The organism is Klebsiella sp. K5-306 (assembly GCF_051835185.1).
Lineage (GTDB): Bacteria > Pseudomonadota > Gammaproteobacteria > Enterobacterales > Enterobacteriaceae > Klebsiella > Klebsiella oxytoca.
On the sequence record NZ_JAIFJY010000012.1, the window covers coordinates 170,903 to 216,766 of the forward strand.

General features: G+C 52.4%; 38 protein-coding genes and 1 pseudogene (1 of these 39 running past the window's edge). 31 read left to right on the top strand and 8 right to left on the bottom strand.

The window, feature by feature from the left end; all coding sequences use genetic code 11:
• The 4 genes from dnaK to K2184_RS18960 form a co-directional block, all read left to right on the top strand.
• Window positions 1-1,602, top strand: the 3' portion of a protein-coding gene (dnaK, locus tag K2184_RS18945) for a molecular chaperone DnaK (protein ID WP_004108401.1). Its footprint begins 315 nt before the window's first position; 1,602 of the gene's 1,917 nt are visible here — the last part of the coding sequence; the start codon falls outside the window, past its left edge; it ends in the stop codon at window positions 1,600-1,602.
• Window positions 1,603-1,689: 87 nt separating this feature from the next.
• Window positions 1,690-2,820, top strand: a complete 1,131-nt coding sequence (gene dnaJ / locus K2184_RS18950) for a molecular chaperone DnaJ (RefSeq protein ID WP_163524580.1) — start codon at window positions 1,690-1,692, stop codon at window positions 2,818-2,820.
• A gap of 167 nt (window positions 2,821-2,987) precedes the next feature.
• On the top strand, window positions 2,988-3,935 hold the full coding sequence (locus K2184_RS18955) for a LysR family transcriptional regulator (RefSeq protein WP_004110417.1): 948 nt from the start codon (window positions 2,988-2,990) through the stop codon (window positions 3,933-3,935).
• Window positions 3,936-4,059: 124 nt separating this feature from the next.
• Entirely contained in the window at window positions 4,060-4,407 is a 348-nt protein-coding gene (locus tag K2184_RS18960) for a phage holin family protein (RefSeq protein WP_004108395.1), read from the top strand.
• A 76-nt stretch (window positions 4,408-4,483) separates the two neighbouring features.
• On the opposite strand, the gene K2184_RS18965 is transcribed toward K2184_RS18960, so the two are convergent.
• Window positions 4,484-5,017: a glycoside hydrolase family 108 protein gene (locus K2184_RS18965; protein WP_004110420.1), complete on the bottom strand. Its 534-nt coding sequence runs from the start codon at window positions 5,015-5,017 to the stop codon at window positions 4,484-4,486.
• Between the two features lie 16 nt (window positions 5,018-5,033).
• Window positions 5,034-5,477, bottom strand: a complete 444-nt coding sequence (locus K2184_RS18970; protein WP_004108388.1) for a winged helix-turn-helix domain-containing protein — start codon at window positions 5,475-5,477, stop codon at window positions 5,034-5,036.
• Window positions 5,478-5,866: 389 nt separating this feature from the next.
• Between K2184_RS18970 and K2184_RS18975 the strand changes: the two genes are divergently transcribed.
• The 16 genes from K2184_RS18975 (at window position 5,867) to nhaR (ending at window position 26,254) form a co-directional block, all read left to right on the top strand.
• Entirely contained in the window at window positions 5,867-7,981 is a 2,115-nt protein-coding gene (locus tag K2184_RS18975; protein ID WP_142482766.1) for a glycosyl hydrolase family 18 protein, read from the top strand.
• Window positions 7,982-8,072: 91 nt separating this feature from the next.
• Window positions 8,073-11,132 (top strand): chitinase, encoded by a 3,060-nt coding sequence (locus K2184_RS18980; protein ID WP_196552922.1) that lies wholly within the window; start codon window positions 8,073-8,075, stop codon window positions 11,130-11,132.
• A gap of 311 nt (window positions 11,133-11,443) precedes the next feature.
• A complete protein-coding gene (locus K2184_RS18985) occupies window positions 11,444-12,160 on the top strand; it encodes a winged helix-turn-helix transcriptional regulator (RefSeq protein WP_077258923.1) in 717 nt (238 codons plus the stop codon).
• 417 nt (window positions 12,161-12,577) lie between these two features.
• Window positions 12,578-13,120 carry a fimbrial protein BcfA gene (locus K2184_RS18990; protein ID WP_004108376.1) on the top strand — a complete coding sequence of 181 codons (543 nt, stop codon included), beginning with the start codon at window positions 12,578-12,580 and terminating at the stop codon, window positions 13,118-13,120.
• An 84-nt stretch (window positions 13,121-13,204) separates the two neighbouring features.
• Entirely contained in the window at window positions 13,205-13,888 is a 684-nt protein-coding gene (locus tag K2184_RS18995; protein ID WP_049128837.1) for a fimbria/pilus periplasmic chaperone, read from the top strand.
• A gap of 10 nt (window positions 13,889-13,898) precedes the next feature.
• Window positions 13,899-16,508: a fimbrial biogenesis usher protein gene (locus tag K2184_RS19000; RefSeq protein WP_163524579.1), complete on the top strand. Its 2,610-nt coding sequence runs from the start codon at window positions 13,899-13,901 to the stop codon at window positions 16,506-16,508.
• A complete protein-coding gene (locus tag K2184_RS19005) occupies window positions 16,509-17,516 on the top strand; it encodes a fimbrial protein BcfD (protein ID WP_163524577.1) in 1,008 nt (335 codons plus the stop codon).
• A complete protein-coding gene (locus K2184_RS19010) occupies window positions 17,517-18,053 on the top strand; it encodes a fimbrial protein BcfE (protein WP_004110439.1) in 537 nt (178 codons plus the stop codon).
• Between the two features lie 35 nt (window positions 18,054-18,088).
• Window positions 18,089-18,586, top strand: a complete 498-nt coding sequence (locus tag K2184_RS19015; RefSeq protein ID WP_049094734.1) for a fimbrial protein BcfF — start codon at window positions 18,089-18,091, stop codon at window positions 18,584-18,586.
• Window positions 18,579-19,283, top strand: coding sequence for a pili/flagellar-assembly chaperone (locus tag K2184_RS19020; protein WP_024273710.1), 705 nt, complete (start codon window positions 18,579-18,581; stop codon window positions 19,281-19,283). Before K2184_RS19015 ends, K2184_RS19020 begins: the two co-directional genes overlap by 8 nt.
• 29 nt (window positions 19,284-19,312) lie before the next feature.
• Window positions 19,313-20,158 carry a DsbA family protein gene (locus K2184_RS19025; protein WP_004108353.1) on the top strand — a complete coding sequence of 282 codons (846 nt, stop codon included), beginning with the start codon at window positions 19,313-19,315 and terminating at the stop codon, window positions 20,156-20,158.
• Window positions 20,159-20,220: 62 nt separating this feature from the next.
• Window positions 20,221-20,520 (top strand): hypothetical protein, encoded by a 300-nt coding sequence (locus K2184_RS19030; RefSeq protein WP_004108350.1) that lies wholly within the window; start codon window positions 20,221-20,223, stop codon window positions 20,518-20,520.
• Window positions 20,521-20,953: 433 nt separating this feature from the next.
• On the top strand, window positions 20,954-22,447 hold the full coding sequence (locus tag K2184_RS19035; RefSeq protein ID WP_004108345.1) for a sulfatase family protein: 1,494 nt from the start codon (window positions 20,954-20,956) through the stop codon (window positions 22,445-22,447).
• A 232-nt stretch (window positions 22,448-22,679) separates the two neighbouring features.
• Complete coding sequence (locus K2184_RS19040; RefSeq protein WP_049128440.1) at window positions 22,680-23,942, top strand: IS1/IS1595 family N-terminal zinc-binding domain-containing protein; 1,263 nt, start codon at window positions 22,680-22,682, stop codon at window positions 23,940-23,942.
• A gap of 148 nt (window positions 23,943-24,090) precedes the next feature.
• Entirely contained in the window at window positions 24,091-25,266 is a 1,176-nt protein-coding gene (gene nhaA, locus K2184_RS19045) for a Na+/H+ antiporter NhaA (protein ID WP_016809073.1), read from the top strand.
• Between the two features lie 52 nt (window positions 25,267-25,318).
• Window positions 25,319-26,254, top strand: a complete 936-nt coding sequence (gene nhaR, locus K2184_RS19050) for a transcriptional activator NhaR (protein WP_163524575.1) — start codon at window positions 25,319-25,321, stop codon at window positions 26,252-26,254.
• Window positions 26,255-26,353: 99 nt separating this feature from the next.
• On the opposite strand, the gene rpsT is transcribed toward nhaR, so the two are convergent.
• Entirely contained in the window at window positions 26,354-26,617 is a 264-nt protein-coding gene (gene rpsT, locus K2184_RS19055) for a 30S ribosomal protein S20 (RefSeq protein ID WP_003018940.1), read from the bottom strand.
• 330 nt (window positions 26,618-26,947) lie between these two features.
• Here rpsT and ribF point away from each other — a divergent pair, with 330 nt between their 5' ends.
• The 6 genes from ribF (at window position 26,948) to rihC (ending at window position 33,726) form a co-directional block, all read left to right on the top strand.
• Entirely contained in the window at window positions 26,948-27,886 is a 939-nt protein-coding gene (ribF, locus tag K2184_RS19060) for a bifunctional riboflavin kinase/FAD synthetase (RefSeq protein WP_004108323.1), read from the top strand.
• A 44-nt stretch (window positions 27,887-27,930) separates the two neighbouring features.
• Entirely contained in the window at window positions 27,931-30,747 is a 2,817-nt protein-coding gene (ileS, locus tag K2184_RS19065) for an isoleucine--tRNA ligase (RefSeq protein ID WP_123830143.1), read from the top strand.
• Window positions 30,747-31,247 (top strand): signal peptidase II, encoded by a 501-nt coding sequence (gene lspA / locus K2184_RS19070; protein WP_004108317.1) that lies wholly within the window; start codon window positions 30,747-30,749, stop codon window positions 31,245-31,247. Before ileS ends, lspA begins: the two co-directional genes overlap by 1 nt.
• Before the next feature lie 97 nt (window positions 31,248-31,344).
• A complete protein-coding gene (gene fkpB, locus K2184_RS19075) occupies window positions 31,345-31,794 on the top strand; it encodes an FKBP-type peptidyl-prolyl cis-trans isomerase (RefSeq protein WP_368082962.1) in 450 nt (149 codons plus the stop codon).
• 1 nt (window position 31,795) lies between these two features.
• Window positions 31,796-32,746 carry a 4-hydroxy-3-methylbut-2-enyl diphosphate reductase gene (gene ispH / locus K2184_RS19080; RefSeq protein WP_004108315.1) on the top strand — a complete coding sequence of 317 codons (951 nt, stop codon included), beginning with the start codon at window positions 31,796-31,798 and terminating at the stop codon, window positions 32,744-32,746.
• A gap of 65 nt (window positions 32,747-32,811) precedes the next feature.
• Window positions 32,812-33,726 carry a ribonucleoside hydrolase RihC gene (gene rihC / locus K2184_RS19085; protein WP_049128441.1) on the top strand — a complete coding sequence of 305 codons (915 nt, stop codon included), beginning with the start codon at window positions 32,812-32,814 and terminating at the stop codon, window positions 33,724-33,726.
• A 28-nt stretch (window positions 33,727-33,754) separates the two neighbouring features.
• Here rihC and K2184_RS19090 read toward each other — a convergent pair whose 3' ends face one another.
• Window positions 33,755-34,690, bottom strand: a complete 936-nt coding sequence (locus K2184_RS19090) for a LysR family transcriptional regulator (RefSeq protein ID WP_004108311.1) — start codon at window positions 34,688-34,690, stop codon at window positions 33,755-33,757.
• 279 nt (window positions 34,691-34,969) lie between these two features.
• On the opposite strand from K2184_RS19090, the gene K2184_RS19095 reads away from it, so the two are divergent.
• The 4 genes from K2184_RS19095 to K2184_RS19110 all read left to right on the top strand — a co-directional run bounded on the left by K2184_RS19095 (window position 34,970) and on the right by K2184_RS19110 (window position 41,368).
• Window positions 34,970-36,025, top strand: a complete 1,056-nt coding sequence (locus K2184_RS19095) for a 4-oxalomesaconate tautomerase (RefSeq protein WP_004108309.1) — start codon at window positions 34,970-34,972, stop codon at window positions 36,023-36,025.
• 107 nt (window positions 36,026-36,132) lie between these two features.
• Complete coding sequence (locus K2184_RS19100; RefSeq protein ID WP_004108306.1) at window positions 36,133-37,566, top strand: anion permease; 1,434 nt, start codon at window positions 36,133-36,135, stop codon at window positions 37,564-37,566.
• Window positions 37,567-37,749: 183 nt separating this feature from the next.
• Window positions 37,750-39,009, top strand: a complete 1,260-nt coding sequence (locus K2184_RS19105) for an SLC13 family permease (RefSeq protein ID WP_024273715.1) — start codon at window positions 37,750-37,752, stop codon at window positions 39,007-39,009.
• A gap of 70 nt (window positions 39,010-39,079) precedes the next feature.
• Window positions 39,080-41,368, top strand: coding sequence for a hydratase (locus K2184_RS19110; protein ID WP_049128442.1), 2,289 nt, complete (start codon window positions 39,080-39,082; stop codon window positions 41,366-41,368).
• A gap of 55 nt (window positions 41,369-41,423) precedes the next feature.
• On the opposite strand, the gene K2184_RS19115 is transcribed toward K2184_RS19110, so the two are convergent.
• On the bottom strand, window positions 41,424-42,377 hold the full coding sequence (locus K2184_RS19115) for a LysR family transcriptional regulator (protein WP_004110488.1): 954 nt from the start codon (window positions 42,375-42,377) through the stop codon (window positions 41,424-41,426).
• Window positions 42,378-42,469: 92 nt separating this feature from the next.
• Between K2184_RS19115 and K2184_RS19120 the strand changes: the two genes are divergently transcribed.
• Window positions 42,470-43,099, top strand: coding sequence for a hypothetical protein (locus tag K2184_RS19120; protein ID WP_004108297.1), 630 nt, complete (start codon window positions 42,470-42,472; stop codon window positions 43,097-43,099).
• 45 nt (window positions 43,100-43,144) lie between these two features.
• Here K2184_RS19120 and citB read toward each other — a convergent pair whose 3' ends face one another.
• The 3 genes and pseudogenes from citB to K2184_RS19135 all read right to left on the bottom strand — a co-directional run.
• Window positions 43,145-43,843 carry a citrate response regulator transcription factor CitB gene (citB, locus tag K2184_RS19125; protein ID WP_004108295.1) on the bottom strand — a complete coding sequence of 233 codons (699 nt, stop codon included), beginning with the start codon at window positions 43,841-43,843 and terminating at the stop codon, window positions 43,145-43,147.
• A complete protein-coding gene (gene citA, locus K2184_RS19130; RefSeq protein WP_004108293.1) occupies window positions 43,836-45,464 on the bottom strand; it encodes a citrate sensor histidine kinase CitA in 1,629 nt (542 codons plus the stop codon). Before citA ends, citB begins: the two co-directional genes overlap by 8 nt.
• 324 nt (window positions 45,465-45,788) lie before the next feature.
• Window positions 45,789-45,864 (bottom strand): annotated as a pseudogene (locus K2184_RS19135) (sodium ion-translocating decarboxylase subunit beta); the annotation flags it as partial.

The window sequence follows — 45,864 nt, forward strand, 5'->3', positions numbered from 1 at the left end:
AAAGGCACCAAAACCGCACCGCCGCAGATCTCTGCTGAAGTGCTGAAGAAAATGAAGAAAACGGCTGAAGATTACCTGGGCGAACCGGTAACTGAAGCGGTAATCACCGTACCAGCTTACTTCAACGATGCTCAGCGTCAGGCAACCAAAGACGCCGGCCGTATCGCAGGTCTGGAAGTCAAACGTATCATCAACGAACCGACAGCCGCTGCGCTGGCTTACGGTCTGGATAAAGAAGTCGGCAACCGTACTATTGCGGTATACGACCTTGGTGGTGGTACTTTCGATATCTCCATTATCGAAATCGACGAAGTTGACGGTGAAAAAACCTTCGAAGTTCTGGCGACCAACGGTGACACCCACCTGGGCGGCGAAGACTTCGACACCCGTCTGATCAACTACCTCGTTGACGAGTTTAAGAAAGATCAGGGCATCGACCTGCGTAACGACCCGCTGGCGATGCAGCGCCTGAAAGAAGCCGCTGAGAAAGCGAAGATTGAACTCTCTTCTGCTCAGCAGACCGACGTGAATCTGCCGTACATCACCGCAGATGCCACCGGTCCGAAACACATGAACATTAAAGTGACCCGTGCGAAACTGGAAAGCCTGGTAGAAGATCTGGTTAACCGTTCCATCGAGCCGCTGAAAGTTGCTCTGCAGGATGCTGGCCTGTCCGTGTCTGACATCAACGACGTTATTCTCGTTGGCGGCCAGACTCGTATGCCAATGGTGCAGAAGAAAGTTGCTGAGTTCTTTGGTAAAGAGCCGCGTAAAGACGTTAACCCGGACGAAGCCGTGGCCATTGGCGCAGCTGTCCAGGGCGGTGTTCTGACCGGTGAAGTAAAAGACGTACTGCTGCTGGACGTTACCCCGCTTTCTCTGGGTATCGAAACCATGGGCGGCGTGATGACTGCGCTGATCAACAAGAACACCACTATCCCGACTAAGCACAGCCAGGTGTTCTCTACTGCGGAAGACAACCAGTCTGCGGTAACCATCCATGTGCTGCAGGGTGAGCGTAAACGCGCATCTGATAACAAATCTCTGGGTCAGTTCAACCTGGATGGGATTAACCCGGCGCCGCGCGGCATGCCGCAGATCGAAGTCACCTTCGATATTGACGCCGACGGTATCCTGCACGTTTCCGCGAAAGACAAAAACAGCGGTAAAGAGCAGAAGATCACCATCAAAGCCTCTTCTGGCCTGAACGAAGAAGAGATCCAGAAAATGGTTCGTGAAGCAGAAGCTAACGCGGAATCTGACCGTAAGTTTGAAGAACTGGTTCAGACCCGTAACCAGGGTGACCATCTGCTGCACAGCACCCGTAAGCAGGTTGAAGAAGCGGGCGATAAACTGCCGGCTGACGATAAAACCGCTATCGAGTCTGCATTGACCGCGCTGGAAACTTCCCTGAAAGGTGAAGATAAAGCCGATATTGAAGCGAAAATGCAGGCGCTGGCCCAGGCTTCCCAGAAGCTGATGGAAATCGCTCAGCAGCAGCACGCCCAGCAGCAGGCTGGCGGCGCTGACGCTTCCGAGAGCAACGCGAAGGACGACGATGTTGTTGACGCTGAGTTCGAAGAAGTGAAAGACAAAAAATAATCGCCCTTTGAACGGGTAAAACACTGGCACGGGCGAAGAGGTTTCCTCTCCGCCCGTGCACGCATGTTAAGGGGCTGAAAAACACCAATGGCAAAGCAAGACTATTACGAGATTTTAGGCGTTTCCAAAACAGCGGAAGAGCGTGAAATCAAAAAGGCGTACAAGCGCCTGGCCATGAAGTATCACCCGGACCGCAACCAGGGCGATAAAGAGGCAGAATCAAAGTTTAAAGAAATCAAAGAAGCGTATGAAATCCTGACTGATGCCCAGAAGCGTGCAGCTTACGATCAGTACGGCCATGCTGCGTTTGAGCAGGGCGGTATGGGCGGCGGCGGTTTTGGCGGCGGCGCGGATTTCAGCGATATCTTTGGCGATGTTTTCGGCGATATTTTCGGCGGCGGACGTGGTCGTCAGCGCGCATCGCGCGGTTCAGACCTGCGCTATAACATGGATCTTACGCTCGAAGAAGCCGTTCGCGGCGTAACGAAAGAGATCCGTATCCCGACTCTGGAAGAGTGCGACGTTTGTCACGGCAGCGGCGCCAAAGCGGGCAGCCAGCCGCAGACCTGTCCGACCTGCCACGGGGCAGGCCAGGTTCAGATGCGCCAGGGCTTCTTCGCCGTTCAGCAGACCTGTCCGCACTGTCAGGGACGCGGTACGCTGATCAAAGATCCGTGCAATAAATGTCACGGTCATGGCCGCGTCGAGAAAACGAAAACGCTGTCGGTTAAAATCCCGGCGGGCGTTGATACCGGCGACCGTATTCGTCTGGCAGGTGAAGGTGAAGCCGGCGAGCATGGCGCACCGGCAGGCGATCTGTATGTTCAGGTTCAGGTTAAGCAGCACGCCATTTTCGAGCGTGAAGGAAATAATCTGTACTGTGAAGTACCGATCAACTTCACTATGGCTGCTCTCGGCGGTGAAATCGAAGTCCCGACGCTGGACGGTCGTGTAAATCTTAAAATACCGGGCGAGACGCAGACAGGTAAGCTGTTCCGGATGCGCGGTAAAGGCGTGAAGTCCGTTCGCGGCGGCGCGCAGGGCGATCTGCTGTGCCGCGTGGTCGTCGAAACGCCGGTTGGTCTGAACGATAAACAAAAGCAGCTGCTGAAAGATCTGCAGGAAAGCTTTGGTGGCCCAACGGGTGAAAAGAATAGCCCGCGCTCCAAAAGTTTCTTCGATGGCGTGAAGAAATTTTTCGATGATTTGACCCGCTAATTGCATTTCATTTTCAGTCTTCCACTAAGCCTGGGCCTTCGCGCTCAGGCTTTTTTCTATCCGCAGCCCCTATCTTTTTAATTAACCTATTATTTATAAGGGCTAAGAATTGATTTATTTTGAGTATTATCTATATTGCTTTTTTCGTTTTTAGAGGCTGACAGCGGATGGGATCGAAAGGTGCCAACAAGGATTTTGATTACAATTTAATCAAGACCCTTGACGCTGTTATTTCAGCTGGAAATGCTGCCAAAGCAGCAAAAAAACTTGGTATCACTCCGGCGGCGGTCTCGTTGGCGCTTCGCCGTTTACAGAGCTATTATCAGGAAGAGTTGTTTATCCGTGGTAAAGATGGCCTGTTACCCACCGCTAAAGCGATCGAGATCCATCAAAATTTCCGTCAGGTTATGGAACTGATAAATAGTACCTTTATTCCCGAGCATAAAGGGAGTCGTGATGCCCGGCTGACTATTTTAGGCGGTGATATCGTTGAGGCTTACTATCTCTCACAGCTTTATGCCGGAGATATCTTTGAACGGGTATTACTCAACCATTATTCATCAAGAAATCTCTCTCGTGAGATGATGACGGAGCTACTGCTTACAGCAGAATGTGATGTTCTGATTGGTACCGAGCCGTTGAACGTCCCCGGGATTGATAATCAGCTGATCGATAGTTTCAAAAGCTTTGTCTGCATTTTTGCCAGTAATCATATCTTAAGCACCTTACCTCATCTTTCATTACATCATTTCTATTCCTCCCGTCATGCGATGTATCAGCCGGGCATGCACTCCCCGATGATTATTAATGATAAGGGTCTTTTTAAAGATGATCTTTATTATAAAGGCTCACGTATTATTGGCTATCGTAGCGACTCCCTTAATGGCTTAATGAGTATGATTGAACGTACTTCATTCATAGCCTTAATGCCGTTGAAGTTGGCGCTATTCTATAAGAATCAGCGTAAATATGATATTAAGTTTGTGCAACCGCCACCGGAACTTACTTTTAAATCTATACAGATTTATGCATCATGGAACAGAAACAGTAAAAATATATCAGTGATAAATGAAATTGTTTCCATGTTACACACTCTGTCATCATTTCGTCGCTGAGGAGTATCACTTCAAACGATATAGTTAATATGGTTTGGTTTGATGCTCTTTGATTACTGGTAAATAGCTAACCTCTTTACACTTATTGGGTACCATTTTGTACGCCTTCATCAAGGAGTGTTCTATGTCTATTCCAAATCATTTGGCGACAACGGAAGTCGTTTTGCTGGAAGTCGAAATTTTTATCACCATTATTGCTATCGGAGCTTGGGGCGGGTTTGTTAGCTACCTTATCCGGCGTGATAAGCAAGAAGGTGATGATCATTCCCATAAGGGCATCATGCACTGTTTAACCCAGGTTGTGGTTTCCTGTTTTACCAGTTTTTTGCTCAGCGCCGTGGCGATTGAAAAAGAGCTTAGTTTTAATATGGTGTTGCTCGCCGCGGGGCTTGGCGGGGTATTTGCAGGGCCGATTTTGAAAATTCTTGGCGAGAAGATTAAAAAGGCTCTGGAAAATGCAAAAATTCATTAAGTGATGTCCAGTCTATATTTATGCTAATAAAAGTCTCGTCCCTGAGTCTTTTATTAGCTGTATTGCCACGATGATCTTAGGTGATTCTGGCCTTCATCCAGCCATAAATAAACTCTTCATTACCTTTGTTTTTTTCTGTGATATCCAGATAGTAGGCTCCCTGGCTGCAGTTGAGCGCTTTTATCAGCACTTCTTCACCCTGTTTGCCCCTTAAGGCCAGAAAGTGATTGAGAGCGGAGAGGGTCCGAGGGCCAATTTTGCCATCGGTTTTGATATCCTGGTAACTTTTTTCTTCCCGGTTTAGCGCGTTGAGCCAGCGCTGTAGCCAGACGCAAGGATAGTGGGGGCCAATATTGACTGCGGCATCGCAGAGTTCGAAAGAAATGGGCCAGGATATAGTTGAGATCTGCTCAAATCCGGGTTTGATCCAGTAATCCTCTTCGAGGATAGAAAATGCTTCAGCTCGCGTCAGGTTGATCATCTCTCCTGTATAACCATGAGCTCGGGCCGTTGCCTCAGTGATCCCCCAGTTGGTGGCTCCACCTTTATCTTTAGGATTGTTGGTATAGCCGCCTTCCATTACTAAAATACCATCAATAATCGGGTTCATTTTTCATTTCCTTGAATTAATGAATGTGCAGGTACATCACCGTGCCGAGGGTGACAGAAAACACGGTGGTTAATGCTGCCAGCGTCTTTCTGAACACCTGTCGTTTTGTTCCTTTCTTTTCGCTCTCCATGGCTTTAATAGGAATCTCTTTATTAACCTGAATGCCCTGTCTTGGAATGGTGATAAACAGGTCATTTATCCCAAGGGACTTCAGATCTCTTCTGATTAAGTAGAGTATTTGCGTTAAATTTGCGTCATTCACAAAGTGACTACGGCTTCCCCATAATTCTGAAGTTATTTTTTGCCGTTCAATAATATCCATATTTGCATTTTCGATGATGAAGCTCAGGCACTTCGCCCTCATTGCCGTCATTTTAATGACCTGTGAGTTTGAGGTGGTTCTCAGCTCATACTTTCCTTCGTTGTAAACGCAATTATCATTGATGAGATAAGTTTTCATGTTGTCGTCCTTTAGATATATAGATCCTGATTGCGTGGGTTCAATATATTGTACGAGAATTGGCTTAATCTATTACTTGTCATTCGTATTATTCTAATGTCATTTGATGATGAGAGCTTAATCACATAATCTCATGTAAAGTAAATGATATTTAACCCACTGATAAATGAGATTTAATGTGCTGCTGATGTTTTCGCCATGATTTTGCTGAGATACGTATATCCGCTGATGATTTAAGAATTACCGCCATCATTTTTCTCGCATAAAATAGCGTGAATGAGATGTTGAAAACATGATGTTATGTGATTAGCCATTGTCTCGTAAGCATTGAATTATTGGTCCGGCAGAACGAACTGCGACAATTTTTCAAGCTTAAAAGGAAATTAATAATGGCTACTAGCAAACTGATTCAGGGCGATACGCTGACCGAAACCAGCAACGCCGCAGACGGCTTTAACCCAGCGAAAGAAGTCAGCGCATACAGCTATACTTCTGCTCGCGTCGCGAAGCCGGTATATAACCAGTACAAGTCTTCCACGGCTAAGCCCAAAGTATTCGGCTACTACACCGACTGGTCCCAGTATGATGGTCGCCTGCAGGGAGATGATTCGAAAGATAACCGCGGTCGCGGCTACAATCTGACCAACGTTGCGCCTACCGCTTACGACAAAATCATCGTCGGTTTCGTCGGCGTCACCGGCTTCCATAAAGTGGATGGGATGTACCGCGATGTGGTTGCCGAAGGCGCCGAGCAGTGCGGAAAAGTCAAATATGAGCCGACCTTCCTCGACCCGTGGGGCGATTTCCAGTCCTACGTTAACGTTGGCCACTCCGTCAGCGGCTGGGACGTCGATCCGAAAACCGTCACTCAGGCGAATGCCAAAGGTCTGCTCGGCGGCCTGCGCGATCTGCAGGCTAAAGCGAAGCAGCAGGGTCACGATCTGGTGCTGTCCATGAGCATCGGCGGCTGGACCATGAGTAACGGCTTCCACGAAACCGCAGCTTCTGATTCCGCCCGTAAAACCTTCGCGAAAGGCGTGGTAAAACTGTTCAAACAGTTCCCGATGTTCAGCGAAGTGGATATCGACTGGGAATACCCGAACGCGGAAGGCGCGGGCAACCCTTACGGCCCGGAAGACGGCGAAAACTATGCGCTGCTGATCGGCGAGCTGCGTAAGCAGCTGGATTCCGCCGGTCTGAGCAACGTCAAAATCTCCATTGCCAGCTCCGCGGTAGTGAAGACCTTCGATTACTCCAACGTGAAAGCGCTGCTGCAGGCCGGTCTGTACGGCATCAACGTGATGACCTACGACTTCTTCGGTACGCCGTGGGCGGAAACCCTGACCCATCACACCAACCTGAACGCGCTGGAAGAAGGCGGCTGGGCGGTCAATACCATCGTCGACCATCTGCTGGCCGAAGGCTTCCCGGCAGACCGCATTAACATTGGCTATGCCGGTTATACCCGCAATGGCCGCAGCGTTGAGCTGGAATCTCTGTCTCCGCTGAAAGGCTCCTATAACCCGGGTACCGGTACCACCACCGGTACCTTCGAATCCGGTACCACCGAATGGTATGACGTTATTTATAACTACCTGGACCTGGAAAACCAGAAAGGCCGCAACGGTTTCAACGTCTATACCGACCAGGTGGCCAATGCGGATTACCTCTACAACCCGGAAAGCAAACTGTTCATGTCTCTGGACACGCCGCGTTCTGTTAAAGCTAAGGGCGAGTACGCCGCGAAGCTGGGGCTCGGGGGAATGTTCACCTGGACTATCGACCAGGACAACGGCGTGCTGGTGAACGCCGCGCGTGAAGGTCTGGGCTATGAAATAGCTTCTGAAGTTATCGATATGGATCCGTTCTATTTCGAAGGCATCAACGTCGATCCGGCAGATGAACAGGATGACGATAGCGTTCAGCCTGAACCGGCGATCAACCACGCGCCGAAGGCTGCCATTGAACTGCGCGTTGTGGGCGGTTCTACCGTACAGCTCTCTGGTGAAGGTTCCTCTGATGAAGATAAAGACGAGATTACCTGGAGCTGGGGCGTTCCTTCTGAAATCAGCGTGGCAGATAAGACCAGTGCCGTCATCGAGTTCGTCGTTCCGGAAGTGACCGTTAACACCAACTTCCAGTTCACCCTGTTCGTTCGTGATGCCTGGGGCGAGCCTTCTTCCCAGCAGCGTTATGTGCTGGTTGTCGTTCCGTCGGCGTCTCAGGTGCAGCCTGAGCCTGAAGAGGACGATACCGTAGTTCCGGTAGAGCCTGTCGAACCGGAAGAAGACACCACGCCTGCGGAAGATGACACTTCCACGGATGACGCGACGACGCCTTACCCGCTGTGGGATGCCAGCACCGTTTATGGCGGCAACTGGGGTACCTTTGAAACCGTCAGCTGGAAAGGCCATAACTACCAGGTGAAATGGTGGTCTCAGGGCGACCAGCCGGATCTGAACTGCGCTGCGGGCCAGGCATGGACTGACCTTGGTGCTTACTGATCCTTTTCGTTAAGCGAAAAATAGTGGGCTAAAAAATGCAAGCCCCGGTTTACCGGGGCTTTTTTCCACCAGGGAATGAGGAATTTTGTCAATGACGGTCTCGATTAAAAACAGCCAGATCGATGTGAACAGCTGGTATCAAAAAATCACCTTAACCATCACCAATGAAAATAACAGCGCCGTGGATATCAATCATGCGGCCATTGGTTTTACCGGGTCCGGACATCAGGATCCGTGGGGCAATTTTGGCGGTACGCTTAAAGGGGATATGCCCCTCACCTTGAGCGGTAAAACGCAGGGAGCCCTCGACGTCAATGAAATCATTATTAATAACAGCCAACCGCTGCTGCTGCAGCCCGGTGAAAGCGGCACGTTATTCTTCAGCTTTGCCGCCACTCAGGTACCGGTCAAAATCTCAACTTTTAGCTTAACCCTGGCCTCATCTGCGCAAGATGATAGCGCTGATGAATCTGCGGACGAGGGGCAGCCGGAACCTGAAGCCCCCGTCGATGATCAAACTGATGATGTCGCGCCTGTACCGGAAGAGATTATCCCTGACGATGAGGGTACGGATGAGATGGCTCCTGAGCCTGAAGAGCAGGGCGATGATGCGGTTGTGGAAGGAGAGGGAATGACTGTTGTCGCAAGCCCGCTGAGCACGACCAGCTGGTATCAACGGGTGACTCTGACGCTGACCAACCTCTATGCCCAGGCTATCGACCTTAACCAACTTAAGCTGCAGTTTACCGCCAGCGCGCATCCCGATCCTTACAGCGCGTTCAGCGGATCTTTGCTCGGCAACAAGCCCGTAACGTTGGGCAGCGACGGCGGTTGGCCAATCGAAAAGAACACGATTACGATAAATAATGATGGGCAATTCTGGCTAAAGGGAGGCGCAAGCGCTGAGCTGCAGTTCTATCTTTCCGCTACCCAAACTCCGGTCACTATGAGCGGCTTAACGGCAATCCTCGCACACGACCCAGGCCGTCAGGGCAAGATCAATATTCAGTTCCCTTCGTTAAAACAAAACACCACCCTGAAGCCGACGATCGACCTGTACTATCCGGATGCGACTTCACGACGCTTTGCAGGCGAGTGGGGAGAGACGCTGACCATCAGCGATCTTAGCGCAGGTGAGTACACGATCGCTGTGCTGGAGCTGAGTAATGATGATATGCAGATCGTACCCGTTGAATCGACGTTCAGGCTGAAGCTGGCTGGCGGATCTGACTGCCAGACCTGTCAGGTCGCGTATCAGGCGCCGGTACAGTTTGCTTCAGTACGTCTTATCGTCGATGCCCCTGAGTTTGCCGGCGCGGAAATGGTGGTTGAGCTGTGGTCGGAATCTGGGGTATGCGAAAGAACCCTGACGATGCCCGTCAACCAAATACAGCTGGTGGATCGGCTTATCGCCGGTCACTGCTACGAGATTGGCTTACTGTCGACGGTAATCAATAACCAGATGATTAGCCATCCCGCCCGACCGACGATTTTTACCCCTGAGCAGGGCCAGGTGAAAGAGGTGAGCATCGGCTTCCAGCAGACCGGGGTTGATAGTCATGATTTTGTCGAAGTTCAGGTGACGATACTAGGTTTACCTGAGGGCGTATCGCCTCAGCGCTATCGGTTCTGCTGCGGGCAATATCAATATACCGTGATGCTGGAGAGCGATGCCCGTCTGCAAACGCTGGCGATGCATCTGGCTCCCGGACAGTATAGCGTTGAGACTCCCGATGTTTACGTCGCCGGTACACCGTGGCGCTGTGAACAGGATGCGCCGCTGCGGCTGCTGAAAAGCGTCAATCATATTACGCTCGAGTTTGTGCAGGGCGTTCCACTGCAGGTTAAAGGCTGGCCGGACTATCTTGCCCACGGCGGGGTGACGGTGAATGCCGCGGATACCGTATCGCTATATCGCGACGTCCCTTTTAGCGCCCTGTTTAAATATGATGGTTTTGACGGCGGCGGCGACCCGCTACCGGCAGCGGAAGTGGATAAAAACGGTGACGGCTTCCTTGATTATGACTCGCTGCCGATTCACAAAACCGTTCCGCTGGTGCGTGAGATTGAAAAAGAAGCGGGGCGCTCCGTGATGCCGGTCATGGTGGTTTATACCGCTAACGCCAGCGGCGGCAGCGCACTCTCGGATCTTCAGGACGGACAGCGGTTACGTAACCACTTTGGTAACTTCATCACCCAGTGTCTTGCGGCGCAGTCCTGGAAGGACGACCAGCACGCCGTTCCCGCCACCTTTGTGCTGAATCCGGATTTCCTTGGCGCGATACAGCAGGAGCCGTACGGCTATACCGCGGTACGTAAAGCGAATAGCGTACAGGTTAACGTCCAGCTGGCGGCGGCGATTAACGCTTTGCCTGCTCTTCCGGGATTCAGCGCGCCGCTGTTGCCGACGTTTTCTAACGATCTTTATGGTTATGTCCAGGCGATTAACTATATTGTGCGCCAGTTTGCGCCGGACGTGGCCTTCGGCTGGCAGACCAACGTCTGGGCGACGGGAACGGCAGACTGGGTACTCAGAGCAAATGCCGATCCTGTGGCCCAGGGGACAGCGATAGCCAGCTGTATCAATGAGCTGGGAGTGTATAGCGGTGAGTATGCGCCAGATTTTATCGCCTTTGATAAATTTGAACGCGATTGCTTTAGCCCGGATGCATTAGCGCACTATGGCTGGAACGCGACCTGCTGGTTTAATTATTTAGGGATGGTAAAACAAGCGGCTAAAGACCTGCATAAACCGGCTATGCTATGGCAAATCCCGGGGGGCCATATGCCAACCGTAGACGAAGGCAACAGTAAAATTGCCGCCGCGCACTACGCGTCGGGCGGAAGCTTCTTTATGGGCGATGCGCGTATTGGCAGCGATCTCAATACCATCGCTTCGGATCTGTTAAATACGGCGGTGAATAGCGCAACTTATGGCGTAGCGACAGTCGGCGACTTTTTACGCCAGGATAATGGCTACGACTGGGGGCAGATGCAGGCGTTAAATCTCCCTGACTATAACGTTTTCTCAGTACTTTGGGGGGGAGGCTCAACGGTAAGTATTACGACGATTCACTCTAACGGTGAAGATGGCGGTTGGCTGGCAGAAAAAATGGTGGAATATTACTCAGCGCCAAAATATTTTAGTTAATAACACCTCTTTCCCTGCTGTTTAGTGAAGAAAAATCATCTTGTTCATAGTGATTCAGAGAGTTTAATATTCTGAATCACTATTTTTTATGAGGTTTTTTATTTTCCGAGAAATAGTTTCATTTGTGATTTTATTTCCCTGTTAATATTATGTTTTGAGGTTTAATTGAGCTTGTTGATATTTTTATTAAGAATTTACTCATCGTGCTAAGTATTGCGTATTTGTGCGGGTTTGGTACAGATATACTACCAGGTGGTTTTATTTATAATTAATTGAAGACACCTTTCATTAAGTATATGTTGGGTTGACCTATGATTATGGTTTTTAATGAAAAAATGAAAGTTGACATTGCTGAAAACGATAATGAGAATACCTTGCACTCATATTTATTTTCCCAGCAGGCTAAACCACATGCAGCGCTTGATGCGCTCTTCTCCGCATTATGGTCTTTTGGTAAGCCTTTTAATTTAAATCCTGGTGATGAGTTTTTACTTAATTCTGGCGGTGAGAATAAAATAGTCCTTCTGCAGTCCGGGATTTTTTCATTTTGCCGCTGCGGCAGTGGACTTCATGTATGTTCCGCTTTTGCTCCTTCTATTGTCGGGTTAGTTGACAGCTACGGGGTGACCTACGATGTTCCGACCCGACCGGAGCACTTTCTGGTGGCCGAAACCGAGTGCAGCGGACGTGCGGTTTCTTTGCCCGACTTTATTAAGACCGTCGATGAGTGCGATCTGTGGCACGATGTCGCACGAATACTTGCCTATCGTCTGATGGTGATGAGCGTACGGGATCGGGAGCTGGTTGGCGTGGATTCTTATCTGAAGGTGCGCGCATTATTAATCGAGCTTTGGGCTTATGCCAGCGAATACCGACAAAGCATTAACGTCCTTAACTTTATTCAAAGACGAACGGGCATATCCCGTAGCCGTACGATGAAACTTCTCTCTGAACTTAAGAAAGGGGGTTATATTAGTATCGATGGCGGTCGTTTATTAGACATGAAGAAATTACCGACGGCCTATTAGCGATGTTGCATAAAAGGTGTTTTTTTACATCAATTAAACACCTTTTAAAAAGTATTACGAACGGTTGTCTTTCGTGCATTCATGTATTAATTAAAAAGTCAATAGTCCTGATGGCATAGGGTGTATCTCATGACTATAGTTCTTTTAAAACATGAGGTTATCTGTAGTCCTATAAAAACAGCAGGTGATGATTGCAACTGTTTATACCTTTTATAATAATTAACTAATGTCAGAGTGTTTATTTGAGTGAGGCGATTACTGGTCAGTAAGTTATCTCATATTAATGACGTGAGTGTCTTCCTGTAGCATATAAAGCCAGGGATCGTCAGGCTGGCCTGAGCGAAAGCCCTTGTCCACCAATGTCTGATATTTATCAAACTATAACACTGGGTTTTTATTAAATTTAAAAGGGATTATATGAAAAAGCATCTATTAGCCATGATGGTGACTGCTATTTCTGCAGGCGGCATGATGACTTCCGCTTTTGCGGATACGGCGACCGTTTCTGGTGGCACTGTTAATTTTGTTGGCCAGGTTGTTAATGCCGCCTGTTCTGTTTCTGCTGACTCCGTTGATCAAACGGTCACCTTAAGCCAGGTTCGTGCCAGCAAATTAACGGCCGCCGGCATGGTTGCGAATCAAAAAGAAGATTTCTCGATCAAACTGGAAGATTGCGATACCACGGTAAGCCAGGAAGCCGCAGTTATTTTTAACGGTCAGCAGGACGGTACGCTGGCCGGCTCCCTTGCCAACACCGCAGGTGCTGGTGCGGCTACCAACGTCGCTCTGCAGCTGTATGGTCCGGACGGCCAGCCGCTCAATATTGGCGATACTTCTGGCACCGTAACGTTAATTGATGGTGAAAACGTGGTTCCGCTGAGCGTCGATTATATCGCCACCGGCGCTGTAGTTGCCGGTAACGTCTCTGCTACCGCCACCTTTAGTATGGTGTACTCCTGATTTCTTTTCAGGTATTCCTCCGTGCATCTTGCGCGGAGGAAACGCTATTTGTGTTGCGCCCAAAATCGTTTATTTACTTAGAAAATGCTTAAAAGAACAATTCAATTTCTATCGCTGTTACTGGCTATCGCTGGAATAATAAACCAGGCGCACGCGGGCGGTATCGCTCTGGGATCAACCCGCGTTATCTATCCGCAGGGAAGCAAGCAGGTCTCTCTGCCGGTTATTAACTCCTCGGAGAACAACGTTTTCCTGATTCAGTCCTGGGTTGCCAATGCTGATGGTAGCCGGAGCTCTGATTTTATTATTACCCCGCCGCTGTTCGTGATTCAGCCGAAAAAAGAGAACACCCTGCGAATTATGTACATCGGTCCGTCTTTGCCCACCGACCGGGAAAGCGTGTTCTATCTCAATAGCAAAGCGATCCCCTCGGTCGATAAAACCAGGCTGGCGAATAATTCATTGCAAATTGCGACCCAAAGCGTCATTAAACTTTTTATTCGTCCTGCGGATTTGTCCGTTCCTTCCGCAAATGCGCCCGCGATGCTGCGCTGCCATAGCCAAAACGGTCGATTAATCGTTACCAATCCGTCGCCCTACTATGTCTCTCTGGTTGAAATACATGCTGGAAGCCGAAAACTGCCGAATGCCATGGTCGCGCCAAAAAGCGAGCTGACGTTGCAGAGCAGCGAAAGCCGGGTAACCTTCCAGACCGTCAATGATTTTGGTGCGACCACGCCTGTACAAACCTGCCAGAGCCAATCTTAGCGTGCAGAAAATGGCTGCTATAAAGCGTCAATCGCCGTCTGTCAGTAAACCGGTGCTGATGACCCTGACTTTAGTCAGCGTGTTAACGCTGCCGAAGGGCTGGGCGGATAACTATTTTAATCCCGCGTTTTTATCGGACGATCCGTCCAGGATCGCCGATCTTTCACGTTTTGAAGGCAATGGCCAGGCGCCTGGCGTTTATCGGGTCGACGTCTATCTGAATGGCGCCTTTCTTGCCACCCGCGATATGACCTTCTACGAAGCGAAACCCTCTGCCAGGACGCCAGCCGCAGACGACTCCGGGCTAAGCGCTTGTCTGACGCCTGATATGCTCAAAGAGATGAAGGTGAACGTTGAGGCCTTTCCGGGGTTGTTAAAGCCCTCTTCTCAAGGGTGCGTGGATATTGCCGCCGCCATTCCTGCGGCCTTCGCGCGCTTTGATTTCACCCAGCAGCGCCTGAATATCAGTATTCCCCAGGCGGCGATGAAGAACAGCGCCAGGGGCTATATTGCACCTGAATACTGGGATGAAGGGATCAGCGCGCTATTGCTTAATTACACGTTTACCGGTGCGAATAGCCGCGATCGCAGCGAGGGCGGCGTTGATGCCCGTACCCTGTTTCTTGGCCTTAACAGCGGCCTGAACCTTGGCGCCTGGCGCTTGCGTAACTATTCCACCTGGAACGATAACAGCGGCGGCGAGAGCAATAAAAGCGACTGGCAGCATATCAGCACGTATGTAGAGCGCGATTTGCGCGCTCTGAAAAGCGAACTGACCGCAGGAGATAGCTATACGCCTTCCGCGATCTTCGACAGTTTGCCCTTTCGCGGCATTCAGCTGGCTTCCGATGACAACATGCTGCCTGACAGTATGAAAGGCTTCGCACCGACCATCCACGGTATCGCTAAAAGCAATGCCCAGGTGACCATTCGGCAGAATGGCTACACCATCGACCAGCGCTACGTCTCTCCCGGCGCATTTACCATTGACGACCTTTACTCCACGGCCAGCAGCGGTGATTTGAGCGTTGAGATAAAAGAGTCCGATGGCAGCATCACTCGCTATAGCGTGCCGTATTCCGCTGTGCCAATTCTGCAACGTGAAGGGCGGTTGAAATACGCGGCCACGGCGGCGAGCTATCGCGGCGACAGCAGCCAGAAAGAGGACGTTAAGTTTGGCCAGGCGACGCTGATATGGGGCCTGCCGCACGGCTTTACCGTCTACGGCGGGACGCAGTTTGCCGATCATTATCGCGCGCTGGCGTTAGGTACGGGAGCCAATCTGGGCGACTGGGGGGCGATTTCCGTCGACCTGACCCAGGCGCGCAGCACCCTGGCTGATGATAGCGAGCATCAGGGGCAATCCACGCGTTTTCTTTACGCTAAATCGCTGAATAGTCTGGGAACTAACTTTCAGCTGCTCGGCTATCGCTACTCAACATCGGGTTTTTATACCCTCGACGAGACGGCGTGGAAGCGCATGTCTGGCTATAACGGTCCAACCGACCAAAATGAAGACCAGCGTAGCTGGAGCGATTACTACAACCTCTATTACACCAAACGCGGCAAGATTCAGCTGAATATCTCGCAGCTGCTTGGGCGTTTTGGTTCGCTTTATGTAACCGGTAGTCAGCAGAGCTACTGGCATACCGATGAGAAGAACACGCTGCTGCAAGTGGGCTATAGCGATACCCTGGCGGGCGTGTCATGGAGCCTCTCTTATAACCAAAGCCGTGCCCCGGGAGAGGACAAGAGCGACCAGCTTATTGCCCTGAATCTCTCGCTGCCGCTCAGCCAGTGGCTACATCACAGCGATGATATTACCCACAAGCATCACAATATCTACGCCACGTTCAGCACCAGTACCGATCGGCACGGCGGCGTCAGCCAAAATGCCGGAATAAGCGGTACCGCGCTGGCGCAAAACAATCTCAGCTATAGCGTACAGCAGGGTTATCAAAATCATGGCGTTGGCAAAAGCGGCGCCGCCAGCCTCGAATATGATGGCGCCGAAGGCAATGTCAACGTGGGCTATAACACCAGCAATAACGGCGATTATCAGCAGATAAATTACGGGCTGAGCGGCGGCATAGTGGCGCATGCGCACGGCTTAACGCTGAGCCAGCCGCTGGGCGAGACCAACGTGCTGATCGCCGCTCCGGGAGCAGGCAATGTCAATATTGATGACGAGCCGGGCATTCATACCGATCGCCGGGGCTATGCGGTGGTGCCTTACGCCACGACCTATCGCCAAAATCGCATGGCGCTGGATGTGAACTCGATGGCGGATGACGTGGATATCGACGATGCCGTCGTGAACGTCGTGCCTACGCAGGGCGCGCTGGTACTGGCCAGCTTTAAAGCGCGCGTCGGCGAACGTGCGCTCCTGACGCTGCTGCACGACGGGCAGCCGGTACCGTTCGGCGCGACCGCCTCGACCGATGCGTCAGCGGAGGAGGCGATCGTCGGCGATGGCGGCGAAGTTTACCTGGCCGGTTTGAGCCCCCAGGGAACGCTCAAAGTGCAGTGGGGCCGGGGAGCTTCCCGGCAGTGTCTGGTGCATTATCAACTTCCCGCACCCCGGCAGGCCCTGGTGCGACAACGCGTGGAATGCCGCTAAATGAAGACAGGTTTATTTTTTATTCCGCTGGCGGGACTGCTGTTAGCCAATGCGGCTCAGGCTGCCGTCTGTCAAAACGTCAACGGCGCGCCTACTACGGTCGATTACGATCTGAGTACCACCCTCACGGCGGCCCAAAACGCGGCGGGGAATACGGTTCAGTTGACCAAAAACCAGGAAGTGAACGTTCAGGCCGTGTGTCCCGCTGGCTCGGCACTCTCGAACCGGACGTATCGTTCCTATGTTTCACCCTACGCCGTGGTTGAAACCAGCGGCCCCTGGAAGTATTTAAAGCTCGACCCTGACTATCTGGAGGGGGCGATGAGAATTGACGACTCCGCGGCAGGAACCCTTTATCTCCCTACCAACTACGCCTATATGGGCACCGATGACAGCGTAAACGCCGGCAAACCGTTCTACATCCGCGACTCGAACCTGGTGTTTCAGCTCAAGATTGCCAGGCCTTTCGTGGGGACCGTCACTATCACTCCGAAGACCATGTTCAACGTCTACGTGACGACAGGGACGAGCGATCCCCTGAGCAACGTGGTTTACAACATTGCTTACAGCGGAACGGTAACCGTGCCACAAAGCTGCGAAATCAACGCAGGGCAGACCATTCTTGTGGATTTCGGCTCGCTTTATAGCGGTGGCTTCAACCGCGCCGGGGCAAAGCCGGTGAGCGTCAGGAATAAAAAATTCAGGGTGCCGGTGAAATGCAGCGGCGTGAATTCGCAGGTTAATTTAAGCCTGCGGCTGATTGCGACAGCGGATACTCACCTTAACCAGGCTATCGCCTCGGATAACCCGGACGTCGGCGTGGTGGTTGAGACCAACGATGGCGCGGTATTGACGCCAAACGATGCCAGCAGCGTGGTGCCTTTCGTCACTGACGATGCGGGCAAAGCCAACATCGCGCTGCAGGCTTATCCGGTTAGCACGACCGGTGAAATTCCCGCGGAGGGCGTATTTACCGCGCTGGCTAACCTGCGGGTGGACTTCGACTAAATGAGCTTAAAACGCGGTCTCTTTTTAGCGCTCCTCTGCGGGAGCCCATTTTGCCAGGCCAGTGATACCGGCAATAACCTGGAATTTACCGGCACGATCGTTGCGCAAACCTGCGATGTGGAGATTTCCAGCGTCAGCCAGAGTATCGATTTGGGGCAGTTTTCGGTTGAGGATTTTCCCGCAACCGGAACGACAACAAAATTTAAGCCGTTTAACATTAATCTGAAAAACTGCTCCCGGGGAATTACCGGAACCAAAATCTGGTTTACCGGCACGGCAGACAGTGATGATCCGTCGCTGCTGGCGCTGACCGATACCGGCATGGGTAACGAAAATATGCTGGCCAGCGGCATCGGCGTGGAGCTGCTTGATGAAGATCAAGATGATGTCAGTATGAATAATAGTGAATCAGTAGTTTATCCCCTCAAGGCCGGGCGCAATACGCTCTCCTTCTACATTCGCTACAAATCGACACGGCCAGTGGTCACCTCCGGCAATGCGACGGCGGTGATGTATTTCGACCTGCAATACGAATAGGCGCGGCGATGAATAAATATGCTTATTATGCCTGCATGGCTTGCTGCCTTCTGACGACAGCAACGGCAGACGCGCATGACGGGCGTGTCTATGTCACCGGCACGATTACCGACAATACCTGCACGCTGTCGCCGGATTCAGAAAACATTAACGTGGAGATGGGCAGCGTATCGAACCGTCAGTTTTACCAGGCTGGCGATGGTTCCGCCTGGCAGCCTTTCGCCATTGATTTGCAGAACTGCGGCAGCACCGTCAGCGGCGTTACGGTGAGCTTCAGCGGGACGGCAAATCAGCGAAATACGGATCTCCTGGCGCTTATCGACGCGGCGGACGATGCCACAGGGATTGGCATTGGCCTCTATGACCAGGATAAACATCTTATTCCGCCAGGGCAGACGAGCGAAGTCATCGCGCTTTCTCCGGGGCAGACTTCCGCGCATCTGCAGTTCTATGCTCGCTATATCGCGGACGGCAGCGCGGTTACGGCCGGAAAGGCGAATGCTTCAGCCACGTTTATCCTCGCCTATGAATAAACTCCTTTTTTATATCGTCATGAGCTGGCTGCTGCCGATCCCTGTAGCTCAGGCGGGCGTGGTGATCGGTGGGACGCGGTTTATCTATCATGCGCAGATGCCGACCCTAAGCGTGCCGGTGAGCAACACCTCTTCTGAGAGCTGGCTTATTGATAGCCACATTCAGTCGGCGCGACGATGGCCCGGCGCGGCTATTGCCGCAGGGAACAGACCCCCCTTTATCATTACGCCGCCGTTGTTCCGTCTTGCGGCAGAGCAGGAGAATACGCTGCGCGTGACCTGGACCGGCGACGCGCTCCCCTCCGACCGGGAAAGCCTGTTCACATTGAGTATTGCCGCCATACCCTCCGGTAAGCCTGGCGACCATCATGTTCAGATGGCCTTTCGTTCCGCGCTGAAGCTTATCTATCGTCCTGCTGGCCTGGCAGGCAATCCCCAGCAGGCGTACCGGGGGCTGCGCTGGACGTTGACCCCGGAGGGGCTGTCGGTACAGAACCCGGGCCCTTATTACGTCACGCTCTTCTCGCTCAAGGCCAACGGCCGGCCCATTGATACCGCAGGTGTCGTCGCCCCTTTTTCGACGCGCAAAACCGACTGGTGCCAGCGGGCGACCCGCTGCGAGGTGCGCTGGCAAAGCATTAATGATTATGGCCGCGTGCTGCCGCCGATAGCGGCGAACGTACTGCTGGCGCGCTGATTTTTATCCCTGGAATGAGAGTTTGTTTTATGCACGATTCATCTTTAAAGCTGAGCTGCCTGGCGGCACTGGCGCTGATTAGCGGCGCGATTTCTTTACCGGCGCAGGCGGAGAACGGCGAGCCGGCGTCGCAGATTGGTCCGGCGGCGGAGGCCTATATCGCCAGCCATCCGGATAAAGTCGGCGAAGCCGTAGCCACGTATCTGGCGAATCACCCGGAATTTCTCATCGCCGCCAGTGAAACGCTACATCAGCGGCAGCAGATCGCCCAACAGCAGGCTTACGTACAGCTGGCCCTGCAGTATCAGGCCGGGCTGTTGAGCAGCGCCAGCCCATCCGTTGGCCCGGCAGATGCGAAAGCTGCAGTGGTCATGTTCTTTGATTATCAGTGTTCATGGTGCAGCAAAATGGCGCCGGTTATCGAGGCGCTGATCAAAGCCAACCCGGATACGCGCTTTGTTTTCAAAGAGTTCCCTATTTTTTCTTCGCGCTGGCCGGTATCGGGGCTGGCAGCAAGGATCGGCGAACAGGTGTGGTTAAGCGACGGCGGCGCCAAATATCTTGACTGGCATAACGCGCTCTATGCCACCGGTAAAGTGGAAGGCGCGCTCACAGAACAGGATGTCTATGGCCTGGCGCAGCATTATCTGTCGAAAGAGAAGATCGCGGAGGTCAAGCAGGCGCAGGATAGCGGGGCGGTTCATGACGCTCTGCTGGCAAATCAGGCGCTGGCCCAGCATATGAACTTTTCCGGTACCCCCGCGTTTGTCGTGATGCCACAGGCGAAAACGCCGGAGGCTAACCGCGTCTCGGTGATGCCCGGCAGCTCCTCGCAGGACGCTCTGCAGACGGCGATTCAGAAAGCGAAAGGCTAGGGGCGGCGTTCTCCACCGGGGTGGTCACGCCCCGGTGAAATCAAACACAGGAGTGTCGAAACATGGAAAAAATGCCCCTCATACATAGTGTGATGCCCGCGCTGGTCTTGCCGCTATGGTTTATCGGCTGCGCGTGCCTCGCCTCCGGCGGTCAGCTTCAGTTTTCCGGTAGCGTGATAACCGCCGCCTGCTGGAACGAAACGGGAACCTCCGATATTTTATGCCAGCGTCAGGATCGTCTTGAGCGTCATATCACCGTGGAAAACCTCATTGTGCCCATATCCTCCCCCTATGCCACGATTGAAAAGTCCTACCTGGATGAGGACAAACAGCTAACGCTGCTGCGCGTGGTCTATGACTGATCCTCACGCCCGTCTGTCATTGCCAATAATCCGATCGCCCCGGTCCCTCAGGCAAGATAAGGGGCGGAGAAGAGGGTATTTCTTGCGCATCTGTTTAATGAGTCAGTGCCGTTTTCATTATTGTTAAGAGAATATTCTCTGCAACAGAAACATTCATTTATGTGGTTATTAACAACATCCATTGACACCCTTTTTGCATGAGTTTTTATGCCGTTGCTATGTGAGATTTCAATCACTAATATCATTTTCTTTTCGATTGATACTTCTTTCCCGATTGGCCGGTTTGGCTATGGATACATCAATTTTACTCCCATGAATATCTGCAATTATAGGCTGGTGAGAGAGCAATAATACATCTGGCCAGAGGGCTTATGGGATTAAATGCGTTATATGTTGCGTTATCAATTTTTAAATTTTTTTCTGAGGGATTAACATGAAAAAAACATGTGTTGCCGGCCTGATTGGCCTGGCATTATGCGCAGGTAGCGCCATGCATTCTGTTTATGCCGCTGATGCTAAACATCCCAATCTGGTCATCATTCTGGCAGATGATTTAGGCTATGGTGACCTGGGCGCCTATGGGCATCAAATCGTCAAAACGCCCAATATTGATAAGCTGGCTCAGGAAGGGGTGAAGTTCACCGATTATTATGCTCCGGCGCCGCTCTGCTCACCTTCGCGGGCGGGCCTGTTGACCGGCCGCATGCCGTTTCGTACGGGCATTAGATCGTGGATCCCGGAGGGGAAAAATGTTGCCTTAGGCCGTAACGAGCTGACGATTGCGAATCTGCTGAAGCAGCAGGGTTACGATACGGCGATTATGGGCAAACTCCATCTCAACGCCGGCGGCGATCGTACCGACCAGCCGCAGGCGAAGGACATGGGCTTTGACTACAGGCTGGTCAATACCGCCGGGTTCGTGAGCGACTCAACGCTGGATAACGCCAAAGAGCGTCCTCGCTACGGCATGGTCTATCCCACCGGTTTTACCCGCAACGAGAAACCTATCGGTCGCGCGAAGACGTTCAGCGGCGAGCTGGTGAGTTCGGAAGTCGTCAACTGGCTGGATAAGAAGAAAGATAACAACCCCTTCTTCCTCTACGTCGCCTTTACCGAAGTGCATAGCCCGCTGGCCTCGCCGAAGAAATATCTCGATATGTACGCGCCTTATATCAGCGCTTATGCGAAGCAGCACCCGGATCTGTTCTACGGTGATTGGGCGGATAAGCCCTGGCGCGGCGCCGGTGAGTACTATGCCAACATCAGCTATATGGATGCTCAGGTAGGGAAAGTGCTCGACAAGATTAAAGCAATGGGTGAAGAAGATAACACGATCGTAATTTTTACCAGCGATAACGGCCCGGTTACCCGCGAAGCGCGAAAAGTTTATGAGCTGAACCTTGCTGGTGAAACGGATGGGCTGCGGGGTCGTAAAGATAACCTGTGGGAAGGCGGAATTCGCGTCCCGGCGATTATCAAATATGGTCACCATATTCCGCAGGGGATGGTCTCAGAAACGCCGATGTCGGGTCTGGACTGGATGCCGACGCTGGCGCAGATGATGAACTTCCCTCTGCCGAAGGACCGTACCTATGACGGCCAGTCAATCGTACCGGTACTGGAGAAGCAAGCGTTCAAGCGGGAAAAACCGCTGATTTTCGGTATCGATATGCCGTTCCAGGACGATCCGACCGATGAATGGGCGATTCGCGACGGCGACTGGAAAATGATTATTGATCGCGAAGGTAAGGCTAAATACCTCTATAATCTGAAGCAGGATCGCGCAGAAACGCTAAATCAAATCGGTAAGCAGCCCGAAATTGAGCAGCGGATGTTCGCTGAGTTTCTGAAATATAAAAATGACATCGATAATGATTCATTGATGAAAGCCCGCGGCGATAAACCGACGCCGGTGACATGGGGCTGATGAAATATTAGCATACCATAATCGTATGCTACCTGGCGCCATACCTGCCTGATTCAGCGTTCTGACGTTGAATCAGGTATTTTTATTGGCCCGCATCGGCGGATAGACAGAGGCTGCAATAACCTGAACCGTTACTCATAATCAAAAAAAGGGTGATAACGCGCTTTTACCCTGGAGAAATAATAGTGATAAAATCAGCGAGGCCCGAGGGAAATATTCGCAGTGAGTGAATATGTTTAACGACGTTAATGTTAATAGTTGCAAAACGCCCGGTTGTAAAAATCTTGGCGTGCTTAATAGCCCTGATTACCTTCGTCAGGGAGAAAATATCCTGTGCCGGGAATGCGGCTTTCTCTTTCCGCCCATTTCGGCGATTTCCCTTAACGCTTTTCGCCGCACGGTAAACCAGGGATGGAAGGGGCTGGTTAAGCAGTGTCCGGGATGCGGCAGCGTTTCTCTAAAACGCTACGGCTACTCGGCGCAGGGCGAGCGGCGTATGGCATGTCGCGACTGCAGCAAGACCTTCGTGATACCGGACAGCCTGACCCTCACGCCTCGCCAGCAGGAGCTTGCCGCTCTCATCCAGCAAGGCAGCTCGCTTAACGATATTCGCACTCTACTGGCTATCGATAACACTACATTAGGCCGCGAATTAGCTAACCTCTCTTATCGCGCGGACCTGGCGGAGCGCGCTTTTGACTTTCCGGCGTTTGATATTGTTCTCACCACCCGGGCGTTTAGCCTTGGTTTTAACGGTGGAGAGAATCGGCTATATGTGCTGGTCACCGCTGAGGAAAAAAGCGGTAAAGTGGTGGCTATCTCGACGAACTATACTCCACGCCCGGTTGAGCCGGCGTATCAGTATCAATCGCAATATGAAGAACGACTGCCCCCAGGCACGCTGGCGTATCTCGTGCAACGCAAAGAAATGCTCACTATGCGGCGTCGTGGCGCGCTGTTTGATATTGATTACGGGCCGGGAACGTTGCACCGGCATGTGCGAGGTATGCTGGTTAAACCCGTATTGCCGGCCTATCGACATTTTGAACTGGTGCGAATGTTAACCGATGAGCGTTCGCTAAATGTGCAGCATTATCTCGATCATGAGTGTTTCATCCTTGGCGGATGTATGATGGCAAACCTGGCGCAGGTCCGGCAGGGGCGCTGCCATATCTCATTCGTCAGAGAACGCGGTGTAAACCCCCCTCAGGGCGAAATGCCACCGCGACTGTTCTACAGCGGCGGGATCCGCAACAATGTCTGGCGAACATTCTCCACGCGGGACTACGCCATGGCCGTTTGTAACCTGACCGGAAGTAAGAAAACCGGCCTGTTACGGCATGCGACCCTGCGAAGCGCCAGCGAATTTATAGACTATATTTATCGCCATCCTTTCCTTCCCTGGCTCACCAGGATGTCGCCTGCCAACGTGACGTCTGCGCTAAATCATTTGAAATATGAATATAACAACCGTCTTTCCTGCCTGCCTTTTTAAACTTCACTGCCCGGTTAACCCGGTCAGTATTTGACGGGCGTACATTCGTAAAAAACGATCTTAACGGCAATTTAAACCTACTTTTTTCGATGTATTTGCGTCTGTATTATACTTTTATCGAGTTGTTTGCCGATAAGGTGAGGTAAAAGTGAAACATCTACAGCGTTTTTTTCATAGCGAGGCATCCGGGGGGATAATCCTCATCTTCGCCGCCGCTATGGCGATGCTATTAGCCAATACGGGCCTGACCAGCGGCCTGTATCGCTCTTTTCTGGAGACGCCCGTTCAGCTGCGCGTAGGCGCGTTAGAGATCAACAAGAACATGCTGTTGTGGATAAACGACGCGCTGATGGCGGTATTTTTCCTGCTTATAGGTCTGGAAGTAAAGCGCGAGATGAAACAGGGCGCGTTGGCCAGCCGTCGCCAGGCCGTATTTCCGGTCGTCGCGGCGTTGGGCGGCATGGTGGTTCCGGCGTTAGTCTATCTGGCATTTAACGGCCAGGATGCGATTGCCAGAGAAGGGTGGGCGATTCCGGCTGCGACCGATATTGCCTTCGCGCTGGGCGTACTGGCGCTGCTGGGCAATCGGGTTCCCGCTGCGCTGAAGATCTTTCTGATGGCGCTGGCCATCATCGACGATCTGGGCGCCATTATTATTATTGCGTTGTTCTACACGCACGATCTTTCCGTGGTGTCGTTGGTTGTCGCTGCCGGCGCCATTATGGTGCTGGCGGCGCTGAATCTGAGCGGCGTACGGCGTACCGGGATCTATATTCTGGTCGGCGCCATACTCTGGACTGCGGTGCTGAAGTCGGGGGTTCACGCTACGCTGGCTGGCGTCATTGTCGGCTTTATGATCCCGCTAAAAGAGCAGAACGGTAAATCGCCGGCGAAGCAGCTTGAGCACGTGCTGCATCCGTGGGTGGCCTTCCTGATCCTGCCGCTGTTCGCCTTCGCTAACGCGGGCGTTTCTTTGCAGGGCGTCACGGTAGAAGGGCTGACCTCGCTGCTGCCGTTAGGTATTATTGCCGGGCTGTTTATCGGTAAGCCATTGGGAATTAGCGTATTCTGCTGGCTGGCGCTGAAGCTGAAATGGGCCTCGTTGCCGGAAGGGACAACCTGCAAGCAAATTATGGCGGTCGGCATTCTATGTGGGATTGGCTTCACAATGTCGATTTTTATTGCCACCCTGGCCTTCGGCAGCGTCGACCCCGGATTGATCAACTGGGCCAAGCTTGGCATCCTGATTGGATCGATATTATCGGCAGTCACGGGATACATCATACTGCGTAAGCGCGTAACGGATTCGGGCTACGCGGCTTAACATCTCACGGAGAGCCGCTACGGCTCTCCTGGACATTATCAGGGAGAGAAGCATGTCGCATATCAACTACAACCATCTGTACTACTTCTGGCATGTCTATAAAGAAGGCTCCGTTGTTGGCGCGGCGGAAGCGCTGTTCCTGACGCCGCAGACCATTACCGGGCAAATTAAGGCGCTGGAAGAGCGCCTGCAGGGGAAGTTGTTCAAGCGAAAAGGAAGAGGGCTGGAGCCCAGCGAATTAGGCGAGTTGGTTTTCCGCTATGCGGATCGCATGTTTACGCTGAGCCAGGAAATGCTCGATATCGTTAACTATCGTAAAGAGTCGAATCTGCTGTTTGACGTCGGCGTCGCGGACGCGCTGTCGAAAAGGTTGGTGAGCGGGGTACTGGATGCTGCCGTTGTCGATAATGAACAGATCCATTTACGCTGTTTCGAATCGACCCACGAAATGCTGCTGGAGCAGCTTAGCCAGCATAAGCTCGATATGATTATTTCCGACTGCCCTATTGATTCAACCCAGCAGGAAGGGCTGTTTTCAGTGAAAATTGGCGAATGCAGCGTCAGCTTCTGGTGCATGAATCCGTCGCCGAAAAAGCCGTTCCCGGCCTGTCTGGAAGAGCGTCGCTTACTGATCCCTGGCCGTCGTTCGATGTTAGGGCGCAAGCTGCTCAACTGGTTTAACTCGCAGGGATTGCAGGTGGAAATCCTCGGCGAGTTTGACGATGCGGCGTTGATGAAAGCCTTCGGCGCGGCGCATAATGCGATATTCGTTGCCCCGACGCTGTATGCGCATGATTTCTATAGCGATGAGTCGATAGTTGAGATCGGACGGATGGACAACGTCATGGAAGAGTATCACGCGATCTTCGCTGAACGAATGATCCAGCATCCGGCGGTGCAGCGTATTTGTCATCGCGACTATTCGGCGCTCTTTACGCCGCCGCAGGCCCAGGACAGCGCTGTTTCTGGCGGTTCGGCAAAGCAATAGTCGCCAGAAGCGCGATGGTTGACGCTTTGAGCGATAGACGACAGACATAAAAAAACCCGCTTTCGCGGGTTTTTTTACAAAGCGACAACAAGCAGACGATTAAGCCAGTTTGTTGATCTGAGCGGTCAGGTTTGCTTTATGACGCGCAGCTTTGTTTTTGTGGATCAGACCTTTAGCAGCCTGACGGTCCACGATTGGTTGCATTTCGTTAAATGCTTTCAGTGCAGTAGCTTTGTCGCCAGCTTCGATAGCTGCGTATACTTTCTTGATGAAAGTACGCATCATAGAGCGACGGCTAGCGTTGTGCTTGCGGGCCTTTTCAGACTGAACGGCGCGCTTCTTAGCTGATTTGATATTAGCCAAGGTCCAACTCCCAAATGTGTTCTATATGGACAATTCAAAGGCCGAGGAGAATGCCCGTTTAGCCTTCTTTTGTCAATGGATTTGTGCAAATAAGCGTCGTTTAAACGAACAACGCTTCATTACGTAGTGATGGCGCAAGATTCTACCAGCTTGTTGCAGGCGAATACAGCCTTTCAACCATAAAAATCGACGACGCCGGAGAGATTTTCCCGCAATCTCGCGCTGAGTGAATGAATTCCCGGGATCTTTCGGTGAAGAGGTGCAATCGCTGGTTAACGTCGCCAGTTGTACAAGGTATACTCGGACGATTTTCACTGTTTTGAGCCAGACATGAAGCTGATACGCGGCATACATAATCTCAGTCAGGCCCCGCACGGGTGCGTGCTGACCATTGGAAATTTTGACGGCGTGCATCGCGGGCACCAGGCATTATTGCAGCGTTTGCGCGCAGAAGGTCGCCAGCGTGGCTTACCGGTGGTGGTGATGATTTTTGAGCCGCAGCCGCTTGAGCTTTTTGCCGCCGATAAAGCGCCGGCACGTTTAACGCGCCTGCGTGAGAAGCTGAACTATCTGGCTGAAAGCGGCGTCGATTACGTCCTGTGCGTGCGTTTCGATCGGCGCTTCGCGGCATTGACCGCCCAGGACTTTATCAGCGAACTGCTGGTCCGCCAGCTGGGCGTTCAGTTCCTCGCCGTTGGCGATGATTTCCGCTTTGGCGCAGGTCGCCAGGGGGATTTCTTGTTATTACAAAAAGCCGGCGTGGAGTACGGCTTTGACGTCACCAGCACCCAAACCTTCTGTGAAGGCGGCGTGCGCATCAGCAGCACCGCGGTGCGCCAGGCGCTGGCAGACGACGATCTGCCCCTGGCGGAGACGCTGCTGGGGCATCCGTTTACCATCTCCGGCCGCGTTGTGCACGGTGATGAACTCGGGCGCACAATAGGTTTCCCGACGGCGAATTTACCGCTGCGTCGTCAGGTTTCCCCGGTTAAAGGGGTCTATGCGGTAGAAGTGACAGGGCTTGGCGACAAACCTTTTATGGGCGTCGCCAACATTGGTACTCGTCCAACGGTGTCCGGCGTGCGTCAGCAGCTGGAAGTCCATCTCCTGGATGTTGTAATGGACCTCTACGGTCGCCATATAGATGTAATACTGCGTAAAAAAATACGTAACGAGCAGCGATTTGCGTCGCTTGATGAGCTAAAAGCGCAAATCGCACGTGATGAGTTAACGGCCCGCGACTTCTTTGGGCTAACCGGGCAGGCATAACCCTGACGGTGTTTATCAAACCGAAATACGGAACCGAGAATCTGATGAGTGACTATAAATCGACCCTGAATTTGCCGGAAACAGGGTTCCCGATGCGCGGCGACCTCGCCAAGCGTGAACCGGGAATGCTGGCGCGTTGGACCGATGATGACCTGTACGGCATCATTCGTGCAGCCAAAAAAGGCAAAAAAACCTTCATTCTGCATGATGGCCCTCCTTATGCGAATGGCAGCATTCATATTGGTCACTCGGTTAACAAGATTCTGAAAGACATTATCGTTAAGTCCAAAGGGCTGGCGGGCTATGACTCTCCGTACGTACCGGGCTGGGACTGTCACGGTCTGCCAATCGAGCTGAAGGTAGAGCAGGAATACGGCAAGCCGGGCGAGAAATTCACCGCCGCCGAGTTCCGCGCCAAGTGCCGCGAATATGCCGCCACTCAGGTTGACGGGCAGCGCAAAGACTTTATCCGTCTGGGCGTGCTCGGCGACTGGTCGCACCCGTACCTGACCATGGACTTCAAAACGGAAGCCAACATCATCCGCGCGCTGGGTAAAATCATCGGCAACGGCCATCTGCACAAAGGCGCTAAGCCGGTGCACTGGTGCGTAGACTGCCGTTCCGCGCTGGCGGAAGCGGAAGTTGAGTATTACGACAAAACTTCTCCGTCCATCGACGTGGCGTTCCACGCGACCGATAAAGCGGCGGTGCTGGCGAAATTCGGCGTGGCCGACGTTAACGGTCCGGTTTCTCTGGTTATCTGGACCACCACCCCGTGGACCCTGCCAGCGAACCGCGCCATCTCCCTGTCCCCGGAGTTTGACTATGCGCTGGTGCAGGTTGACGGCCAGGCGCTGATCCTGGCGAAAGATCTGGTCGACAGCGTCATGAAACGCGCCGGCATTGCTGATTACACTATCCTTGCGGTGGTAAACGGCGCCGAGCTGGAGCTGATGCGCTTTAAGCATCCGTTCCTCGATTTCGACGTCCCGGCGATCCTGGGCGATCACGTCACTCTGGACGCGGGTACCGGTGCGGTACATACCGCGCCAGGCCACGGCCCGGATGACTATGTCATCGGTCAAAAATATGGCCTGGAAGTCGCTAACCCGGTCGGTCCGGACGGCGCCTATCTGCCGGGAACTTACCCGACGCTGGATGGCGTAAACGTGTTTAAAGCCAACGATATTGTCGTTGCGCTGCTGTCTGAAAAAGGCGCGCTGCTGCACGTAGAGAAAATGCAGCACAGCTACCCGTGCTGCTGGCGTCACAAAACGCCGATCATCTTCCGCGCCACGCCGCAGTGGTTCGTGAGCATGGATCAGAAAGGCCTGCGCGCGCAGTCGCTTGCCGAAATCAAAGGCGTGCAGTGGATCCCTGACTGGGGCCAGGCGCGTATTGAATCGATGGTCGCCAACCGTCCTGACTGGTGTATTTCCCGTCAGCGTACCTGGGGCGTACCGATGTCGCTGTTCGTGCATAAAGAGACGCAGGAGCTGCATCCGCGTACTCTCGAACTGATGGAAGAAGTGGCGAAACGCGTTGAGATCGACGGCATTCAGGCGTGGTGGGATCTCGATTCCCGCGACATCCTCGGCGCCGAGGCCGATAGCTATGAGAAGGTGCCGGATACGCTGGACGTGTGGTTTGACTCCGGATCGACCCACTCCTCCGTTGTTGACGTGCGTCCGGAATTTGCCGGTCACGCCGCCGATATGTATCTCGAAGGTTCTGACCAGCACCGCGGCTGGTTCATGTCATCCCTGATGATCTCTACCGCGATGAAGGGCAAAGCGCCTTACCGCCAGGTGCTGACCCACGGCTTTACCGTTGATGGCCAGGGCCGCAAGATGTCCAAGTCTATCGGCAACACCGTCTCTCCGCAGGATGTGATGAACAAACTGGGCGCGGATATTCTGCGTCTGTGGGTGGCTTCCACCGACTACACCGGCGAAATGGCGGTCTCCGACGAGATCCTTAAACGCGCCGCCGACAGCTATCGTCGTATCCGTAACACCGCGCGCTTCCTGCTGGCGAACCTCAATGGCTTCGATCCGGCTAAAGATATGGTGAGACCGGAAGAGATGGTCGTGCTGGACCGCTGGGCAGTAGGCTGCGCGCAAGCGGCGCAGGACGATATCGTCAAAGCCTATGAATCTTACGATTTCCACGAAGTCGTGCAGCGTCTGATGCGCTTCTGCTCCATTGAAATGGGTTCGTTCTGGCTTGATATCATTAAAGACCGTCAGTACACCACCAAGGCGGACAGCGTCGCGCGCCGTAGCTGCCAGACCGCGCTGTACCACATTGCCGAAGCGCTGGTACGCTGGATGGCGCCGATCATGTCCTTTACCGCTGACGAAATCTGGGGTTACCTGCCGGGCGACCGCGAGAAATACGTCTTTACCGGCGAATGGTACACCGGTCTGTTTGGCCTGGCCGACGACGAAGCGATGAACGATGGTTTCTGGGACGAGCTGCTGAAAGTGCGCGGCGAAGTCAACAAGGTTATCGAACAGGCGCGTGCTGACAAGCAGGTGGGTGGCTCTCTGGAAGCGGCGGTAACGCTGTATGCCGATGCCGATCTCGCGGCGAAGCTCAACGCGCTGGGCGACGAATTGCGATTTGTCCTGTTGACCTCAGGGGCGAAAGTTGCCGATTATGCGCAGGCTCCGGCCGACGCATGGCAGAGTGAGCTGCTGAAAGGCCTGAAAGTCGTGCTGAGCAAAGCCGAAGGTGATAAGTGCCCGCGCTGCTGGCATTACACGACGGACATCGGCAAGGTGGCGGAACACGCGGATATCTGCGGACGCTGTGTCAGCAACATCGCCGGTGACGGCGAAAAACGTAAATTTGCCTGATGAGTAAACCGATTAGTTCAACGGGGCTACGCTGGCTCTGGGTCGTCGTAGCCGTGCTGATTATCGATTTAGGCAGCAAATTCCTGATCCTCCAGAACTTCGCTCTGGGGGATACGGTATCGCTGTTCCCATCGCTTAATCTGCATTATGCGCGTAATTATGGCGCGGCCTTTAGCTTCCTCGCCGACAGTGGCGGCTGGCAGCGCTGGTTCTTCGCCGGTATCGCTATCGGTATCTGCGTGATCCTTGCGGTGCTAATGTATCGCTCTAAGGCGACGCAAAAGCTGAATAACATTGCCTATGCGCTGATTATTGGCGGCGCGTTGGGCAATTTATTCGACAGGCTTTGGCATGGTTTTGTCGTCGATATGATCGATTTCTACGTCGGGGACTGGCATTTCGCCACCTTCAACCTTGCCGATACCGCTATTTGTATCGGCGCGGCGCTGATTGTGCTGGAAGGCTTCTTGCCGAACGCGGCTGCGAAGAAACAGGCGTAACAATACCCGCCGGGCGGCGCGACGTTTGCACGGGTCTACGTTCTCCGTAGGCCCGTTCAGCGCCAGCGTCACCGGACAAAACTAGTGAGCAACCTGCATGTCTAAATCAGTACAGAGCAACAGTGCGGTGCTGGTGCACTTCACCTTAAAGCTCGACGATGGCTCCACCGCAGAGTCAACCCGCAACAACGGTAAACCGGCGCTCTTTCGTCTGGGCGATACTTCCCTGTCTGAAGGTCTGGAACAGCATCTGCTGGGGCTAAAAGAGTGGGATAAAACCACCTTTTCGCTGGAGCCGGACGCCGCGTTTGGCGTACCGAGCCCGGACCTGATCCAATATTTCTCGCGTCGGGAATTTATTGATGCGGGCGAGCCGGAAGTCGGCGCGATTATGCTCTTTACCGCAATGGATGGCAGCGAAATGCCCGGCGTGATCCGTGAAGTAAACGGCGATTCGATTACCGTTGATTTCAACCATCCGCTGGCCGGGCGTACCGTTCATTTTGATGTTGAAGTGCTGGAGATCGATCCGGCGCTGGAGGGGTAACATGCAGATTCTGTTGGCTAACCCGCGCGGCTTCTGCGCAGGCGTTGACCGCGCTATCAGCATTGTTGAAAACGCGCTGACGCTATATGGCGCGCCGATCTACGTGCGTCATGAAGTCGTGCACAACCGCTATGTTGTCGACAGCCTGCGTCAACGCGGCGCTATTTTTATCGAGCAGATTAGCGAAGTGCCGGACGGCGCGATCCTGATTTTCTCCGCCCACGGCGTCTCTCAGGCCGTACGCAACGAGGCGAAAAGCCGCGATCTGACGGTTTTTGACGCTACCTGCCCGCTGGTGACCAAAGTCCATATGGAAGTTGCTCGTGCCAGCCGTCGGGGGGAAGAGTCGATCCTGATTGGTCACGCCGGTCACCCGGAAGTTGAAGGCACCATGGGCCAGTACAGTAACCCGCAGGGGGGGATGTACCTGGTGGAATCGCCGAATGACGTCTGGAAGCTGGATGTGAAAAACGACGCTAAGCTGTCGTTTATGACTCAGACGACGCTCTCCGTTGATGATACCTCCGACGTGATTGACGCCCTGCGCGAACGGTTCCCGAAAATCGTCGGGCCGCGCAAAGATGATATCTGCTATGCGACGACAAACCGGCAAGAGGCCGTCCGCGCGCTGGCCGGGCAGGCTGACGTAGTGCTGGTGGTGGGGTCGAAGAACTCCTCGAACTCTAACCGTCTGGCCGAACTGGCCCAGCGGATGGGGAAAGCTGCCTATCTGATCGATGATGCGACCGATATCCAGGAAGCCTGGGTGAAAGACGCAACCTGCGTCGGCGTAACCGCAGGCGCATCGGCGCCGGATATTCTGGTACAGAACGTGATTTCGCGTTTGCAGGAGCTGGGCGGCGGCGAAGCGGTGCCGCTGGAAGGCCGTGAAGAGAACATTGTTTTCGAAGTGCCGAAAGAGCTGCGCGTAGACGTCCGTGAAGTAGAGTAAGTTCTTTTTCCCCGCAGTATGAGAAGATGCCAGGCTTAACGTCTGGCATTTTTTATGGAGAAACTATGCGCTTACCTATCATTCTGGATACCGATCCCGGCATTGATGACGCCGCAGCGATTACCGCGGCGCTGTTCGCTCCCGAGCTGGACCTACAGCTGATGACCACGGTAGCGGGGAACGTATCCGTGGAGAAAACCACCCGCAACGCCCTGCAGCTCCTGCATTTCTGGAACGCCGATGTTCCGTTGGCTCAAGGCGCCTCTATGCCGCTGGTCCGCCCGCTGCGCGACGCCGCCTCCGTACACGGCGAATCCGGGATGGAAGGCTACGATTTCGTGGAACATAACCGTCAGCCGCTGGCAAAACCGGCATTTCAGGCGATCCGCGATGCGCTGATGCACGCTCCGGAGCCGATGACCCTGGTGGCGATTGGCCCGCTAACCAATATCGCGCTTCTGCTGACCCAGTATCCCGAATGCCGTTTTAATATCCGTCGGCTGGTTATCATGGGCGGTTCCGCCGGGCGCGGTAACTTTACGCCGAATGCGGAGTTCAATATCGCTATCGACCCGGAAGCGGCGGCGAAAGTTTTCCATAGCGGGCTGGAGATTGTGATGTGCGGGCTGGATGTCACCAACGAGGCGATGCTGGCTCCGGACTACCTTGCTACGCTACCGACGCTGAATCAGACCGGGAAGATGCTGCATGCGCTATTTAGCCACTACCGGAGCGGGAGCATGAGCAGCGGCCTGCGTATGCATGACCTGTGCGCGATTGCCTGGCTGGTTCGTCCGCAGCTCTTCACCCTCAAGCCCTGTTTTGTGACGGTAGAAACCCAGGGAACCTGGACCTCGGGAACGACGGTGGTCGATATCGAAGGCAAACTGGGCCAACCGGCAAACGTGCAGGTGGCGCTGGGTCTGGATGTAGAAGGTTTTCAGCGCTGGGCAGCGGAGGTGATTGCTTTAGCGCCCTAATCTGGCGATGAAGCGGCCGGCATGGCTTTCAGGTTTTCTGCGTTGAATCCACGACGTTGCGCCAGAGCGTGCCCGCTTCATCCGTCCACATCATCAGTAGCAGGGAAGCTAAGCGCTCTGCCGCTGCGGAAAGAGGCCTGTTTTTTACGCGAATCATACCCAGCGTGCGTCTGATGACCGGCTCCACAAGCGGGACGCTCACCACGGCGCTCTCTCCGTGGGGCATTGCCAGACAAGGGAGTGCGGAGACTCCGAGGCCTGCTTCGACAAGGCCGAGCGAGGTCGACAAATGTCTGACTTCATAAAACCAGCTCAGCTGCCAGGGTTTATCCGCCAGGCATTTCTCGATCAACTGTCTATTGCCGCTTGATTTCCTGACGCCGATTAACGTCTGGCTAACAAGCTCCCGCCATTCGACCAGTTTCCTGGTTGCCAGAGGATGATCTTGCCGGCAGGCCAGAACAAAAGGCTCGTTCACCAGGGGAATGAAATCGATATCCGGATGTGTGATGAAGTTCATGTTTATACCAAAATCAACATCGCCTTTTCGTACCGAGTCCATACAGGTTTCAATACCTTGTTCATAAATTCGTACTTTGATGTTGGGGTAACTTTGATTAAATTGCACGATAGCGCGCGGTAAAAAATAAAATACGGCAGTAGGAATGCAGGATAGCGTAACCGTATCATGCAATTGAGACGTTAAATCGTTAAGGTCAAATATTGCCGCATCAAGGCCGGAGATCAAAGATTTAGCTCTTGGGAGAAGCATTTTTCCGGCTTGCGTCAGCGCAATCTTTCGCGTCGTTCGTTCGAACAGCGCAATATCCAGATTACTCTCTATTTTTTTTATCTTCTTAGTTAATGCCGGTTGCGTAAGATTTAATTGTTCGGCGGCTTTACTAAAAGAGCCTAGCTCTGCAACTGTGACAAAGGCTTTCATCCCGGATAGTTCATTTTTCATTATTGCTCCGTAGGGCCTAATAAGTGTTTCTCTAAGTAGATGACAAGTGATTATTAATCGGTAATGGCACTTTTATTAATTCCTGGCAGGAATAACTCTTATGGCGAAATTTTATCAACCGGTAAAAATCTTGCAAGTAGAATGAATTTGTAAAATGCCTGACGTGAATGATGTAGCAGGTGAATTAAGTAAATAAAAAACTTAAACAGCATAAAGCAAATTAAATTCACAAGGCATTTCGTTTAATTCTTCTATGTTTTATCGGGTGAGGAACTTGCTATGAAGAGCATTCCCTGTGTATTAATGCGTGGTGGAACATCCAAAGGCGCCTTTTTATTAGCGGATGATTTACCAAAGGATATTAACCAACGTAATGACTTCCTGTTATCCATCATGGGATCGGGCCATGAGCTGGAAATTGACGGAATTGGCGGTGGAAGCCCACAAACCAGCAAAGTGGCCATTATTAGTCGATCTGTTAGTGAAAAAGCGGACATTGATTATCTGTTTGTTCAGGTTATCGTCAACGAACGGCGGGTCGATACCACGCCGAACTGCGGAAATATGCTGTGTGCTGTAGGGGGATTCGCAATAGAACAGGGGTTAATTAAAGCGGATTCTCCGGTCACGAGAGTGCGCATAAGGAATGTGAACACCAATACTTTTATTGAGGCTGACATTCAAACGCCTGAGGGAAAGGTTATCTACGACGGCGATACGCAGATAGACGGCGTTCCCGGCCGTGCCGCACCGGTTGCATTAACCTTTTTGAATTCTGCGGGTGCAAAATCCGGCCAGCTTTTCCCTACCGGGAATCGGCTGGACGTATTTGATAATGCGCAAGTCACCTGTATTGACATGGCAATGCCGATGGTCGTGATTCCAGCTCAGAGCCTGGGAAAAACCGGTTATGAATCTGCCTGCGAATTAGACCGGGACACAGCGCTTTTAGAATCGCTGGAGTCTATTCGGCGACAAGCGGGAAAGGCGATGGGATTTGGCGATGTGACAAATATGGTTATCCCGAAACCGGTTCTGATTTCTCCTGCGCTTAGCGGCGGAAATTTAAATGTTCGATATTTTATGCCCCACAGTTGCCATAAATCGTTGGCGATTACCGGCGCTATCGGCCTGGCGAGTGCATGTATTATTCCGGGAACGATTGCTAATGAACTGACGAAATTGTCTGGTGATGGCATCGTTAAAATCGAGCACCCCAGCGGGAGTATTGCGGTCGACTTAAGTAATACGACCGAAGCCCCTGAAGCGATCCGCGCCTCTGTTATTCGCACGGCACGGAAGATTCTTTCCGGCTCGGTTTATATTGCCGACTAAATACCGAGTCCCCTCCTTAACGAAAAATTACCGTGGATTGAGGCGGGGAGCTATGTGAATGCGTTCCACAAGCATCCTTAAATATTGAGTACAGCTAAGGAATGGAAATGCAAAAGAATAAGTTATGGAAGCTGCTGGTTATAATAGCAATACCGTTACTCATGAGTTTATTCCCGGCGCCGCAAGGATTATCAACACTTGCCTGGGTTTTATCAGGCATTTATCTGGCAGCCATTGTGGGGTTAGTCATTAAACCCTTTTCAGAGCCTGTGGTACTGCTGATTGCCGTCGCCGCATCAATGGTGGTCACCGGCAATCTGGGTGATGGTTCGGTAAAAGCCGCCAGCGTATTAAGCGGATATTCATCCGGCACCACCTGGTTAGTTTTCTCCGCATTTACTCTGAGTGCAGCTTTTGTTATTACCGGGCTAGGTAAAAGAATTGCTTATTTTCTTATCGGAAAAATTGGTAGTACAACGTTGGGCCTTGGCTATGTAACCGCCTTCCTTGACCTGATCCTGGCCCCCGCAACGCCATCGAATACAGCACGTGCTGGGGGGATTGTTTTACCGATCATTAATAGCGTCGCAGTCGCCCTTGGCTCGGAGCCGGAGCACAGCGCAAAGCGAGTTGGTCACTATCTTATGTTGAACATCTATATGGTGACGAAAACAACCAGCTATATGTTCTTTACCGCAATGGCCGGCAATATTCTTGCGCTGAAGATGATTGAAGATATCTGCCACATCAAATTAAGCTGGGGTGGCTGGGCGCTGGCCGCAGGATTACCTGGTATCATTATGCTGCTGCTGACGCCGCTGATTACCTACAAGCTTTATCCGCCGGAATTAAAGCGGGTTGATAATAAAAAGATCGCCAAAACGGGCATCGAAGCTTTGGGACCCATGACCCTGCGTGAAAAGATGCTCTCTTGCCTCTTTGTTCTGGCACTGGGCGGTTGGGTGTTCAGCAGCGCCCTGGGGGTTAATGAGTCAACCGTTGCTATCTGCGTCATGGCCTTGATGTTAGTGCTGAAAATCGTAACCTGGGATGATGTGATAAAAAATAAAGGCGGCTGGAATACGCTCATTTGGTACGGTGGGATTATTGGCTTAAGCTCGTTATTATCAAAAGTTGGCTTTTTCGTGTGGCTGGCTGATTTATTAAAAAATAATATTTCATTTGATGGTCACGGTAATATAGCCTTTATTGTTATTGTCGCCTTGAGCATACTGGTTCGTTATTTCTTCGCCTCGGGAAGCGCTTATATCGTCGCTATGGTTCCGGTCTTTGCCATGCTGGCGAATGTATCTGGTGCACCGATAACCCTCACCGCACTCGCGCTATTATTCAGCAATTCTTATGGCGGAATGGTCACTCACTATGGTGGCGCGGCGGGACCAGTTATTTTTGGTGTGGGTTATAACGATATCAAATCCTGGTGGATTATAGGTGGAATACTGGCGGTACTGACATTCCTCTTGCACATCACCCTCGGGGTATGGTGGTGGGAAATACTCATATCATCCGGGATGATTTAAGTCGTTACTGAGAAAGAATGTCGTGAATCTCTGGGCATCGGTTGATGCCCAGGACAATTGTAGATGATGCCATTGCCATGTGGTTATTATCTTACCTGGAGTTTAATGATTTAAGTATGAAAAAACTCACATGATCGCAAATATTATTATATGACCTTTAACAAGGTGAGGTGCAATATATTTATGTCTCCAGTTACGATTACGTTGTCGCTATTGGTTTTTTCGATCGTCATGTTCGTTTGGGAAAAAATACCATTAGCTGTAACTGCCATGATTGTTTGTATTACTCTGGTTGTCACCGGGGTCTTCGATGTCAAAACTGCTTTTGCAGGTTTTATTAATCAGAATGTTATTTTATTTGTGGCTATGTTTGTGGTAGGCGGGGCTTTATTCGAAACCGGCGTAACCGATAAAATTGGCGGTATCGTGACACGCTATGCGCGTACAGAAAAACAGCTGATAGTCATTATTATGTTAGTGTGTGGGACCCTTTCTGGATTTTTATCGAATACCGGAACGGCTGCAGTGTTAATACCTGTTGTGATCGGCGCAGCGATAAAATCAGGTTATGCCCAGTCACGTCTGCTTATGCCCCTGGCCTTTGCCTCTGCGTTGGGGGGAAATTTGTCGCTTATCGGTTCCCCAGGAAATCTGATTGCACAGTCGGCGCTGGAGCAGGTTGGCCAACGTTTTGGTTTTTTTGAATATGCTAAGCTGGGTATTCCGATGCTGGCTTGCGGTATTCTCTATTTTGTCACGATAGGCTACCGACTATTACCGCAAAAAAGTACGCTACACCAGCAACGCACTGAAAGTATGCGCAAGATAGCGTGCCCGAAATACAAGCAGGTGATTGCGCTGTCGGTACTAATCGCAACCGTATCCGGCATGATTTTCGAAGAACAGATTGGATTGCCGATTGCTATTGTTGGCTCAATTGGCGCTTTAACGCTGATTGTCACCCGGGTGATTACTGAAAAACAGGCATACCAGGCCATTGATTCACAGACCATTTTCCTGTTCGGCGGAACGCTGGCATTAGCAAAAGCGCTGGAAACCACCGGCGCTGGTGCGATCATGGCGCGTGCAATGATTGAACAACTGGGTAATCACGCTTCCCCCTTCTTACTTTTAAGCGCGGTATTGCTCATCTCCTGTGTGTTAACAAACTTCATGTCCAATACGGCAACCGCCTCTTTATTAATGCCGATTGGTCTATCTATTGCGCATTCGATGGGGGCCGATCCCCGGGCGGTATTAATGGCTATAGTTATTGGCTGCTCGTGTGCGTATGCAACCCCTGTGGGTACGCCCGCCAATATGATGATTTTTTCTGCGGGTGGCTATAAGTTTATTGATTACGTTAAAACCGGATTGCCGCTTATTGTTATATCGGTAATCGTCAGCTTTATTTTATTGCCTGTGTTTTTTCCATTTTATTAGCCGATAACGGTAGTGATTAAAAAGTGTTGCTATTCTGTCAGACCTTGTTTTTTATATAAGGATATATGTCATGATAAAACTGTATGGCCATGGAGTATGTATATCACACCAGCATGGTATTATCCCTGTTGGTCATCCTTCCTTCCCGGTGGACAAGCAGGAGGCGCGTAAAGGCACGATTTCGTGGTCGATCCTCTCCGCCCATAATACTTCAGGCGATCACCGCAAGTTAAAAATAAAATTTGATTGTATGGCCTCACACGATATTACATTTGTGGGGATAATCCAAACCGCTAAAGCGTCTGGAATGCAGCGTTTTCCACTGCCTTACGTATTAACTAATTGTCATAATTCGCTATGTGCGGTCGGCGGTACCATTAATAGTGATGATCATATATTCGGTTTATCTTCGGCCAGAAAGTACGGCGGGATTTATGTTCCGCCGCATATTTCCGTTATTCATCAATATATGCGCGAGATGATGGCCGGCGGTGGCAAGATGGTGCTGGGCTCGGACAGCCATACCCGCTATGGCGCTTTAGGGACGATGGCCGTCGGCGAGGGGGGCGGCGAGTTAGTTAAGCAACTGCTGGGAGGGACCTGGGATATTGATTATCCCGAGGTTGTTGCGGTGTATTTGACAGGTAAACCCAGCCCTGGCGTGGGGCCTCAGGATATTGCCCTGGCGATAATTGGCGCGGTGTTCCGGCGCGGTTATGTGAAAAACAAGATAATGGAGTTTGTGGGACCGGGGGTGGCGACAATGTCTACCGATTTCCGCAACAGTGTTGATGTCATGACGACGGAGACCACCTGCTTATCGTCTATCTGGCAAACCGATGAAGAGACTCGAAGCTACTTGCGCGTTCATGGCAGGGAGCAAGACTATTGTTCGCTCTCAGCATCCGATATGGCTTATTACGATGGTTGTATAGAAGTCAATTTAAGCGCTATCAAACCGATGATCGCCTTACCTTTTCATCCCGCCAACGTCTATGAAATTGATACGCTGAAGGAGAACTTGCCGGATATTTTGCATGAAGTCGAAATGGAATCCGAAAAAATTTCGCTTGGGCGCGCAAAACTCTCCCTGCTGGATAAAGTCGAAAAGGGTAAGCTCCGGATCCAGCAGGGAATTATTGCCGGTTGTGCCGGCGGGAATTACGTCAACGTAGTTGAAGCGGCAAATGCCTTAAAGCATCACTCCTGCGGCGACAACGTTTTCTCTCTCTCGATATATCCCTCATCCCAGCCGGTGCTGATGGATCTGACCAAAAAAGGGATAACGACCGATTTATTAAGCGCTGGCGCGATTATGCGTACCGCATTTTGTGGGCCCTGCTTTGGCGCGGGCGACACGCCTATGCATAATGGATTGAGCATTCGCCATACAACGCGCAATTTCCCAAACCGGGAAGGTTCAAAACCCGGAAATGGGCAAATGTCGGCTGTCGCGTTGATGGATGCTCGCTCAATTGCGGCGACGGCTGCCAACGGTGGTATTCTGACCTCGGCGTCAGAGCTCGATTGCTGGGAGAACATACCGCAATATGAATTTGACGCTTCACCCTATAAAAACCGTGTCTATCAAGGCCTTATTAAAGGCGCATCCCAGCAATCGCTGATTTATGGACCCAATATAAAAGACTGGCCGGAAATGAGTGAGTTAACGGAAAATATTCTCTTAAACGTTACTTCTAAAATCATGGATCCGGTGACGACTACTGATGAGCTTATCCCATCGGGAGAAACCTCATCATTTCGCTCTAACCCCTCAGGACTGGCGGAGTTTACCCTCTCACGGCGCGATCCGGGCTATGTTGGCCGCAGTAAGGAGATTGCCGCTCTGGAACAATTGCGCGTCGCGGGGGACAATCCTTGCAGGCTGCATCCTGAACTTGAGGACATCTTTACCCAAATTCGCCAGCTGCCGGGACAGGAGGGCGTCACCCTGCAGCAGACGGAAATAGGTAGTATGGTTTATGCGATAAAACCGGGCGATGGTTCAGCACGAGAACAAGCGGCCAGCTGCCAGCGCGTGCTGGGGGGGCTGGCAAATATTGCGCAGGAATACGCCACGAAACGTTATCGTTCGAATGTGATTAACTGGGGAATGCTGCCGCTGCAAATGAAAGCCTTACCCGAATTTGAAGTGGGGGATTTTATCTTTATTCCGGGCATAAAATCCGCCTTAGACAGCGAGCTGGGTCATATTACCGCGTTTGTCATTAGCCGCGAGCGCCCCATAAAAGAGATCGCGCTTTACATGGAGGGCCTGACCTCATCAGAGCGGGAGATTATTAAGGCAGGAAGCCTGATTAATTATAATAAATCACGCTTAACTTCCCACCATCAGTAAACGATAGTCCTCATTAAGATAATAAACGGGGGTGATATAGCATCCCCGTTTTTATTCATAGCGGCTTATCCGTGATTTTCGAACGTTGCGCTATGGCTGTGCTGCCTGCTGTCGGCTTCATCTTCTCGCTAAGATAATCAATCATTGCCCGCATTCTGGCGGGCATGTGCTTATTGCCCGACCACAGTAGCCAGAGCTGGCCGGAATAGCGGCTGATAAACTCCCATTCCGGTAAAACCTGCACAATCTCGCCGTTCGCCAGCGCCTCACGGGCGGTAAACAACGGCAGGCTGCCGATACCCAGATTTTGCTTCACGGCATCAAGGCGTACGGCGGTGTGGTTTGCCGCGTAACGACCGTGGGTCTGGATAGTCTCCGTTTTGCCGTCGCGGCGAAACTTCCAGCGCGAATCGGCGGGCGTTTCCCCAAGGCTGATACAGCTATGTTCGCGCAGATCCTGCGGCGTTCGCGGTCTGCCATATTGCGCCAGGTAGCCGGGCGTCGCACAGACGATATGGCTAACGGACAGCAAAGGCTTACCGTGCAGCCCCGGCGAGGGCGTATGGGTGATGCGCAGCGCCAGATCGATACCGTCATCGATAAAATCGAGAACCCGATCCTCAAGGCGCAGACAGACGTCGATCTTCGGGTAGCGGCTAAAAAACTCCAGCATCAGCGGATGAATGACAAACCGTCCCACGGCTTTCGGCACGCTTAGCGTGAGCTTACCCTGCGGCACCGCCTGGGCGCTGCCGGCGGAATCCATGGCCAGACGCGCCGAGTCCAGCATCTCCAGCGCATGTTCATACACCGTTTTCCCGGCATCGCTAAGGCGCAGTTTGCGCGTGGTGCGATGCAGCAGCTTGCAGCCCATTTCCTGCTCCAGCCGCGAGACGCTGCGGCTAATGGCGGAAGGCGTCGCGCCTGTCTGGCGCGCGACGGCGGAAAAGCTGCCCTGATCGACAATCTGCACGAACAGGGCGAGATCGGGCAGTAAGTTCAGATTCATTTGTGCTTCCAGAGCAAAATTGCATTGATGATCGGCGGGATTATCGCTGTCGTTAATATCAATATACTGTCCTGACTGAGAGGAGGACAACCATGACTGAACGACTTTATTACACCAGCGATGCCACTGAATGCCCTGCGCGAGTCGTCAACTGCCTGGGCGAAGCCGATGGCCGCTATGCCATTGAGCTGGACCGCACGCTGTTTCATCCGCAGGGCGGAGGACAGCCAGCGGATCGCGGCTGGATTGGCGAGCTTGCGGTCGAGAGCGTTGCCGCGCGCGGCGAGAGCATCGTGCATATTGTTGCGCAGCCGCTACCCTCCGGCGAGGTGGCGATCCGGGTGGACGCGGACGCGAGACGGCTGCACGCTCGGCTACATTCCGCCGGGCACCTGATTGGCCAGGCCGGAGAGCGCTTTGGCTGGCGGCCGATTAAGGCGCATCACTGGCCGGGAGAAGGGCGCATCACCTTTGCCGCCGGGACGAACGCGTCACTGCCCGAAGCCAGCGCCCTGCTGGCGCAGATCGAAGGATGGCAGGCGGAGGATTTACCGCGTCGGATCTCTTTTGCCGAAGGTCTGCGCAAGGTCGGGTTCGGCGATATGCCGAGCTATCCCTGCGGCGGCACGCACGTGGCCAGCCTGTCAGAACTGGGAGAGGTCGTCATTACCCAGGTGAAGATGAAAAAAGGCCAGATGATTGTTAGCTACGCTATAGCGTAAACGAATAAAAGGAGATGCATGCTAAACAAAGCATCTCCGCGATCCTTAAACGTGCTCACTATTTTTGCCGTGATAAATCCGCTCCGGTCTGCCGACTTTACCGTAGCTTATTTCGGCCTCAAGAAAATCGTTTTTGACCCCTTGCTCCAGGTAGCGGCGGGCAGTGGTTTTGCTGCTGCCGAGGATACGCGCAAGGGAGTCTGCGGTATGGACGATCCCCGGGTCGGTGAAGAGCTGTAATACGCGGTTAAAGGTGCTTTCATCGATTCCGCGCAGGGCGGTGCCGGCGGCTTCCGCGTGCTCTTTGGCCTGGATATTGAAAAGGGCGTCAACGTGGGTCTGGCTCGCCTGCTCGCTCGAGCGCAGGGAGCTGCGATAGCGGGCAAAACGCTCAAGCGTATGCTGCAATCGCTGATAGTGAACCGGCTTAATCAGATAATCGAAAACGCCCATCCGCAGAGCTTCGCTGATGGTATCCATATGGTTGTCGGCGGTGATGAAAATGATACGTCCTTTATAATTGATATTGACGGCGTGACGGATCAAATCGAGGCCTTTGCCATCGGGCAAAAAGTTATCCAACAGAATCAGCTGGGGCTGATAGAGACGAAGCATTTTTTTTGCGCTTTCCAGCTTATCCGCAATGCCAATGACTTCGAACTGGGGAAATTGCTTGATGGTATCCACCAGAATTTCCGCCAGCATAGGTTCGTCTTCAACGATGAGAGTTGTGATGCTATCCATGGTGTTCATCTCGGGTCAGGGGGATATAAAGAGTAAAAATAGTGCCAAAAGGGATGTTGTCGTCGACGACGATATTGCCGCCCGCCTGCTCGACGTAGCTGCGTACCAGCCATAGCCCGATACCGTGATCGCCGCTGTCGCTGCTGGTGACGCCGCGCTCAAAAATACGATCGCGCAGCGATTCATCAATTCCGCAGCCCTGGTCGGCGATCTCGACGATCGCTTCGCCGCCCTCGCTGTTGATCAGGCACTCGATCTGCTTCGATCCTGCCGGCTGCCGTAAGGCGGCATTGTAGGCATTGTCCAGCAGGTTACCGACGATCGAGATCCACTCATTATGCGAAAGCGATGAGGGGAGGGTTTCCACGTGACAGGCGGGATCGAAGACCAGCTCTAATCCGAGCTCTTTGGCGCGGTAATATTTGCCGATCAGCAGCCCGGCAAGATGGTTCACTTTAAAATTACGGGCGATAAAATCGAGAACTTTCTGGTGGCTTTCAGACTGCTGCTGAATGAGATCCAGCGCGTTATCGTAGCGTTTCAAAAACAGTAGCCCGGCAATGGTGGAGATCAAATTGCGGTGCTCGTGCTGCACGGCGCGAAGGTTATCCGCATACTGCTGGACCTGGCTGAGCTGCAGGCTCAGGGTGTTGATATCGTCTTTACTACGAAAGCTAATGACCCATCCCTGGGGCTCGCTATTGAGCGTGACGGCCATGCGGCTGGCGATCACTTTGATCTGATTAAAGGTGACAATTTCGTCTTTTTTATTTGTCTGCGGTGCGTCATAAAAGAACGTCTCCTGAGAGATCACGCTGCTGATGCTTTTGCCAATCAGGATAGTTTCCGGCTGGCTGAGGTTTAATAATCTCCTTGCGGTTTGGTTGATGGCGGTAATTCGGTAGTGAGAGTCAATGGCTATCAGTCCCTCGAAGACCGATTCAAACAAGACGCTTTGCTGGATAAGCAGCTGTGATAGCTGCTGCGGCTCCATATTCAGCATCTGTTTTTTGATATGCAGCGAGAAGCGTCGGGCGCAGTAGAGCAGCAGGAGCAGCATGATCGCCATCGGGATCATCAGCGATCCGATTTGCAGACTCAGCCAGTTCTCTAACTGTTCGATGGTGTAGCCCACCGAGACGATGCCGATCACTTTCCCGGTGCTGTCCTGGATCGGCGACTTACCGCGCAATGAAGAGCCGAGCGATCCTTTACGCACCGACACATAGCTTTTAGCGTTATACAGCGCTTCGTCGCTGTCTCCGCCTTCCATATATTTGCCGATCTCATCCGGATTCACGTGATACAGACGCTGGCCTTTTGCATCACCGACGGTGATGTAGGTGGCATCGGAAAACGATCGCATGGGGTCGATAAGCGCTTTAATTCGCGCCAGATCGTGCTTTTCGACCGCCTCTACCAGCTCAGGCATGGCGGAGATCTGCATCGCCTGGATCAGCGCGCGCTGGCCGACCTGATAATGCAGACGCTCTTCCGTGATGCTGGTGAGATACCATGACATCGCCAGCATCACTATTGTCGAGGTAAACAGGATCAACAGGAAGATGCGGTTCTGGAACGAACGTCGGGCAAACCAGTGCGTGATTTTTCGGCTAAACATTGGGCGAATTGACATCAAAAGGCCATTTTCTCTTTTTTAGCGACCGACGGCGCGGAATCGGCCCACAGTTTTATGGATTTCAGAACACATCCAGATGGAATACGACGTTTTACGTATCCCGGGCTTGCGGTTGATGCCTTACCCGGGCTACGGGTTTACAGCCGTCTGCGATCCGGTAGCCCGGACAAGGCGCGTTAAGCGCCGCCTCCGGGAGAATCCCCGGGTCGCGGCTGACGCCTTATCCCGGGCTACGGGTTTACAGCCGTCTGCGATCCGGTAGCCCGGATAAGCCGTTTACGGCGCAATCCGGGGAAAGGTAACGATTCACATCGCCAGCACGTACTTGAGCATCACCCCGGCGGCAATCGCCGAGCCAATCACCCCCGCCACGTTCGGCCCC

Coding starts and splice junctions, on each gene's coding strand:
- K2184_RS19010 (WP_004110439.1), top strand. CDS start 17,517: ATGAGCTTAAAACGCGGTCTCTTTTTAGCGCTCCTCTGCGGGAGCCCA.
- K2184_RS19100 (WP_004108306.1), top strand. CDS start 36,133: ATGCAAAAGAATAAGTTATGGAAGCTGCTGGTTATAATAGCAATACCG.
- K2184_RS19035 (WP_004108345.1), top strand. CDS start 20,954: ATGAAAAAAACATGTGTTGCCGGCCTGATTGGCCTGGCATTATGCGCA.
- K2184_RS19095 (WP_004108309.1), top strand. CDS start 34,970: ATGAAGAGCATTCCCTGTGTATTAATGCGTGGTGGAACATCCAAAGGC.
- K2184_RS19040 (WP_049128440.1), top strand. CDS start 22,680: ATGTTTAACGACGTTAATGTTAATAGTTGCAAAACGCCCGGTTGTAAA.
- lspA (WP_004108317.1), top strand. CDS start 30,747: ATGAGTAAACCGATTAGTTCAACGGGGCTACGCTGGCTCTGGGTCGTC.
- K2184_RS19000 (WP_163524579.1), top strand. CDS start 13,899: ATGGCTGCTATAAAGCGTCAATCGCCGTCTGTCAGTAAACCGGTGCTG.
- K2184_RS18960 (WP_004108395.1), top strand. CDS start 4,060: ATGTCTATTCCAAATCATTTGGCGACAACGGAAGTCGTTTTGCTGGAA.
- dnaJ (WP_163524580.1), top strand. CDS start 1,690: ATGGCAAAGCAAGACTATTACGAGATTTTAGGCGTTTCCAAAACAGCG.
- ileS (WP_123830143.1), top strand. CDS start 27,931: ATGAGTGACTATAAATCGACCCTGAATTTGCCGGAAACAGGGTTCCCG.
- nhaR (WP_163524575.1), top strand. CDS start 25,319: ATGTCGCATATCAACTACAACCATCTGTACTACTTCTGGCATGTCTAT.
- K2184_RS19105 (WP_024273715.1), top strand. CDS start 37,750: ATGTCTCCAGTTACGATTACGTTGTCGCTATTGGTTTTTTCGATCGTC.
- K2184_RS19115 (WP_004110488.1), bottom strand. CDS start 42,377: ATGAATCTGAACTTACTGCCCGATCTCGCCCTGTTCGTGCAGATTGTC.
- K2184_RS19015 (WP_049094734.1), top strand. CDS start 18,089: ATGGCTTGCTGCCTTCTGACGACAGCAACGGCAGACGCGCATGACGGG.
- fkpB (WP_368082962.1), top strand. CDS start 31,345: ATGTCTAAATCAGTACAGAGCAACAGTGCGGTGCTGGTGCACTTCACC.
- K2184_RS18985 (WP_077258923.1), top strand. CDS start 11,444: ATGATTATGGTTTTTAATGAAAAAATGAAAGTTGACATTGCTGAAAAC.
- citB (WP_004108295.1), bottom strand. CDS start 43,843: ATGGATAGCATCACAACTCTCATCGTTGAAGACGAACCTATGCTGGCG.
- K2184_RS19020 (WP_024273710.1), top strand. CDS start 18,579: ATGAATAAACTCCTTTTTTATATCGTCATGAGCTGGCTGCTGCCGATC.
- K2184_RS19110 (WP_049128442.1), top strand. CDS start 39,080: ATGATAAAACTGTATGGCCATGGAGTATGTATATCACACCAGCATGGT.
- K2184_RS19090 (WP_004108311.1), bottom strand. CDS start 34,690: ATGAAAAATGAACTATCCGGGATGAAAGCCTTTGTCACAGTTGCAGAG.
- rihC (WP_049128441.1), top strand. CDS start 32,812: ATGCGCTTACCTATCATTCTGGATACCGATCCCGGCATTGATGACGCC.
- K2184_RS19030 (WP_004108350.1), top strand. CDS start 20,221: ATGGAAAAAATGCCCCTCATACATAGTGTGATGCCCGCGCTGGTCTTG.
- K2184_RS18955 (WP_004110417.1), top strand. CDS start 2,988: ATGGGATCGAAAGGTGCCAACAAGGATTTTGATTACAATTTAATCAAG.
- K2184_RS19005 (WP_163524577.1), top strand. CDS start 16,509: ATGAAGACAGGTTTATTTTTTATTCCGCTGGCGGGACTGCTGTTAGCC.
- K2184_RS19120 (WP_004108297.1), top strand. CDS start 42,470: ATGACTGAACGACTTTATTACACCAGCGATGCCACTGAATGCCCTGCG.
- K2184_RS18975 (WP_142482766.1), top strand. CDS start 5,867: ATGGCTACTAGCAAACTGATTCAGGGCGATACGCTGACCGAAACCAGC.
- K2184_RS19025 (WP_004108353.1), top strand. CDS start 19,313: ATGCACGATTCATCTTTAAAGCTGAGCTGCCTGGCGGCACTGGCGCTG.
- K2184_RS18990 (WP_004108376.1), top strand. CDS start 12,578: ATGAAAAAGCATCTATTAGCCATGATGGTGACTGCTATTTCTGCAGGC.
- K2184_RS18980 (WP_196552922.1), top strand. CDS start 8,073: ATGACGGTCTCGATTAAAAACAGCCAGATCGATGTGAACAGCTGGTAT.
- ispH (WP_004108315.1), top strand. CDS start 31,796: ATGCAGATTCTGTTGGCTAACCCGCGCGGCTTCTGCGCAGGCGTTGAC.
- citA (WP_004108293.1), bottom strand. CDS start 45,464: ATGTTTAGCCGAAAAATCACGCACTGGTTTGCCCGACGTTCGTTCCAG.
- K2184_RS18970 (WP_004108388.1), bottom strand. CDS start 5,477: ATGAAAACTTATCTCATCAATGATAATTGCGTTTACAACGAAGGAAAG.
- ribF (WP_004108323.1), top strand. CDS start 26,948: ATGAAGCTGATACGCGGCATACATAATCTCAGTCAGGCCCCGCACGGG.
- K2184_RS18965 (WP_004110420.1), bottom strand. CDS start 5,017: ATGAACCCGATTATTGATGGTATTTTAGTAATGGAAGGCGGCTATACC.
- K2184_RS18995 (WP_049128837.1), top strand. CDS start 13,205: ATGCTTAAAAGAACAATTCAATTTCTATCGCTGTTACTGGCTATCGCT.